The 48,367-nt window shown below is 56.8% G+C and carries 35 protein-coding genes and 1 tRNA gene (1 of these 36 running past the window's edge); 11 read left to right on the forward strand and 25 right to left on the reverse strand.

The genetic code is table 11. The annotated features are described in order from the left end of the window. Positions 1-3,930, reverse strand: the 5' portion of a protein-coding gene (locus tag B5D61_RS05030) for an AAA domain-containing protein (protein WP_176159232.1). It extends 396 nt beyond the left edge of the window; 3,930 of the gene's 4,326 nt are visible here — the first part of the coding sequence; it begins with the start codon at positions 3,928-3,930; its stop codon lies off the left edge, out of view. A 189-nt stretch (positions 3,931-4,119) separates the two neighbouring features. Here B5D61_RS05030 and zwf point away from each other — a divergent pair, with 189 nt between their 5' ends. The 3 genes from zwf to B5D61_RS05045 are packed head-to-tail and all read left to right on the forward strand — an operon-like array spanning position 4,120 to position 7,788. Further along, positions 4,120-5,661, forward strand: coding sequence for a glucose-6-phosphate dehydrogenase (gene zwf / locus B5D61_RS05035; RefSeq protein WP_078812227.1), 1,542 nt, complete (start codon positions 4,120-4,122; stop codon positions 5,659-5,661). 24 nt (positions 5,662-5,685) lie between these two features. Next, entirely contained in the window at positions 5,686-6,744 is a 1,059-nt protein-coding gene (locus tag B5D61_RS05040) for a glucose-6-phosphate dehydrogenase assembly protein OpcA (protein ID WP_078812228.1), read from the forward strand. A gap of 60 nt (positions 6,745-6,804) precedes the next feature. After that, positions 6,805-7,788 (forward strand): peptidylprolyl isomerase, encoded by a 984-nt coding sequence (locus B5D61_RS05045; protein ID WP_078812229.1) that lies wholly within the window; start codon positions 6,805-6,807, stop codon positions 7,786-7,788. A 168-nt stretch (positions 7,789-7,956) separates the two neighbouring features. Here B5D61_RS05045 and B5D61_RS05050 read toward each other — a convergent pair whose 3' ends face one another. Both B5D61_RS05050 and B5D61_RS05055 read right to left on the reverse strand, forming a co-directional pair. Then, complete coding sequence (locus tag B5D61_RS05050) at positions 7,957-13,179, reverse strand: MBG domain-containing protein (protein WP_078812230.1); 5,223 nt, start codon at positions 13,177-13,179, stop codon at positions 7,957-7,959. Positions 13,180-14,195: 1,016 nt separating this feature from the next. After that, positions 14,196-16,697, reverse strand: a complete 2,502-nt coding sequence (locus tag B5D61_RS05055) for a CehA/McbA family metallohydrolase (protein WP_078812231.1) — start codon at positions 16,695-16,697, stop codon at positions 14,196-14,198. A 137-nt stretch (positions 16,698-16,834) separates the two neighbouring features. Between B5D61_RS05055 and B5D61_RS05060 the strand changes: the two genes are divergently transcribed. Beyond that, entirely contained in the window at positions 16,835-17,452 is a 618-nt protein-coding gene (locus tag B5D61_RS05060) for a YdeI/OmpD-associated family protein (RefSeq protein WP_078812232.1), read from the forward strand. Positions 17,453-17,475: 23 nt separating this feature from the next. Next, the gene (locus B5D61_RS05065; protein ID WP_078812560.1) at positions 17,476-18,816 is read left to right on the forward strand and encodes a POT family MFS transporter; all 1,341 of its coding nucleotides are present in this window, start codon (positions 17,476-17,478) and stop codon (positions 18,814-18,816) included. Between the two features lie 98 nt (positions 18,817-18,914). On the opposite strand, the gene B5D61_RS05070 is transcribed toward B5D61_RS05065, so the two are convergent. From B5D61_RS05070 to mtnA, 6 genes are all read right to left on the reverse strand, one after another. Next, positions 18,915-19,904, reverse strand: a complete 990-nt coding sequence (locus tag B5D61_RS05070; RefSeq protein ID WP_078812233.1) for a choice-of-anchor A family protein — start codon at positions 19,902-19,904, stop codon at positions 18,915-18,917. Positions 19,905-20,311: 407 nt separating this feature from the next. Continuing rightward, positions 20,312-22,714 (reverse strand): protein translocase subunit SecD, encoded by a 2,403-nt coding sequence (gene secD / locus B5D61_RS05075; protein ID WP_078812234.1) that lies wholly within the window; start codon positions 22,712-22,714, stop codon positions 20,312-20,314. A 66-nt stretch (positions 22,715-22,780) separates the two neighbouring features. Then, positions 22,781-23,125, reverse strand: coding sequence for a preprotein translocase subunit YajC (yajC, locus tag B5D61_RS05080; protein WP_078812235.1), 345 nt, complete (start codon positions 23,123-23,125; stop codon positions 22,781-22,783). After that, entirely contained in the window at positions 23,122-24,261 is a 1,140-nt protein-coding gene (gene tgt, locus B5D61_RS05085; RefSeq protein ID WP_078812236.1) for a tRNA guanosine(34) transglycosylase Tgt, read from the reverse strand. Before tgt ends, yajC begins: the two co-directional genes overlap by 4 nt. A gap of 79 nt (positions 24,262-24,340) precedes the next feature. Next, positions 24,341-25,942, reverse strand: a complete 1,602-nt coding sequence (locus tag B5D61_RS05090; RefSeq protein WP_078812237.1) for a PrsW family glutamic-type intramembrane protease — start codon at positions 25,940-25,942, stop codon at positions 24,341-24,343. Then, positions 25,939-27,030 carry an S-methyl-5-thioribose-1-phosphate isomerase gene (mtnA, locus tag B5D61_RS05095; protein WP_078812238.1) on the reverse strand — a complete coding sequence of 364 codons (1,092 nt, stop codon included), beginning with the start codon at positions 27,028-27,030 and terminating at the stop codon, positions 25,939-25,941. Before mtnA ends, B5D61_RS05090 begins: the two co-directional genes overlap by 4 nt. A gap of 206 nt (positions 27,031-27,236) precedes the next feature. Here mtnA and B5D61_RS05100 point away from each other — a divergent pair, with 206 nt between their 5' ends. From B5D61_RS05100 to B5D61_RS05115, 4 genes are all read left to right on the forward strand, one after another. Continuing rightward, positions 27,237-28,946, forward strand: coding sequence for a hypothetical protein (locus B5D61_RS05100; protein WP_078812239.1), 1,710 nt, complete (start codon positions 27,237-27,239; stop codon positions 28,944-28,946). 68 nt (positions 28,947-29,014) lie between these two features. After that, positions 29,015-30,388, forward strand: coding sequence for an FAD-binding oxidoreductase (locus B5D61_RS05105; protein WP_078812240.1), 1,374 nt, complete (start codon positions 29,015-29,017; stop codon positions 30,386-30,388). 33 nt (positions 30,389-30,421) lie between these two features. Further along, a complete protein-coding gene (locus B5D61_RS05110) occupies positions 30,422-30,919 on the forward strand; it encodes a hypothetical protein (RefSeq protein ID WP_139373073.1) in 498 nt (165 codons plus the stop codon). After that, positions 30,909-31,427, forward strand: a complete 519-nt coding sequence (locus B5D61_RS05115) for a DUF3592 domain-containing protein (protein WP_078812242.1) — start codon at positions 30,909-30,911, stop codon at positions 31,425-31,427. Before B5D61_RS05110 ends, B5D61_RS05115 begins: the two co-directional genes overlap by 11 nt. On the opposite strand, the gene B5D61_RS05120 is transcribed toward B5D61_RS05115, so the two are convergent. From B5D61_RS05120 to B5D61_RS05135, 4 genes are read right to left on the reverse strand one after another with little or no spacing between them, the layout of a single operon-like run. Next, positions 31,402-31,677 carry a ferredoxin reductase domain-containing protein gene (locus B5D61_RS05120; RefSeq protein ID WP_078812243.1) on the reverse strand — a complete coding sequence of 92 codons (276 nt, stop codon included), beginning with the start codon at positions 31,675-31,677 and terminating at the stop codon, positions 31,402-31,404. The two genes, B5D61_RS05115 and B5D61_RS05120, sit on opposite strands and share 26 nt — an antisense overlap. 38 nt (positions 31,678-31,715) lie before the next feature. Then, a complete protein-coding gene (locus B5D61_RS05125; protein WP_078812244.1) occupies positions 31,716-32,840 on the reverse strand; it encodes a glycosyltransferase in 1,125 nt (374 codons plus the stop codon). 3 nt (positions 32,841-32,843) lie between these two features. After that, positions 32,844-33,668 (reverse strand): class I SAM-dependent methyltransferase, encoded by an 825-nt coding sequence (locus tag B5D61_RS05130; protein ID WP_078812245.1) that lies wholly within the window; start codon positions 33,666-33,668, stop codon positions 32,844-32,846. An 8-nt stretch (positions 33,669-33,676) separates the two neighbouring features. After that, positions 33,677-34,891 (reverse strand): glycosyltransferase, encoded by a 1,215-nt coding sequence (locus B5D61_RS05135; protein WP_078812246.1) that lies wholly within the window; start codon positions 34,889-34,891, stop codon positions 33,677-33,679. A 126-nt stretch (positions 34,892-35,017) separates the two neighbouring features. Here B5D61_RS05135 and B5D61_RS05140 point away from each other — a divergent pair. Beyond that, positions 35,018-35,092, forward strand: a tRNA-Thr gene (locus B5D61_RS05140). Between the two features lie 174 nt (positions 35,093-35,266). Beyond that, positions 35,267-36,418 (forward strand): hypothetical protein, encoded by a 1,152-nt coding sequence (locus B5D61_RS05145; RefSeq protein ID WP_176159233.1) that lies wholly within the window; start codon positions 35,267-35,269, stop codon positions 36,416-36,418. Positions 36,419-36,586: 168 nt separating this feature from the next. Here B5D61_RS05145 and B5D61_RS05150 read toward each other — a convergent pair whose 3' ends face one another. The 12 genes from B5D61_RS05150 to B5D61_RS05210 form a co-directional block, all read right to left on the reverse strand. Continuing rightward, positions 36,587-38,041, reverse strand: coding sequence for a replicative DNA helicase (locus B5D61_RS05150; RefSeq protein ID WP_078812248.1), 1,455 nt, complete (start codon positions 38,039-38,041; stop codon positions 36,587-36,589). Further along, positions 38,038-38,802: a YdaU family protein gene (locus tag B5D61_RS05155; protein ID WP_078812249.1), complete on the reverse strand. Its 765-nt coding sequence runs from the start codon at positions 38,800-38,802 to the stop codon at positions 38,038-38,040. The genes B5D61_RS05150 and B5D61_RS05155 overlap by 4 nt, the downstream gene beginning before the upstream one ends. A 247-nt stretch (positions 38,803-39,049) precedes the next feature. Then, complete coding sequence (locus B5D61_RS05165) at positions 39,050-40,387, reverse strand: DEAD/DEAH box helicase (protein WP_078812251.1); 1,338 nt, start codon at positions 40,385-40,387, stop codon at positions 39,050-39,052. A gap of 5 nt (positions 40,388-40,392) precedes the next feature. Further along, complete coding sequence (locus B5D61_RS05170; RefSeq protein ID WP_078812252.1) at positions 40,393-40,908, reverse strand: putative metallopeptidase; 516 nt, start codon at positions 40,906-40,908, stop codon at positions 40,393-40,395. 75 nt (positions 40,909-40,983) lie between these two features. Beyond that, the gene (locus B5D61_RS05175) at positions 40,984-41,496 is read right to left on the reverse strand and encodes a RuvC family protein (RefSeq protein ID WP_078812253.1); all 513 of its coding nucleotides are present in this window, start codon (positions 41,494-41,496) and stop codon (positions 40,984-40,986) included. A gap of 30 nt (positions 41,497-41,526) precedes the next feature. After that, the gene (locus tag B5D61_RS05180) at positions 41,527-41,934 is read right to left on the reverse strand and encodes a hypothetical protein (protein WP_078812254.1); all 408 of its coding nucleotides are present in this window, start codon (positions 41,932-41,934) and stop codon (positions 41,527-41,529) included. Between the two features lie 27 nt (positions 41,935-41,961). Then, positions 41,962-42,192 (reverse strand): hypothetical protein, encoded by a 231-nt coding sequence (locus B5D61_RS05185; RefSeq protein WP_078812255.1) that lies wholly within the window; start codon positions 42,190-42,192, stop codon positions 41,962-41,964. After that, positions 42,189-43,826, reverse strand: coding sequence for a helicase-related protein (locus B5D61_RS05190; RefSeq protein ID WP_078812256.1), 1,638 nt, complete (start codon positions 43,824-43,826; stop codon positions 42,189-42,191). Before B5D61_RS05190 ends, B5D61_RS05185 begins: the two co-directional genes overlap by 4 nt. Continuing rightward, positions 43,823-45,772 carry a DNA methyltransferase gene (locus B5D61_RS05195; RefSeq protein ID WP_139373074.1) on the reverse strand — a complete coding sequence of 650 codons (1,950 nt, stop codon included), beginning with the start codon at positions 45,770-45,772 and terminating at the stop codon, positions 43,823-43,825. The genes B5D61_RS05190 and B5D61_RS05195 overlap by 4 nt, the downstream gene beginning before the upstream one ends. Before the next feature lie 35 nt (positions 45,773-45,807). Next, complete coding sequence (locus B5D61_RS05200) at positions 45,808-46,656, reverse strand: hypothetical protein (protein WP_078812258.1); 849 nt, start codon at positions 46,654-46,656, stop codon at positions 45,808-45,810. Positions 46,657-46,679: 23 nt separating this feature from the next. After that, complete coding sequence (locus tag B5D61_RS05205; RefSeq protein ID WP_078812259.1) at positions 46,680-47,822, reverse strand: PD-(D/E)XK nuclease-like domain-containing protein; 1,143 nt, start codon at positions 47,820-47,822, stop codon at positions 46,680-46,682. Positions 47,823-47,891: 69 nt separating this feature from the next. Beyond that, positions 47,892-48,367, reverse strand: a 476-nt coding sequence (locus B5D61_RS05210; protein WP_139373107.1) for a pentapeptide repeat-containing protein, incomplete at its 5' end; no start/stop codon positions are given.

Below are 48,367 nucleotides of genomic sequence, written 5' to 3' on the forward strand. Positions count from 1 at the left end.
ATCCCTGCGCATTTTCTCCAAGTCCTCTTGATAACTCGCAAAGACCTCGGCCAGACGTTCCGCATAACGCAGGTAGGCATAGAGCTGCAATCGTCCATTCGGGATCTGGCCGGGAGGCACCGCTTCCACGGCGGTGTATTCAGCAGTGGGAATGGAAGTGAGAACATGCACCGCATCACGCGCACGGGTCACCAGCACATTGAGACGACGTCCTCCTTCCCGTTGCGATAGGGCTCCAAAGTTACGTCGGAACTTGCCCTGGGTGTCGGGACCGAATGTGGTGCTGATGATCATCACATCGCGTTCATCCCCTTGCACATTTTCGAGGTTTTTGACAAAGAGCCCCTCGAAGGAATCCCGGCCTTTGCGGGTCTTGGCCGCTTCATACTTGCGGGCAAATTCAGCGTCACTTTCCACCCGCTTGGCGAGCGCTTCATGAATCGCCTCTTTTTGTGTGAGATTAAAACACGCCACACCAATGGAAGGTGGATTCGGCTCAGCCAGAAGTTCGGCGATGAGATTCACCGCAGCCTCGGCTTCCTGCACATTGGCCCTCTCGGCATACACGCCATTGACACGATGCAGACGGATCGGTGTGCTCAGGGCCTTATTGCGTGGATGACCGGGAATAGGCTGCAGGCGTGAGCCGTAATATTGCTCATTGGAGAAGCCGATCAGCGCCTCATTCCGACTGCGATAGTGGACATCCAAATAGGCCTCACGAACATCCAGATTGAGGGCTGCCGTCAGTAAGTCTTCAGCCTCTTGCTGTTGCTGATAAAACAATTCCTCCGCTGTTTCCGCATCACTATCACCAGAGTCCGCCAAGGCCGACTCAAAGAAACGCGTGGGGGGTAACTGTTTCTGGTCACCTGCAATCACGACACGATGTCCACGGAGCAAAACGGGTAGAGCCTCTTCCAAACGACACTGGGAAGCCTCGTCAAAAATGACCACATCGAAAATGGCATTGCGCGGAAAAATCTGAGCGACCGTGGAAGGACTGGCCATCCAGACGGGGCAGAGATCAAAGAGTGGATCTCCTCCTTCCACTTCGGCCCCCGTCGCCAGCATCTGGCGTAGCTTCAGCGCCTTCTTGCCACGCACATAAAGACGTTGCCTCAGACCTACCCCGAGCTTGTTGAGTTGAGAGCCTGTACTCGCCAACAAACGACCACGCTGATGAGTCACCCAAAGAAAGCGAACATAGTTCCGCACATGCACCACCTTGTCCTGAGATAGTCGCAGAAAAGCATCGAAGGCCGCCTCAATCCTCTCCCCATCAATCGCCGCCAAGGCTGGATCATGATGCAAGCGATCCCGCAACAGGTTCTCGACCGCCTGGTGTATGAACGCGGCCTGAATGTCCTCCGCTGGCACGGCCTCCCGAAGCATCTGCTTGGCAGGTTCTTGCATGAGCGTCGGGAGCTGCTCCAACGCATGCTGGAGACGCACGATGTCTTCCAACGAGGTGAGATGAACAAGCCAAGCATGAGTGATCTGCTGCGCTGGCTCTTCCCCCAACCAACGTTCGATAAAACCGTTCTCCACCCCTGCGAGAAACAAACCACTTTGTCTCACCAGTTGACTGAGATGATGCAAAGCCTGCGCCCACCGCACTTCTTGGGTTAAACCATCGGCCAGCCTATAGACGGCCGTTGGATCATCCAGATGAGCTTGCAGCACATCTGCCGCTCCGAGGGTTTGGAAGAGATCCAGAAGTTCCCAGGTGTTTTGGATCAACTTTACCCGTGTTTGCATCTCGCCATCATCCAGCCAGGCAACCTCAGCAGCCGTCACTCGACCTAACCAATCGTTAACCAGAAGACGACTTTTCACCTCTCGATAAAAGGCCAGCCCTTGCTGCCAACCTGCATCGAGGCTCAGCCCCAAAGGGACCAAAGCTGCAGTAGCGGCTTTCTTCGCTGATCCAGCAAAGAGCTTCTTGAAAAAGCTCCCCGCAATCGGTTCCCACGCCTGTAGAGCTGCGAGGTGTTGATTGGCCGCCGCCAAGGTCAACACACCCGCGCTGCGGGCCCCGCTAAGCATCGCCCGATCCAACGGTGTTTCCGACTGTTGAAGCCAAGCCTGCACCTCAGGAAGCTCACGCTTCCATTCCTGACGTTTGGGCGCAGCCACTCGCGCTATAATCCCTGCAAGTGTGAGGTCGGCGCTAACGGCGATTTCCCGGAGCAGCGCCACCGCCGATTCACGCACCGCCGCCTGATTCACCAAGGGTTTGGCCGTATCCAAGGGAATGATAAGCACATTCGGACGATCTGCATCCGCCTGTTTCGCCGCTGCATCCAGAGTCTCAAACACCGCATGTGTATCGCGAGTCGAACGCGTTAAAAAATCGGCCAGACCGATCCCTAACAAATCTCGAAAAGGATTGGTGGGATAACCAGCCTTCTCAGCGCGGCGCACCATCTCATCCACAGTCGTCGCAGCCGCCTCGACCTCGGCGAGTTGCAAGCCGGGAATCTTATCGAACACAGGCGCATCGGCTTTCGCTGCATGACTCAACCATTGACCTAACAAATCATGAAAACTCCGCTCCGCTGGATTGCTGTTCGCGTGAATCTTTTGGCGATAACTCTCGAGTTCCAGATGCAGGGCTGCCAGTTGGTCATTCACCGACTGCAACTGACCTCGTGGATCCTGCGGAACCGGTGTGTCAGCGAGGTTTTCCAACTGCTCCCGTAGGCCCATGTAGAAGTCTTTGCGATCCGCACTGGGATCATGCACCACCCCACAGAGATCCCCCAGCCCAGTCGCATCCAGGCGATACTTCACCACATCAAGAGCCGTGCGTTTATCGCAGACGAACAAGACACGCTCGCCACGTGCGAGGTGATCCGCGATCATGTTGGTGATCGTCTGGCTTTTCCCCGTCCCAGGTGGACCGTGAACGACCAGCGCCTTCGCCTCGCGTGAGGCTAGAACCGCATTGGCTTGGCAAGGGTCAGCCGCAGAAACCAGCCATTCTTGAGCAAAATCGCGTCCTTGAACCGTCACCGACTCATCCGCGCTCTCGGTTTCTGGAGCTTCATCGTGCAAAGCCTGCGGATGGAGAAAGGCTGAGACGGGTTCCTGGAGTGTCGGCTGATTTTCCAGCATCCAGCGGGTATCCCTCAGCAGGGATTGATTGGACAACGGGAACAGACCCAACACGGCCGAGGGTAGGACCGACACAGATTTCGGCAGCTTATCGGCCATGGGCACGGCCTCCAGCACGGTTTCGTGATGAAAGGCAGGTGGCGGCACCAGATCGAGCAACGCATTGATCTGCCCTAAAAGCTCCTCCACCTCTCGCCAGGGATCACTGGCCTCCTCATCCAGGTAGATTTCACCGAATGACTTCCCCGTCTGCCGCTCAAGCCAAGCGAGAAGGGCCGGATTCGCCACGAGGAGGTCGGCGCCTTCGCCCACACATTCCAGGGTCACACCTGCACGAGAGCCGGTGCGCACCTGGAGCTGGATCGGCATCAGGAGCAGCGGCGCCAGCACTCGACTGGAGGAACCGCGCAAGGATTTTTCATCTGCGGCTGGGGGCATCGAGATGAGAGGGAACCCTAGAGCTAGGCAAGATTCTCCATGATCATTCATGTATTCCAAGGCGTCGTCCGCGATGTCGCGCAGCTTTTTCAGCAGCTTGGTCTGCTTTTGATAGGCATCCCGGGCCTGTTTTTGGTCGTCGGACCACTCCGCTTCAGGAAAAGACGGTGCCGTGAATACCGGAACCTTGACGGGAAACTCGATTTTCCGCTTATCCAACAGGGTTTTCAGGGCACTGGCGGGCTCCAATCCCTGCAAAAGGCTGAAATCCATCCAATCACAGCGCTGCCGGGAGCGGTGTGGACGGGCATTCATGGAGGGACCGTGGACCAGACTGGCAAACAGCCTCTGAAGCATTGTTTCGAGAATCATGGCAGCAGCTTCGGGAAAATTCCTTTGGGACATACCTTCTCTAGCCCAAATCACAACGCCGGTTTTGCCTTACTGAAAACTGGCCTCATCCTTTCCATGAAGCCTTTTCATCCATGTTCTGGCCTAGAGCCTGCATCACCAGTTGCCAGCCGGAGGGCACGCGCTAATCTCCCATCCCCCTTCCCCATCATGCCTGAACTGGAAAATCCCTTTCAAGAAACGCTCCTTCAGCGCCACCGCGCAGAACCATGCACCGTGGTGATCTTTGGCGCGACCGGCGACCTAACGAACCGCAAACTGATCCCGGCACTCTACAATGTGGCCGTGGAAGGTGATCTGCCGCCCCAGTTCAAGGTGGTAGGTTTTGCCCGCCGTGATAAGTCGGATGATGTCTTCCGCAAGGAGCTGGAGGAAGGCAACCGCAAGAACAGCCGCCAAGGCCATAATGACGAGCTTTGGGCCAGCTTTTCCCAGAGCATCCATTACCACCGCAGCGAGTTTGAAGATCTGGACGGTTACAAGGCCCTGGCTGATCTCCTAAACAAATTCGACGAAGAACGTGGCGCCCCTGCCAATCGCCTTTTCTACCTCGCCTCGGCTCCTGAGGCCTTTAAACCGATCCTAGAAATGCTGCGCGCCGCAGGTCTGAACCAAGGCGTTGGCGGTAAATGGGCTCGTGTGGTCTGTGAGAAGCCTTTTGGGAAGGACCTGAAGAGCGCCCGCGCCCTGAACGAGACCGTGGCAGCCACCTTCGAGGAAAAAGACACCTATCGTATCGACCACTACCTGGGCAAGGAAACCGCCCAGAACATCATGGTGCTGCGCTTTGCCAATGCCCTGTTCGAGCCCAATTGGAACAGCCGTTACATCGATCACGTGCAGATCACCTGCGCCGAAAATCTGGGCATGGAAGGCGGCCGGGGTGGTTACTACGACACCGCCGGTGCCCTGCGTGACATGGTGCAAAACCACCTCTTCCAGCTCCTGTCCCTGGTGGCCATGGAGCCTCCGACCGACCTCAGCGCGGATAGCGTGCGTGATGAAAAGGTGAAGGTCATTCGTGCCCTACGCCCGCTTGTCGGTCCAGAAGCCGTCGGTGCTAATATCATCCGCGCTCAATACACCGCTGGCAGCGTGGATGGCGTGCCGAGGGTGGGTTACCGCCAGGAAGATCGCGTGAATCCGGAATCTCAGACGGAAGCTTACGTGGCCCTGCGCCTCTTCATTGATACCTGGCGCTGGCAAGGCGTACCGTTCTACATCCGCGTCGGCAAGCAGCTTCCGAAAAAGGCCACCGAGATCAGCGTGCATTTTAAGCGCCCGCCGCAGGTGCCCTTCGCCACCGCTCGCCTCCCCGGCAGCAGTGAAAACACCCTGGTCATCCGCATCCAACCGGATGAAGGCATCGCCCTGCGCATCCTCGCCAAACAGCCTGGGCAGGCCCTGTCCATGCAGCAGGTGAAGATGGATTTCCGCTACAGCAGCAGCTTTGGCAAAGCCAGTCCTGAGGCCTACGAGCGCCTGCTCCTGGATGCCATGGCCGGTGACGCCACCCTCTTTGCCCGCCGCGACGAAGTGGAAAGCGCCTGGAAGTTCATTGATGAACTGGAGAACGCTTGGCACAAGTCCGATACACCACCACCGATGTGCGAATACCCTGCCGGCTCCTGGGGGCCGAAGGAAGCCGACGACCTCCTCCGCCAGGATGGCCGCGAGTGGCGGACGCTGTGAGGTAAGGCCCAACCAGTAAAGACCATGCCTCTCTCCGAAGACACCCTTTCCTGCCTTGGCGCTGAAGTTCCACTGCCAAAGATCGACCGCGCTCTCAAAGAATTGTGGGCTACCGATGGAGCGAACAAAACCCGCGCCTCGTTGATCAACTTCGCCATTTACAGCGAAGACCCTGAGAGCATTGTCAAAAACAATGAGCAGATGGGTCGGATCGCGGACGACAATGCCTGCCGGGCTCTATTGATCACTTGCCTGCCTGACATCCAGCCCCAGCGAGCTCGTGCCTGGATCAATGCCCTCTGCCGCCCGTATCAGGGGAAGCAGATCGTCTGCAGCGAGCAGTTGTCCTTCGTTCTGGAAGGTGGCGATGCGACTCAGGTTCAAAATGTGGTTTTTGCCCACCTCGATTCCGACCTGCCTTTGATCGTGTGGTGGCAGGGAGATCTGACCAAACGCTTTGAAGAGCGTTTTTACAGTCGGATTGACACCCTCATCATCGACAGCCGACGCTGGTCGGATCCCGCTGCCGAGTTTGCTTGGCTGAATGAGGCCAAAGCATCCGCTCATTTCGATGTGCGTGACTTGAGCTGGACTCGCAGCCACTTCCTGCGCACCGCCCTGGCGAACAGCTTCCAGGACATCAAAGCCCGCGAGCATCTGAATAACATCGAGACTATCGAGGTGACTCATGCCCCAGGTCAGCGTTGTGCCGCCCTGCTCTTGGGAGGCTGGATCTGTCTCCGCCTCGGAGCGAGTCTGGAGGCAAACGCCCGTGGACTCACCTTCATCAAGGCCAATGGCAGCCGCGTCACCCTCAGCCTTCAGGAGAGCAGCGCAGGCTGTGCCCTCCAGGCCCTACGCCTGACGGCCCCGTGTCTGGAAGTCTCCATCACACGCGATGGCTCCTCCGCCTTCGTCCATACCCACGCCTCTTGTGAGGGACATAGCCACGAGGAAATGCTCCCTGCTGACGTGGTCAGTGATGCCGAGCTCATATCCTCCCAGCTCAGCCGGGCAGGGGGCAGCACCCACTACAAGAACGTTTTGCCGCTGATCGGCCCCATGCTGGCTCGTATTAGTTAAGTCTTGTTTTGCTCTTGCCTCCTGGGCTGGCGGGGTTATGCGTGAAGCTCCGCTCACGCCATGTCCGTTTCTCTGCGTCATTTCATCTGCTCAGCGGGTCTGCTTTGCCTGGCAGCTCCGGTCTTCTCCCAATCTTCCAGCAACGGTATTGCCGCTGTGGTGAATGGAAACGTCGTCACCAAATCGGAGGTGCGGGACGCGGTGAATGCCCAGGAGCAAATGCTGCGGATCCAGCTCCAGAATGATCCTGCGGCCCTCAAGCGGGAACTTTCCAACCTGCGCGCCAATGCCTTGGACAGCCTGATTGATCGCGAGTTGGTGCTGGCCGAATTCAAACGTCTCGGCGCAGCCATCAAAAGCCAGTGGGTGGATGACGACATCAACTCCATCGTGCGCGAGAATTTCAAAGGCGACCGCGAGGCTTTTGTCAAAGAACTGGCCAACTCGGGCATGACGCTGAAAAAATTCCGCGAGATGCGCGAGAAGATGATGATCGTGCAGGCGATGCGCGGCAGACAGGCCGCCGAGCAGCCACCGGCCACGCCCCGTGAAGTGGAGGAGTTTTACAAAAAGCACGTCGCCAAATGGCGCACCGGGGACATGATCAAAATCAGCACCATCACCATCCCCAAATACAGCGGTGATGCGAGTGCCTCCCCCGAAAGTCAGCGCAAGCTGGCCCAAGAGATCCGCAGCAAGCTGCTCAAAGGCGCAGACTTTGCCACCACCGCCCGCACCTACTCCCTAGACAGCCACGCGGAAGACGGCGGTGCCTGGGACTGGATGGGCCGTGAGCAAATGAAGCCTTCCATCGCCAACGTCGCTTTCAATTTGAAAACCGGTGGCCTGAGCGAAGTCATCGATGACGAGGCCGCTTACATCATCCTGACCTGCGACGCCGTCAAATACGGCACCCCCAAGCCCATGGGTGAAGTCCGCGAAGAAATCGAGCGCGTCATCTCCGCCGAGAAGTCCAAGGCGATCGTGGACAAATGGATGGACACCCTACGCAAGCGCGCCGTGATCAAGAAGTTCGGTTGGTAAGATCTGCTTTCCATTCCATCGCGCGACGTCTTTCCCTAAGCTGGAGTTGCTTGCCCTTGACCCGCAGTGAGCGTTCACGCGGGAGGTCGGCCTCCCGTTTACGCGGTGTCGCCGTCGAATACCCCTCTGCCAGAGCATGAGGATTTCACGCGACTCGTTCCAACTAGGTCACGGGCGAGTGAACATCACTTCGCCCGAGAGCCTTTCGTTGCTTGCGGCATCTGGCAGGGCGGGCAGCAGGTAGTGACCTTCACCGATCAAGGCATCGGCTTCCTCAGCAGGCTGGCGTAGTACGCCACTGAAGGTCACCACACGCGGCTTTGCTCCGGTGTCAGCCAGCTCAAAGCTGCCACTGAACAGGCCCGTCGCTGGCACCACCTTGGTTTTCCACTTGGTGGTGTTGGCCTCCGGTAGCTGCACACTGACCTCGTTCTTCAGGCTCAGGGCCACCTGTGTCGGCAGGTTGCTGTTCAGCGTGCTGCCCGTGTCACTATGCTGCACCCCAAGGGTGCTTTCGGTTAGACCAAGCCGTGTCGCCAGAGTGATGACTGGGGTCGATCCCTTGGCGGCCACGGGTGGGAGCCAGGGGTCGAGCATCATCACCGTCGTCACGGGTCCGATACCCGCGCGATACGTGGTGTCCGCAGCGAGGCCCGTTTTGCTCCAGCTCAAACCAGCCTCTTCGACATAACGGCGATTCGTCTGTGTGGGGTGCGGCAGAAGGGTGAAGGCACCGCCGAGATAGGACTCTGTGCGTTTCTTATAAGGTTGCACAAAGAGGCGATAACCAGGATCAGGATCCACATCCGGGGCCAGGGTGGTGGTGAAGGCCGTGCCATCCGCCAGTCTGCCTGTCAGCGTCATGACACCTGTCTTGCTGAGGGTCGCTGTCGCCCAGCCAGCCCCTGCGGGAACGTCTTCTGCCGCAGGCAACGCGGTCTCCAGCACGACCGTGTGAGCCCCGCTGTAGAGAACCGTGCTGCCTTTGGCCAAAGCCAGCAGCTTGCGGCCCGTCTCCGCACTTCCCAGGGGCTCGTCATCACGCTCAACCGTCGCGAGGACATCTCCCTGCATGGGGAGTGTGAAGCTGATCTCATAGGCTCCGGCTCCCTTCGTCACAGTTGCAGTTCCAGTGGCCAGTTCGTCGTCCACGTCGGTGGTTAGCTCGCCCTTCAGCGACAGAGCCGCCGTCTCCGTAACGGTCATGAGCTTACCGGAGAACGACTGCCCCGTGAGTGGCACCGTCAGCATCAGTTTCCCCACGGGGAGATCGTCAGCATCCACCAACAGCGCTTCATAACTGCCGGCAAAACTTTCCACCACCAGCGTGCCTTGCTGATAAACAAACAGGTAGTTAGCCGCCGCACCACCGCTGGCGGTGATCGGGTAGAGACCGCCGCCACTGGTCGTCTTGGCCGTCGTTTTCAGCACGGGTGTCTTGGTGAAGACCGCCTCTGTGTCTGATCCCAGGAAGCCGCTGTAAACAACCGTCAGCTCAGGATTGTCCTCCCCGGCGAACTTGCGCTTATGGTCAGGGGTGACATAGAGCGGCGCCTTGGTGATGATGAGCGTTCCGGTCTTGCTGCCAGAATTGTCCGTGGCGATGACGCTGTATTTGCCTACCTCCGTGGGAGGCGTGCTGCCGAAGCTGGTGCCGAGCTTGTATTCAATCGTCACGTCCCCACTGCCACCAATCGTGGTGATGGCGCGCGGCGTGCCCGTGTAGGTCTGGGCGAGATCCAGCAGAGTCAGCTTGGTCGGGGTCTCTTTCACCGTGATCGTTTTCATCACGGTCTTGGCCGCAGCATAGGTCCCGTCACCCGTCTGCACAGCCTGCACCTGCACCTTACCAATGGCCGTGAAGCTCAGGACGTTCCCAGCGAGACTCGCCCCTACCGAGGTGGTCCCAGCAGGTACCACGCTCAGTGTCACGGGCAGGCCCGAGCTAGCAGTCGCACTCAGATTCAGGGACCCCTGATCGAGGTAAACCGTCGTCGCTGGGGTAAAGGTGATCGTTTGGGCCAGAGGCTTGCTCAGTCCACCGAAGCCACGGATGGCAAAGCTGTAACTGCCATTCACACCATCATCGCTGGTCACCGTCACCGTAGCCGTGCGTTCGCCCGGCAGGCGTGGATCGAAGGTAACGGCGAAGGTGGTCTGTTCACTCGCAGCCACCGCAGCCGCGGGAAGCGTTGTTAATTCAAAATCCTCCGCTCCAGGGCCGCTGGTCACGACGGCTGGATTGTCGAGATGCAGCGTCGTATCACCGTCATTACGAATCGTGAAGACGTGAGTCACTGACGAGTTGATGAGCGCCACGGTTCCAAAGTCGGTCGCATCTGCCACATCAGGCATCGTGTCGCCGTTGGTGATGAGTTGATGACTGCCCGTGATTGCGATCACCCGCTCGCCCACATCAAGAATGGTGACGGTTAGGACCTGCTCAAAGACACCTCCCTCGCCGTCATCGGCACGCACACGAAGGCTGTAGCTGCTCTTGGTCTCATAATCGGCAACCACGGAGATTTTTAAATCTGTGCCGACGATGCTGAAGTCATCATTGTCTGTGTCCCCGATGCCTTCAACGAGGCTAAAGGTGTGTCCCTGTTCTGAATCAGGGTCAGTCGCGCTGAGCGTGCCCACCGTGGCATTCGCCGGGTTGTTTTCAGACAGAGAGTTATTGCTCAATTCCAAGGCCGTTGGGGCTAAACTGACGACATTAGCCACCTGCACCGCGGCACCGCTGCTCTCGCCGTTGGTGGTGACGACGGCATAGAGAGGGCCAGGAGTCAGGTCAGCGAGGCTTGTTACGGTTAAAGACATGGCCGTCGCGGCGGTTACGGTGCCGGTGCCAGCGGGAGTGAAGGTGACGGTGTTATTGCTAGGGGTGGCGGCGTCGAAGTCGATGCCGGTTAAGATCAGGCTGGTGGCGTTGCTCGCTAGATTCGCTGTATTTAGCGTCACTCTCGGGGTGGGTGCCAGACCGTCCGCTTGGGAGCCTAAGCGAACCTTGCCGGAGCCTTCACCTAGAAACCGACTAAAGAAGGTGTTGTTGACATTATCCACAACCACATCAGCCAAAGACGCGTCACGAGTCAATCCAACAAGACTATTGCTGCTGTTCACCACGCCACTCACTCCAGTCGTGCCACTACCCCAGGTTACCGCTCCGGAATAAACGAAGTCTCCGTTTTTCCAATATAGGGTACTTGCCACGTAGTTACCGTTGCTTAGCGCCGTCACGACCCCACTGCCCACGAAATCATAGTATTGGCTGCCCACGAGGCTGTTACTGGCACTCACAACGCCGGTCACGCCACTACTTCCGTTGACCCAGGTCACCGCTCCGGCGTTGGTGACGTCACCGTTGCCCCAGTTTGGGCTGCGCACCACATAGTTGCCATTGCTCAAGGCTGTCACGCCCTCGCTACCTACATAGTCATTGGCCTTGCTGCCCACCAGGCTGTTGCTAGCGCTCACCACGCCACTCACGCCCGTCGTGCCACTACCCCAGGTCACCGCTCCCACATTTGAGACGGCTCCATTGTCCCAGTATGGGCTGCACACCACGTAGTTGCCATCGCTCAGCTCAGTCACGTCCCCACTGCCCACTCCGCTATTGGCCGCGCCCCCCACAAGGCTGTTGCTGCTGCTCACCACGCCGGTCACGCCACTACTTCCGTTGACCCAGGTCACCGCTCCGGTGCTGGTGAAGGCACCATTGCTCCAGTGTGGGCTGCGCACCACATAGTTGCCATTGCTCAGCGCCGTCACGCCACCGCTACCTACAAGGTCGTTGTTCTTACTTCCCACGAGGCTGTTGCTAGCGCTCACCCCACCACTCACTCCAGTCGTGCCGTTACCCCAGGTCACCGCTCCGACGCCGGATGTGACTCCGTTGTGCCAGGATGCGCTGCTCACCACGTAGTTACCATTGCTCAACGCCACCACCCCCCCCTGGCCCACTCTGTCGTTGGCCTTTATTCCCACGAGGCTGTTGCTGTTGTTCACCACGCCACTCACTCCAGTCGTGCCACTGCCCCAGGTCACCGCTCCCACATTTGAGACGGCTCCATTGTCCCAGTCTCGGCTGCTCACCACGTAGTTGCCATTGCTCAGCGCTACCACCCCCTCCTGGCCCACTCTGTCGTTGGCCTTGCTGCCCACGAGGCTGTTGCTAGCGCTCACCACACCACTGACGCCCGCCGTGCCGTTACCCCAGGTCACCGATCCCGCATCGGCGACGGATCCGTTGTCCCAGATCGGGCTGCCCACCACATAGTTGCCATTGCTCAACGCCGTCACGCCACCGCTGCCCACTTGGTCACTGGCTCTGCTGCCCACGAGACTGTTGCTGTCACTCACCACACCACTGACGCCCGTCGTGCCGTTACCCCAGGTCACCGCTCCCGCATCGGCGACGGATCCGTTGTCCCAGATCGGGCTGCATACCACATAGTCGCCATTGCTTAGCGCCTTCACGCCGCCGTAGCCGACTTGGTCACTGCCCTTGCCACCCACGAGGCTGTTGCTAGCGCTCACCACACCACTCACGCCCGTCGCGCCGTTACCCCAGGTCACCGCTCCGACCCACAATGCGTATCCATTACCCCAGTCAGGGCTACGCACCACATAGTTGCCATTGCTCAGCGCCGTCACGCCTCTGTTACCTACGTTGTCGTTAATCCTGCTGCCTACGAGGCTGTTGCTAGCACTCACTACACCACTCACACCGCTGCTTCCACTGCCCCAGGTGACCGCTCCGACGTTGTTGACAATACCGTTAGCCCATGAAGAACTGCACACAACATAGTTACCATTGCTTAGCGCCGTCACGCCTTCGCTACCGATATAGTCGTTGGCATTTCCACCCACGAGGCTGTTGCTAGCGCTCACATCACCACTCACGCCCGTCGTGCCGCTACCCCAGGTCACCGCTCCGGCTCCGTGGTTCCAGTCGGGGCTGCACACCACGTAATTGCCATTGCTCAGCGCCGTCACTCCTCCTTCCCCCACATAACTACCCCTGATTGTCCCCCGCAGTGTGCTGATGAGCTCTCCCGTGGCTCCATTGAAAAGATAGACCGCCCCAGCATCGGTGCCGCCTGCATCATCGTAGGGAGCGGTAATGACTACATTGCCTGTGCTGAGGGGGACCACCGAATGCCCAAACTGGTTTCTGGGATTCGGATTTGGGTCCACAAATTCCGGAAATGGTGGTCGCGCATGGCTGTGACTGCTGATCATGCCCAGACAGACGATCCAGATCAGAGCCCATGGAAGGAGGCTAGGCAGAGCGAAGTAGGTGCGGCGGGTGGATGGCATAAAGGCTTGGAGGGAAAGACAGCCGAGGCTGGCGAGTGTTTGCCCGAGGCGATCAACGCTCATCATCCCGAAACTATCCTGTAACGCTAGAGAAATATACCTATCCAGTGCCGACCTATGAAAGGACGGTGTTTCTTATACAAAGGAGAGAATTTTTCGCATATCACCCTCCATCAGGCACAGATCTTCACCCTCCGACTCTTATCCTGCATCCGCCTCCCCTCGGTCACTCGTGAGAAATCGAAGTGCGGATGATCCCTGCTTTCCTCGGCCTCCAGTCGGGTGCTTCGGCTTGGAATCCGCCGCTGCGGTCGCTTCAGGCGAGTGGATTTCGGAGGGAAAGGGGTGCTGGGGCCCTCGAAAAAGCGGTTTTTTAGCCAGCCCAAGCACGCGAGTCCCTGCGATCTGTCGCAAATTGCATGGGACAGCGAGCCCATCCCCATCGCGCGACCGTTTTTTCGAGGCCCTCGGCAGCTCATCCCCATGAATGCACGGTGCATCGCACGGCCTCGGCTGCTCATCCTCATGAATGCACGGTGCATCGCATAGCCTCGGCAACTCATCCTCATGAATGCACGGTGCATCGCACGGCCTCGGCAGCCCATCCCCATGAATGCACGGTGCATTTCAGGGCCTCACTGGGCTTTCCCCTGCGTGCGACGGGTCGTATGCAGCGAGAAAGTGCGGTGCTGGGGCATGAGAGTCCTGTTCCTACCCTTTCATTTCATGGGGATATCAGACATCCGCGCGGCCTGAAGGGGCGCAGGATTCAGCCCAGGCCGCCAGGCCTGGGTTCCCCCGAGCACCGTCGCTCGACCCTCGTCGCGCTCTGAAGGTGCGCGGGAACGGACGGCACGTTTTCACCTCCCGTTCCCTCTCCCGCGACCCTTCAGGCCGCAACCCTTGAATCTCGGTCTTTCCTCCCCCCACCCAGGGCTTGCTCCGCTTCGCCCTGGCCTGAATCCTGCGGTCCTTTGGACCGCAAGCCCTTTTTTGCGGTCTCCCGCACACGGAGTGTGCGGACCACTCCGCTGAGCCATGCCGCAGTCAGGGCCTGACTGCGCTACTTGGAGGCGGCGCTGTCACTTCTTCTCCAGCAGTGCTTTGGCCTTATCGGCGGTCAGGCCCATGACGGGCAGATCAAAGCCGAGGGTGTCGCCATTCGCTTTAAAACCTCCCCCATCCACATCCACGTAGATCGGGTTGTTGTAAGCACAGGGCCTCATGGTGGCATAGCTGCTGGTGCCAAAGCAGGTCTCCATGCCCAGGGTCTCGTGCATGGCCACGACGATGAGATGTGCATCCTCTTGGAGTGGCACATGGATCGTCTGGTCAAATTTCACCACTCCGTCCTGGAACATCTGGGGATGGCTTTCGCGGGTGAAATTCAGTTTCGGGTCGGGGCGGCTATTCACCAGCACCTGCACACGATTGATGTCCAGCCAGTCGGTGCATTGCACACGGACTTTGAGATCGATGCCACCCGTGGCCCGCACGTCGTCACCTGCGATCTTGCCGTCCGGGGTGCTGACTTCGAGGAAAGGCCCGGTGGAGAGAACGATGTTTCCCGCCTTGGCCCGGGGAGCCAGTTCCGCCCAATCAATCTTGGCCGGGTCATCCGTGCTGCTCGGGAGATAAATGCGCCAGGAGCCGACGCCATTGCCATAAACTGCATGCGCATCAGCCACGCCCACCGCCACGAGGCGTTTGCCCTGATTCAAGAGCTGTCGCCAAACAAACTCACGCACCAACGAAGCCTTTGCCGCCAAAGAACCTGCCTTGCGTGTGATCTTGTAAGGTGCCTCCGCCAAGATGTCGGTGCCAGGACCATTCTGAGATTCCGTGCCATCGATCATCTCCCCGACCCCGACGAAGCCGCCATCGGCCAGCCCATCGCCATCCCGGTCCACGAACATGTTGGAGAGATCGGGATGGTTAAACTGAATCCAGCGATCCGCTCTCTCGCCCTGCCAGCGACGCAAGGTCAGGGCTGTGATGCGCGGGTCGTCATTCCAGACGGGAGCGCCGCCATCCTGGGCATACGCCACCGGCTCAAAGGGGAAGGCATTGATGTGCTGGCGGCTTCCAGTCAGTTCCACGCCTTTGACGGTTTTCACAAACGGAGTTAGACCCAATTCGCGAATCCACGGCTCCCAGTCATAAAAGCGGTTATGCTCGGTGGTCGGCGCAAACTCGATGTTCTCCACCGCCAGGTTGATCAGGCGGCCATCGGTATCACAGACGTTGTCACCGCTGGGAGTGCTATGATTGTGGAAGTCACTGCTGATCCAGCCCCGGGTATCCACCAGCCGCTTGAGCACACCTTTAAAAACGGATTCCTGGTTAGACTCAATCGTGATCTCCTGAGTCAGATGCCCGTATTCAGGACCACGAACGACGACGACTCGATATTTGCCGGGGTTGAGCTGCACGACAAAATCCCCGTTCTTGCTATGATACTGATCCACACAACCTGCCGCGCGCTCCTTGGGCCCGAGGTCTGGATTCGGGGTGCCTTCCAGTCCGGCAAAGTGAGCCTTGCAGGGGATGGGCTGCCCAGCTTCATCGGTGATTTTGAACCGGAGACGAGCCGCCGGTGGCAAGCTCAGGCTAGGAGCTTGGGTTTCACCTTCTGCGACCACCACATTCACGCTCGCATCATCGCGGCCGAGATCCGTCACCTTGAGGGCCATGGAGCGTAGGGGCAGTTTGAAGCTATAGCGCCCTTCGTCATCTGGATACCCCGGCACAGGCTCTTTTGAAAAGGGCACCCCCACGGTTACTGAGGTGACTGGAGCTTGGCCGGATTTCACCTCGCCCTTCACAAGCCCGACTTTGGTGCCTTTCGCCTCCAGCGCTTCTCCCACAGCCTGCGCGGGTGAGGTTCCCACGGCAAAGAAGCGTGTGGCCGTCACTTCCTTTCCTGGGGCAATCTCGATGTCTCCGCCCCACTTGTCCGTGCCTTTTGTCTCAAGCGCAGAAATGGCATAACCGCAACGATGCGCGGGATTGACCGCATCCACCCAAAAGATGCCCTCCACGGTCTCGCCCTTGCTGTTGAAGCGTGTCATCTCTGCCTTGGTGGAAACCTTCTGTGGTTGATCGGTTTCATTGCGCAGGGTCGTGGTGATGAACACTCCCTGGAAACCATCTTTGACGCGATATTCGTTACGCCGATAGATCCCCTCGTTGATACCCGCAGAGGTGACAGCCTCCACAGCCGCTTCACCCGCCGGGGTTCCCTCCATCATCCGCACGTAGGATACGGGGCCATAGCCCGCAGGACAGTAGGCCACGAGTTGGTCGTTCTGGGCACCACGCAGGGTCACATCATAAAGGCAACCCGGGGACATGCCTTTCTCCCCATAAAAGGTGCTCATGTTTGCACGACGATTGGGCGCATTGTGAGAAATCACCGCCTCAATCTTGTCATTCCTCAAAACGAAGTCTCCACGGATGCCATCCGCCTCCTTGCCTCCAGGCAATTCCTTTTCACGCCCGAGGGCAGCTTCGAAAACTTCAGCACTTCGTAACGAGGACGAAGCGGTGGATAACAACAACAGAGACAACGCAATCTTCTTCATGGTCGGGAGTAGGGTGGTCGTGCTTCACAGTTACGTGAAGCTTCCGACACCTTTTCCAAAAACGCTCGGTTCTCGTGCGGAAACACTGCTTCTTGACGAAAGAACTGTCACTCAGATAGGCTTGACCTCCTCGTTGCATGGACTGCCGCCCCTCACGCACTCAAGATCCCAATGAATGGATCGCCACCTGCCCGGAAGGTTCCCGAGCCGTCTGTGAAGAACTGAGAGACCTGTTCTTCCGTTGGGAGCCCGATCTCCAAGAGTCCATCAACTCCAACATGCTCTGCTTCAACCGCCACAAGCGGGTGGTCGGTCTCAGTGGCCTGAAGAGCCATGCCCAGATCACCTTTTACCGTGGCGGGGACCTGCCTGACCCTGGGCGACTTTTCAATCATGGCCTGGAGAACGCCACCATCCGCAGCATCGATCTGCCCCAAGGTCTGGAGGGCCTCAATCAGCGTGCTCTCAAAGCCCTGCTCCATGCTGCCGTCGAGCTAGACGCTCAGCCCAGTCTGCCGAAACCACCGCGCCCTCCACGCGAGGAATGGCCCATGCCGAGCGTGCTCGAAGAGGCGCTCCAAAAGAACAAAGCGGCCGCCGCTTTCTTTGAGCAACTGAAGCCCACCTACCAACGCGAATACAAGGTCTGGGTCAGCACGGCCAAACAACCCGAGACCATCGCCAAACGTCTGAACGAAACGATCCGTGCTCTCGCCGCCGGAAAGAAATGGGCTCAAAGGAAAGAAGCTTGCTAACATTGGAGAGGTTCCTTTTTCTCATGGCCTATCGCACCGCTCCCCTCGCTACCTCGATGATGCCGCCAGGCATCCCCTACATCATCAGCAATGAAGCGGCCGAGCGATTCAGTTTCTACGGCATGCGTGCCGTGCTGTATCTGTTCATGACCACCGCCTTGGTGAACCATGAGGGCGCTCCCGATCTCATGTCGGAAGCGCAAGCCAAAGAATGGACGCACGCTTTCATCGCCGGTGTGTACTTCACGCCTTTGCTCGGTGCCTTGATCGCCGATCTTTGGTTAGGCAAATATCGCACCATCATCAGCCTCTCGTTGTTTTACTGCCTGGGTCACCTCGTCCTGGCACTCGATCATACACGCACGGGTCTCATGCTCGGTCTCAGCCTCATTGCGTTGGGCGCTGGTGGCATCAAACCCTGTGTCTCAGCGCATGTGGGAGATCAGTTTGGGCAAAGCAACAGCCACCTGCTACCGCGCATCTTCAATTGGTTTTACCTCTCCATCAATCTGGGAGCCGTCGTTTCTCAACTGCTCACGCCCTGGTTGCTCGACAGCGTCGGCCCGCATTGGGCCTTTGGCGTGCCGGGCATTCTGATGTTCTTAGCCACCCTGCTCTTCTGGATGGGACGAAACCAATTTGCCCACATCCCGGCCGAACCTCGTCAGTTTCTCCATGAGCTTCTTCAACCCACGTTTCTGCGCAGCTTGGCAGGCCTCATTCCTCTTTACATCTTGATCGCAGCCTTCTGGTGCATCTTCGATCAGGCCGCCTCGGCCTGGGTGGCTCAGGCTCAACAGATGGATCGGCACGTTTTCGGATGGGAATTGAACCCCGCTCAGCTCCAGGCGGTAAATCCTTTCTTCATTCTCATCCTGATCCCGTTCTTCACGTTGACTGTTTATCCACGCATTCAACGACTGACCGCCGTCACTCCCTTGCGCCGTATCGGCATGGGATTCCTCTTCACCCTGGCGACGGTGGGCGTTTCTATTTGGATCGAAAAGCAAATCGCCGCAGGACATCAGCCCTCCATTGGCTGGCAAGTCCTGGCCTATCTTTTCATCACGAGTGCCGAGATCCTGATCTCCATCACGGCGTTGGAATTCAGCTACACGCAATCCCCACCTCGCCTGAAGTCCTTCGTGATGTCTCTGGAGTTGCTCTCCGTAGCGCTCGGCAATTTTTTCACCTCTCGCGTCAATGCCTACATTGAAAGCGCCGGAGCCGCCACCAACCTCAGCGGGGCGAACTACTATCTGTTCTTTTTCAAAGTCACCGCCGTCACAACCGTCCTGTTTTTCATCGTCGCGCGTTTTTACCGCGGGCAGACTTATTTGCAGCAGGAAAAGGCCGCTGCATAAAAAAGGGCAGGCTCGCGATCATGAGCCTGCCCTTTGTTCTGGGTCTATGGGAGGATTGGGTTGGGAGAAGCGTTCTTCGAACAACGAGCGGGAAAAAATTAGACGAACAAACGGCGATTGCGGGTGATCAACACCAGGCCCGCTGCCGCAACGATGAAGATGGCGCTGCCGGGTTCTGGAATCGGAGCCGCGTAACCTTCATAAGCGTAAGCGTTGAGGCTGTTGCTATCCGGCAGATGCACCTCCGCCGTGGTGGTCAGGTTATTAGCCACGACGAGGCCATCAATGTTGGATGACGTGGTGATCGACGCATACGGTGCCAGAATGCCGCCGTTGAAGTTGTGGGCGTTGAAATTGATCGAGGTCGCTTCGTAGAAGTTCCACAGGATGTGGCCCTGCCAGTAGTTGTCGTTGAACAGGCCTACCATGTTACCGTTGGTCCAGTTCACCGATGTGCCGCTGACGTTGATGACGATGTTCGTCGTCGCCGCATCTGGAATCAGTTCAAACTGCTGGCCCTTTGAATTCGAGAAAACATCGGCAGCGCTAACATTAAAAACTGCAAGCCCATCAGCACCTGCCGTCGCGTAGAACTTGGTCGGAGAAGGTTGGCTACCAGGGAGGGTAACCGTGCTATCTGCGGCCAAGTCGTGCAGCAAAATGGATTGACCGATGGCGTAATCGCGGATGGAGGCGAGTTGTGCGTCAATCGTGTGATCCACCACGGTGGAACCACCGCCATTGTAATTGATGATTCGTCCGCTGGTGCTGCCGTCGATGTAAAGGCTACCCCGTTGGAGATTGATCGGGTTTCCGCCGACCAGATTGTTGCCCACTACAAAGGTGCGATCCGTTGGGCTGATCGTGCTCTTCAGGTGGATCCCCAGATTGGAGGAGTTACTGCCCGTGAAGTCATTCCCAACAAAGGTGCGCCCCTCGACATCGGAGGTGGTGTTGAGGTTGTTAAAGATGATAGCGTTGTAGTTCTGGAAATCCAGAGTTTGCGCCTGAGCGGCTAAGCCAGCCCCGAGCAGAAAGGTGGCGATCGCCACACGGCTGAGGAGAGAAGACCAAAGGGGGGGTTCCATATCAATTCTTCAATCATGATTCTCATAATCGAGAAGATAATTGAAAGTGATAGAACACTCTTATCTTTTTGAAATCTCACAACTAAATTTTGATAATTATTTCAAACTTGCGTATCAATTATAAAAATATCAAGATTGTAAGAGCTGTCTTAAATTTAAACTTGCTAAGTATTTACCCCTCGGAGCCCTGTATTTATGAGGCCTCCAGCGTTTTGGTTGCGGGCTTCCAGTTCGGTCTGGCGAGTAGAAACAGCCGGTTTTTAGCGGTTGATGTCCTGGTTTATCAAAGGCTCATTCTCAAAATTGAGGCTAAACGGAGCCCATCACGGACATGTCGGCGATTTAAAAACAAAAAAGCGGAGTCCCGAAGGACTCCGCTTGGTGGACAGATATCTCTGTTTTCGCGATTAAGCCTGAGCAGCCTTGGCAGCAGCAATCGCGGCCTGAGCTTTCTGGGCTTCGAGCTGCGCATCCAACACCTGACGCTTGAGGCTGGTGCCCGTTTTCTTCGCATACCACAGCACCAGCGGGCTGGCGATGAAGATGGAGGAATAGGTGCCGAGAAGCACACCGATGGTGATCGGCACGGCGAATTCGAGCATGGCTGGGTTACCCAGGAACAGAAGGGCCACCATTGGGGCCAGAGCGGTCGGACCGGTGAGCAAGGTTCGGCTCAGGGTCTTGCAGATCGCTTCGTTCATGAGGTCGCGAGTGCTGCCGCTGACTCCCTTCTGAATGTTTTCGCGGATACGGTCAAAGACCACGATGGTGTCGTTGATCGAGTAACCAGCCACCGTCAGCATGGCACCGACGTGGATGAGGCTGAGTTCTTGTCCAAACAGAACGCACAGACCAGGCACCATGAGAACGTCGTGGAAGAGGGCCACAATGGCACCCACCGCGAAGGCGAACTCGAAACGGACCATCAAATAGATGAAGATGGCGATCAGAGCGATGCCCAGAGCGATGAGGGAAACCTTAGCGGCTTCGTCTCCGATCACAGCACCAACACGACTACCTTCGGTGCCCGAGATCTTGTCGCCGAATTTGGCTTTCACGGCAGCTTCGATCACTGGACCTGCGTCGAATTCACTGCGGATCGCGACGACTTCGCCCCCGGTGGCATTGCCCTTACGCTGAAGGTAATAGGTGCCGATACCTTCGCCGCTTGGCAGCTTCAGGTCTTTGAGAGTGGTCTCCAGCTCGCCATCCGTGATGGCCTGCCCTTCTTTCAATTCCACGTGGGTGAGAGCACCACCGCGGAAGTCGATACCGAGGCTGTTTTTGCCCTTCACACCCAGGGTGCCAAAGGAGATGGCTGTGATAATGAGGGAGGCGATGATGAACCCCTTCGCCTTGGACAAGATGTCGAACACCGCGTCAGGAATCAGCTTGGTGGTCTTGAGATTGGTGAGGATGTTCTTATCGATCACCCACATAAAGATGACGCGGGTCACGATCAACGCACCGACCATGGAGGACAGCAAACCGATCATCAGGGTGATGGCGAAGCCTTTGACCAAGCCGCCAGCAATGGCGAAAAGGATGATCGCAGAGATCAGCGTCGTGATGTTGGAGTCGGCAATGGCGGAGAAGGCCTTATCGTAGGCGGACTCCAGAGCGCCAGACAGGGTCTTACCCGCCTCACGTTCTTCACGCAGACGCTCGTAGATCAGCACGTTGGCATCCACCGCCATACCGATGGTCAGCACGATACCGGCGATACCCGGCATGGTAAGCGTGAACCCAAAGAGGGCCATACCACCGAAGAGGATGGAAAGGTTGATCACCAAACCGACGATGGCAATGAGGCCTGCCATGCGGTAAACGAAAACCATGAACAGAGTGGTGAAAGCCAAACCACCGACACCGACCCACATGCCCTGATTAACGGAGGATTCACCGTAAGCAGCAGAAACCGCACTCTCAGAGAGGATGATCATCGGGTTTTCCAGCGGGTTCTCCAGAAGGCTCGCCAGCGTGCGGGCTTCCTGTTCCTTAAAGCTACCACTGATAACGGCGGTTCCGCCGAAATGGTCCGTCTGCAGCACGGGGGCCGAGATGATCTCCTTATCCACAATGATGGCCATCTGGCGACCACGATTCACGGCGGCGACTTCATCGAAGAGTTTCGAGCCCGTGCTATCGAGGTTCAGTACCACTTTCCAGCCTTCAGCATCGAAAGTTGGGAAGGCTTCTTTGACATACTTACCTTCCATGTCAGCGCGGTTACGGACGAGTTCACCGCCACGGCTCGGCAGCTCATTGCCCTGAGCGTCTTTTTCCACCTTGTATTTCAGTTCTTCCCAGCCCGGCTCTTTAACCCCGCCGTTGGCTTGGATTTCAGCCAGCTTGGCAGCGCTCTGCTGATGAACGATGCGGAATTCCAGGTGAGCCACCTGCTGAATCTTCTGACGAACGTCGGCAAACTCCTTCTCCTCCACACCAGGCATCTGGATCAGGATGCGGTCATCTCCCTGGGGTTGCAGAGTCATGTCCTTGGTGCCTTCAGGGTTGAGACGCTTTTCCAGGATGCTGATGGCCTGCTGCACCGCGCTTGGATTCACGGGCTTCACCGTGCCATCGTCGGCTTTACCAGGCTGAAGTTGGACGACGAACTCACTGCCGCCCTGAAGGTCGATCCCTTTCTTAATGCCCATGCTATCGACGGTCCAGATGGCAAAGCCTGTCGCCAGGAAGATGAGGACAGTGCCGTAGAGGCGCTTGCGATCGTGAACGACCGTGCCGACGTAAAACAGGAGCAGCAAGAGAATCGCAGCTCCGACGAGGAAGGTTGAGATGGCGGCCATGGTGGGGTTGGGATGGGTTTTAAAAAATCAGTCTCCTGGCTCAGGAGCTCAAGAGTGGGTATCAAATCAAGCGGTGGTCGCTTCGACAATATCAGACTTCTTCGAGACAGAAGCGATGGCGCTGCGCTCATATTCGACCTTCACGTTATCGGCCAGCTTCACCATGATGGTTTTCTCTTTCACGCTGGTGATGATGCCATGCTCGCCACCGTTCATGATGATATGGTCACCCACCTTCACGCTACTGATCATTTTTTCCTGCTCCTTCTGGCGCTGACGTTGAGGGCGGATCAGCACGAAATACATCATGACGAACATGAGCGCCATGAAGACCAGAGGGCTGCCAAACAAGCCACCCTGTGAGGAAGCACCGCCGGCCTGGGCGAAGAACGTGGAGAAAGTCGAGATCATGTATCGGAGGTTTCGGGACGGTTTTGGTAACGAGCGACGACCTCGGCGCGGAACTCCGCAAAGCAACCTTGTTCGATTGCTAAACGAGCCCTAGACGCGAGGGACAGGTAGAAATGCAGATTGTGCAGGGAAATCAACCTCAAACCCAGCACCTCCTGGGTATTGATTAGATGACGGATGTAGGCCCGTGAAAAGCCCTGACACAGGGGATGGGTGTCCTCGGAGAGCGGGCGGAAATCTTTCGCGAATTTATTGTTTCGCAGATTCATCGGCCCATCGTGGGTGTAGGCGGTGCCATTGCGCGCCAAACGGGTGGGCAAGACGCAGTCAAACATGTCAATGCCACGGGCGATCAATTCGACGATCTGGGGAGGAGTGCCCAGCCCCATGGCATACCGCGCCTGATTCTGCGGCAGCAGCGGGCAGGTCCACTCAGCAATGCGCATCATGTCCTCTTCCGGCTCACCAACGCTCAATCCACCAATGGCATAGCCACTGAAGCCCATGGCCACCATCTCCCGAGCGCAACGCTGGCGGAGATCCTCGAAGGTGCTGCCCTGGACGATCCCAAAATGCAATTGAGCACCGCCACCCGTCTGTGGTTGATGTTTGTCGATCCAGTCCCGGCAACGTCGTGCCCAGCGCAGGGTTAGCTCCATGCTGCTGCGGGCATCCTCATGCTTGCAGGGCCAGGGTGTGCATTCGTCAAACAGCATGGCGATGTCGCTGCCGAGTGTCGCCTGGATTTCCATCGCCGTCTCTGGGCCCAGGAACATCGGGGTGCCATCGACGTGGTTATTGAAGTAACAGCCTTCTTCCTTGAGCTTCCTTAGCTTGGCCAGGGAAAACACCTGGAAACCACCGCTATCCGTCAGGATCGGGCGATCCCAATTCATGAACTTGTGCAGACCACCCGCCGCACCAATGATTTCGGTGCCTGGGCGAACCCACAGGTGATAGGTGTTCCCCAGAATGATCTGAGCATCTAGCGAGCGCAGCTCCTGAGGATGCACCGCTTTCACCGTGGCCTGCGTGCCCACTGGCATGAAAATGGGCGTCTCGATCACGCCATGCGGCGTCGTCAACCGACCACGACGGGCGGATGAGGAAGGATCGGTGGCCAGGAGCTCGAACATGAATCAGGACGAAAAAGGGCGCGGAGTGTGGCGGACAATGCGCCCAGTGTCAAAGCCTGAGACGCGGGGAATGTCCAGATCAGGCCCCTAATCGCCTCCAATAGATGAAAGCGATGGGGAATAAAGACACGCAGCTGGCAGCTCCACCCGTCAAGGCTTGGCGGTCTGGAGTCTGGATCGCCACCCATAGGAAAATAGCCGCCATCTGCACGGCTGTGCCCAGCAAAAGAACTGCCCCGGGCTGCACCCATTGGCGCGAAGGGGCGCATTCCTGATCGATCAAGTCCAGGAAATGCCAAGCCACAAAAGCTAGGACGATGATGGATAAATAGCCGACGCTTTGATCCCCTAAAAACGCATCGCCATAGTTGTAAACACCATGCGCCGTCACCACCCCTGCCAGGGTCAATAAAAATTTCTCCGCCGTGCCAAACCGAGAACGGCAGAGCTGATAGAGGGCATGGGTGGAGATCCCGGTCAGAGCTGCATGATAGAAATTGGCGGTGAAAAAGCGTCCCAGCACCGTGCTGCTATTGCCGCGCAAGTAATACTCGATGTTTTCCTCCAAGGCGAAGCCCAAGCCGACAAAGGCACCCAGCAGAATTGCCGCCCCTGGCGCACGTCGGCGCAAGAGCCAAGGCATAAATAAAGAGGCCAAAAGCAGCTTGCTCAGCTCTTCCCTCACCCCTACGCCACCGATCTGATACCATAGGTCGAAGGGGAAAGGCGCATCTTCACGCATTCCCAGTTTCACATCCTGCCACGGGATGATGAGCAGAACCGGCCAGATACTCAGAACCCCTGCGACGACAGGTAGCAATGGCCAAAGCCATCTCCAGCGCCCTGAGCCACCGTGCAAAACCAGGATCACATACCAAACCGAAGCTGACAGCAGTGTCAGGCTGAGAGCATTCCAAGGAGCCCCCACGAGCAGCTTGTATTCGGCCAAGGCCTTTACTTGCAGCCACACATCGCTCAACTCGATCGCGGCCTTTTCCCGGAGAGACGCGGGCATTGCATCCCACCAGTCCGGCTGATTCGCGATCTGCCGCAACACGGTCTCGTCGTGGAGATTGATCGCCCAATGAAATGCCGTTGTCCGCGGCATATCTTCGGGGAAGAGCGTGGCCTCCTGAACAAACTCCTTCAGCGCTAAAGGGGGATCGCGGTCCAGGAGTTGCCTTCCCCGGATGTAATGCGCGGTTCTGAGCGGAGGCTCTTGGGTAGCGGCATCGGCCAGAGCTTGCACGGCTGTGGTATCACGCCTCAACTCCGCCCGAATGAACGTCTCCCAAAGAGCCACCTCAGCTTCCGTGGAAGCATGCTGAGCCAGGAGAGATTTCACATCATAATCCGCCAAGCGACCCCTGCTTTGGTAATCCTCCCAGGTCGTAACTTTGATCTCCAAGACTTGGCAAAGATGCTGAATCTCTTTCGTGGTCCGATGCAGCCAACGAACCAACTCATAAGGCTGAGGCTGCTCTGCTCGATGCAGGCTTTGCCAATCCTGCCGCAATCTTTGCTCCAAAGGATCGACCGAGGCCTCACGACGTTCTGGAGTGAGCGCAATGATGAGCCAAGCCGCCAGAAAACTGAAAATCACGATGCCTGCAGCCAAACGCTTCAGCAGCCATGTTTGATGGCTCCAATAATGAATCTGTGAACGCCACCCGTGAATCATAAGGAGAGAGCTTGACCGTGAAGCTGACAGATGGCGGATTCCTCAGCGGCACAGGTTCCCTGCTCGGTGACCAGCCCCGTGATAAGGCGTGCCGGAGTGACATCGAAGGCATAATTAGCCGCCTCCGAACCCGGCGCAACGATGCGCAGATTCTCCACGCGACCCTCGGTGGTCATCCCTTCCATCTCGGTCACTTCTTCCCCACCTCGTTGCTCGATAGGAATCCCCGAAACTCCATCTCGAAGTGTCCAATCGAAAGTCGAACTCGGCAGCGCCACATAAAAGGGCACTCCATTGTCCCAGGCAGCGAGAGCTTTGAGATACGTGCCAATTTTGTTCGCCACATCTCCACTTCTCGTCACTCGATCCGCCCCTGTGAGCACCAAATCCACAAGGCCATGCTGCATCAGGTGGCCCCCGGTATTGTCCGCAATCACCGTATGAGGCACCCCCTGCTGAGCCAACTCCCAGGCCGTCAATCGTGCTCCCTGATTACGCGGGCGAGTTTCGTCCACCCAGACATGCATCGGAATCCCCGCTGCATGCGCAGCATAGATCGGCGCGGTCGCAGAACCATGATCCACAAAGGCCAGCCAGCCTGCATTGCAATGCGTGAGGATGTTGATCACCTGTCCTGGTTTGCGGGCGGCGATCTCCTCAATGATCTTCAATCCATGCCGACCAATGGCGGCACAAGCCGCTGCATCCTCATCTGCAATCGCCTCCGCCTCCTGACGCGCCGTTTCGACACGCTGCTCGAAACCTACTTTTGCAATCGCCGCGCGCTGACGTTTCACCGCCCAGCTTAAATTAACTGCGGTGGGACGGGTAGCCACCAACAGCTCCGCAAAGCTCTGCAGCTCTTCCTGTGTCTGTGCCTCCCGCGCGGCCAACCACATTCCATACCCCGCCGTGGCTCCGATCAAACCCGCGCCCCGCACGGCCATGTCGCGGATCGCCTCGGCGACCTCTGCCACCGTCCGCAAATCCAAAAGCTCGAAGGTCCACGGAAGCCTACGCTGATCAATGATGCGGACAGCCTCCTCATGAAGCCAGATGGTGCGGTGTGGGACGCCAGAAACAAGCATCGATCATTAACGTAGAGGGCCGACAGAGATTCAAGGAATGAGAGTCAATAACGGCCTTCAAGAATATGTGAACGCAATGACGTATAGATTATGGTAATTAAGTTTTGATCTTATCAATAATTGACATTGTCTTCCAACGCCATGTAATATTATTATTAATAAGTATCTTTTTTTAAAACGTAAGTAAACGAGCAAGTCATCTTGTCATGAGCACGATCAAAGCAATCCAATGGTTCAAGCAGACTTTTTACAAGGAGTTAACCGAATCTGTTAAGGATACTCCTTTTTCAGCGGATCAACTTTGTGCCATTGCCTATCAGGAAACGGGTTACATCTGGGCAGGTATCCGGGAAAGTCATTCGCATGACGAAATTTTCAAACTTTGCACCGGAGACACGATTGATGCGCCGGGGCGTAGCGCGTTTCCCAAAACGCGGAAGGATCTGGAGTCATGGACTGGCGGAACACAGATGTTTCAGGTCGCCCGCCAGGCTCTTGTCGATGTGGGTAGTGTTAGGAAAGAATTTGCCAACATCGCAAAAAAGTATCCCAGCAAGTTCTGCCACGGCTTTGGAATTTTTCAGTATGACATCCAGTTCTTCAAAAAAGACCCTCAATGGTTCCTTCAAAGAAAATGGACCAGTTTCGCCGAATGCCGGGCTCATGTGATCAAAGAACTCAAAGAAGCACTGAAGCGCCAGGGTTGGCAGTCTAAAACGGTGCTTACCGACACAGAAAAAGTTCACGTTTGCATCGCCTACAACCGGGGAAAATCGGATCTAGCAAAGGGCTTCCGGCAGGGCCACTACAACAAAGAGGAAAAACGGTATTATGGTGAATACATCCACGAATACCTGACCATCGCCAAAAACATTCCCGCACCTTCTCCAGCCAATCCAGTTCCCGCGCCATCGCCCCACGTGATTCTCCCACCGCCCACGTCGGTGGAGCCATCAGGAAATCTATATCAGGTGGATGTCAGTGCCGGTTCCAGTTTGAACGTCCGGCGCACACCAGAAATCCCCCAGCTCAAACCGGAATCCAACATCGTCGTAAAGCTTCCTGGCAGCCATGTCGTGAAGCATCTGGGTGGTAAAAAAAGCGCAGACTTTTGGGAGATCGAGACAAGTCTGAACGGAGCCTATATCCGAGGTTTCGCTTCTCCGAAATATCTGAAGTCTGCTCCGTCTCTTGAAATCGAGGTTCTTCAGCCCGCTTCAGAAGAACCTAAAACAGGCGTTATTGCAGCTCACCTGACACCCAAACAAGGGACTGTCATCGCCCGTGTAAACATTGCCGGAGCGTATTCCTTGAACGAGAAAAACATGCCCGTCCGCGCGGGCGATACGGCGCAAAAACGCTGTTCGGAACTCGCCAACATCATCACCTGGCTTAATTCCGAAAACTCCGCCCACAAACGCTACTGGCCGCGTGACGGACTGACGTTCTGCAACATCTATGCTCATGATTACTGCGGCCGTGCTGGTGTTTACCTTCCGCGGGTCTGGTGGACAGGTCCCGCTCTGATCCGGCTTGCCAAAGGAGAAACCGTAGAGCCAGCTTATGGTAAAACCGTTGATGAAGTGCGGGCCAACGACCTGTTCCGCTGGCTACGTGATTTTGGCCCGCTGTTCGGCTGGCGTCAAACCGGCACGCTGACTAAACTCCAGGAAGCGGCGAATCTGGGGGCCGTAGGGCTGATTGTGGCCCGCAGAGTGCAGGAAGGCCGCAGCGGACACATCGTCGCAGTCGTGCCTGAGACTGATGTACAGAGAGCTAAGCGCAATACTGAAGGGAACGTCACTCACCCCCTGCAAAGCCAGGCTGGGGCTCGAAATTTCCGTTATAGCACCAGCACAACAAACTGGTGGCTTGGCAGCCAGTTCGCCGAGTCTGCCTTCTGGATTCACGCATGAGGCCCTGACAACAATCAACGCACACTGCAAAATCTTGTGCCTGCCGTCGAAGCCGTCTAGCGTGTCGGATGGCCTCCCTGGCAGACGATCTCATTTCCCTCATTGGTAGTTCCTGTGTCTCCGTCACTACGGAAGATCTGGCAACGCATAGCACCGACAAATGGTTTGCCTCCAATTCGCCCGAGGTGGTGGTGCATGCCGAGTCCACCGAGGATGTCTCGAAAGTCCTGCGTTATGCCAATGAACACCAGATCCCTGTGACCCCCCAAGGCTCACGTGTGGGTTATGTCGGCGGCGCCGTGCCTCTGCGCGGGGGCATTGCGCTTTCGCTCGCACGGATGAACAAGATTGTGGAGATCAACATCGCCGATGGGGTGGCCGTGGTGCAGCCCGGGGTCATCACGGGAGACCTGCAAGCTGCCGTGCGCGAACTCGGTTGGTTTTATCCCCCTGACCCCGCCAGCCTGAAAGAATGCAGCCTGGGCGGCAACATCGCCACCAATGCAGGTGGACCACGTTGCCTCAAATATGGCGTCACTCGGCATTATGTGTTAGGCCTGGAAGCCGTGTTAGCCGATGGAACAATCGTCAAAGCCGGAGGGCGCTGTCACAAAAACAAAACTGGCTTTGATCTTGTCGGCATCATGGTCGGGAGTGAAGGACTGCTCGGCGTCGTGACTCAAGCCACTTTGCGCCTGATTCCCCATCCACCCATGCGTGCCATGCTCTCGGCTGGATTCACTACCTTTGCTGAAGCCGCCAATGCCGTGCAGCGCATTCTGAATGCCGGCTTCCTGCCCAGCGCTCTGGAGATCGCCGATAAATTCACCCTGCGCGCCGCTCGTGAATACCTCGGCGAATCCGTCACCCCCACAGGCGACGCTCACCTGCTGGTGGAGATCGACGGTCAGGAGGATTCCGTCAAAGGTGAACTGCTGACACTGGCCAAACTCGTGCGTGAACTGGGTTGTCTGTCCCTGGAAGAAGCTCTGGGTGAAGAGGCCTGTGAACGCTTCTGGAAACTGCGCCGCGAGTTCAGCTACAGCCTGAGGAATACTGGACTGATCAAGCTGAACGAAGACATCGTCGTGCCACGCAGCCGCTTGGTCGATCTGGTGGAATTTGCCGAAGCTCTGCAAAACGAATGTGGCTTCCCGATCGCCAGCTTCGGCCATGCCGGAGATGGCAACATTCACGTCAACATCATGGTGCCAAGCATGGATGATCCCGAACAGCGCGCCCGCGCCGAAGATGCCCTGGATAAACTGTTCCGCCAAATCATCGCCTGGGATGGAGCCATCACTGGTGAGCACGGCGTTGGCATCGCCAAAGGCCGCTGGTTCCCTGAAGCCATCACCGCTGGCAGCCGTGACGTTCATTCCCGCCTGAAGAAAGCTCTGGACCCCCACGGCATCCTCAATCCCGGGAAGTTTGTGGCTTAGCGCCATTCGCTCCATGAGTCCTTCACCCTCATTATGAGATTCCTCGGTGTATCGTTCCTCATTGTAGCAGCAATCATTCACCTCATAGGGCGGGCGCTTGTGACCGAGAACCTCATCCTACCTCTTTTCAGCCTTTGGGTCATCGGGGTTTCCCTGCTCTGTGGAGCATCCTTCTTTGCTCTCTTTTTCCCACGACGCTCCCTATGTCTCGTCGCTCTGCTAACCTTGGTTGGGATTCAAATCGACCTCACCTATTCCAGCAAATGGGCGCCGCTCTCGTCACCCTTTGACCATGCGATGAATCATACTTTAGGACGCCCCATCGGATCATGGGAATCTTATTATGGAAGTTGGATTCTATTGGCCATCATGCTGCTCATCGGACTCGCCAGTTCTTGGTTAACCGGAACGATGATCTATCTCAGAACAGGCCAAGACGAGCATCGTGGCAATGCTTTTTTAAAGGCTGTCGAACAAGCTCTAACGCGATGGGAAAAAGAGCAAGACACCCCCAAATCTGATGCCCCCTGACGCTCCCAGAAACCGAGCGCTGCCCAAGTGGCTTTTTATTGCCCTGCTCTCAGGCGGCTTCTTGATCCTAGGTCTCGGGGTCTTACTGCTCGCCCCCGCTTTAGCATCTGCTCGATGGCCAACGACTCAGGGGATCGTTTTGAGTGCTCGTGTCGTCGAGCAGCCCCAAGGAAAGAGCCTCGTGTATTCGATTGCGATCACCTATCGCTACGACGCCAATGGTCAGCGATATGAGGGCCGCACATTTTCTCATTCCTCCGATTCCCTGCCACTCTCAGGAAAGGATCGCGACAAGGTGCATGACGAGTATCAGACCTCACCGACCTATGCTGCTTGGCAGCCCACCAAGACGGTGACGGTCTTCTATGATCCCAAGAATCCCGCCCACAGTGTTCTCCGCCCTGGAGCCACAACCCTAGGATGGTTTGTCAGCCTTCTGGGACTGATCATCACGGGAATCGGCGCGTGGGAAGGGCGTCGAATCAGGCGCTTGGACTCAGCTTCCTGAAATGCTTCATCAACTCTCCCAGGATGAATGCCGGACACTCGCCATCTTCCGCAAAAACGTAGAACTCACCGAGCGGGTCGTTGATGCTAAAACGCTGGCCGAAGTATTCGAAGTCCAGCCAACCTTCCGTCACACCATCGGTGACAAAGCCTGTCACCTTAAGCCCTTCCATTTGCTCCAAATGCGGCCGCAAGATGCCCCAGGACAGCGGGAACTTGAAGATCGCGAAAAGACGCGATCCATCGTCCATTCGCTGATTCAAATATTCCACATGACATGACCTCAAGGTTAGGCAGCGGCGTCGCGATACAGTTTCCGATAACAATCGGCCATCGCCTCCATGGAATAACGTTTCAGCACAGTCTCCCGCGCTCCAGCTCCGCAGCGCGCTAGCAGTGAAGGATCTTTGAGCGGTGCCTCAATGCAATCCGCCAGCATGTCTGCATCCTGAATGTCTGCCAAAAATCCAGTTAGGCCATTTTCGATCACCTCGGCATTGCCACAGGCTGAGTGGGCCAGCACAGGGACGGCGCAGGCCATGCCTTCAAGAACTGCATTGGATAAACCTTCGATTTCCGAAGGGGCCGCCAGCAGATCCATGGCCCGATAATACTTGGCCAAATCGTTTTGATGCCCTGCCCAGATCAATCGATCCACAAAGGGATGCTGCTTCATCGCCTCAATCAAACGCTCGCGATCCGCACCTCCATCTCCGACCACCAAAAGACGCAACTTCGGCCACTTGGGTGCCAATTTTTCGAAAGCCGTAAAGAGCATCTCATGCCGCTTCAAGGCCACGAGACGCCCCACGATGCCTACCACCACCGCATCTCCAGGCAGGCCTAACGCTTGCTTCGCCATCGCCTTATCTTCCGCAGGAGAAAAACGCTGACTGTCCACTCCATTCGGGGTCACGACGATCTTGTCTTGAGGATCAAAGCCAAGCTCCTGAAGGTGCACTTTCAAGCCGCCACTGACGACATGCACGCTCTGACAGAGCTTAAACAGCCAACGGCGTTGAGCCAGCCGTTTAGGGGTCAGGTCTTGCTTCTGCACCTGCCCATGCTCGCCATGAACGATCGGATGCGTCCGCCCCCCCAGGGTCGCAAGCACCGCATAGATGAGCGTGCCTAGATTGTGCGAATGTAAAACGTCGGCCCCCGTGGCCAGCATGTGTTTGCGCAGCGCCAGCACGGCTTTCAATGAAAAGCCCGTGGTTTTACCCATCACAACGACTTTATCGGGCTCTGGCATCCGTTCGGCAAAATCTCCCCGAAAGCGCAAACAAGCCGCTTCAATCTTGAAGCCGTCTCCATGCAAGCGACGGGCCACATTCACCACCCCATTCTCCAGTCCACCTGGAGCCAGAGAATCCAACACGTGCAGGACACGAACCTCGGAAGATGCATTCATGATTTAGTCCGCCACTGCCGCTAAGGTGACCGCCGGTAACAAACGATAGCACAAACGCCGACGTATCTTGTGTGGCACGGGACTCATCAGAAGTTCCAAACCATCCACGAGAGCATTCATCAGGAACCCACGCTGAGGTTTACCGAAGCGAAACACCCACGTGGTGGAAAAGCCGTGCTTCTTCAGCAGCTTTCTCATTTCCCGATGCGTCCATTCCTGAAAGTGAAAACACTCCAGTTCGTCGGTAAAAAACGCCGAGATATCATGTGGCCCCGTGTAGCGATGAGGCGTGTCAAAAACATACACTCCACCAGACTTCAAGACGCGCCGCGCTGTCTCAAAGTGAGGGGAAATATCGTCTGGATGCAAGTGCTCCAGAAACTGATAGCTGAAACAAACATCCACAGACCGATCCGGGACATCGAGATTGTAGCCATCGTAAACCACGAGTTCAAGATTCGCGGGGGACTCGTCTGCGGATTCACGCTGATCGGAGATATCCACCCCGATGACCTTTTTCACCTTGGCCGCTGCCGCAGCCGCCAAGCGTCCATCGCCTGGCGCGAACTCCAGCAGGACGCTATCAGCCTTCAAAAACGGTGCCAGAATCCGCATCTGCGCAGCCACCTTGCGACGACTATCCTCAGGAGTCACACGACGCGTCAGGCGAGGGTGATCCGGCACCCGCTCAAAGAGCTCTCCATAGAGCGTGGCGAACAAGCTGACACGTTCCTCACGGGTCGATTTGCGCAAGCGCCCAGCCAGTTCCTTCTCCACTTCGTAATGGTGGCGCAGACGTTCGAGCGTGCGTTGAGTTTCAGCAGCCATAAAAGAGATCAATTCGAGCGAGGCGGGCAGGCCGCACAAAGGTCCATAAAAGTGCGCGTGGCAGCCGTCCAGGAATAATGATTCTCCACGTTGGAACGAGCCTTTTTAGCCAGCTTGTCGGCCAAAGCCGGATCCTCCACCAACCGCACAATGGCTTGCGCAAAAGCAGACGCATCATCAGCCAGGAGGATGTCTGACTCATGGACGATGGGTAGCCCTTCAGCCCCAATGGTGGTGGAGATCACTGGCACCCCCATGGCCATGGCTTCATAGATTTTGATGCGCGTGCCTCCACCTGCACGGAGAGGCACCACGATGGCATGACAGCTATGCACATGCGGTCTCACATCATCCACCGTGCCAGTGACGATGACTTTATCACTGGCCCGAGCCTTCAAGTGCGCCGGTGGATTGCGGCCAATGATTTTCAGCACCACCCCAGGAAGCTGGGCATGCACCAACGGCATGATTTCATCCAGAAAATACTGACAGGCATCAATGTTGGGCATCCAATCCATGGAACCCAAGAAGCCGATGGTAAAAGGCGGGGGCGGTGAAGAAGCAGGCTTGAAAAACTGCACATCCACCCCCGTGGGCACATCCCCCAACACATTGGTCAAACCATACAGCTCGCGGGCCAATCGTGAATCATCTGGTGACACCGTGATAACACCATCAAAGAGACGAGACAGCTTGTCCTCCCAACGATGCATGCGCTGATACTGCATGTTTAGGAATTGCCGCCGCATCATCGACGGCGCCGACTCAGCCAAACGTTTCCAGATCAAGGCCTCAATGTTATGCTGAAAGAGCACCACCGGGCAGGCAAACTTCACCCCGAGGAACGCAGGTGCAGGGAAAAGGAAATCGCAGATGACCAGATCAAAAGCCGACTCCGCGGCCAGCCGCTGAAGCTCAGTCTGCATCCTTGGCTCTTGATAGCGCTGAAGCGCATAAGGCAGGCTGCTAAAAAAAGTGTTCTGAATCAGCCTCGTCCAAAATTTGAGCGATGTGCGGGAGGGCACCTCCGTGGGAACCCAGATTTTATGCCGGGCATAAGGATCGGCTTTTTCCTCGGTCGATACCTCCATGCCCTCAGGCAGTAGCGAAAGGTAAGTCACCTCATGCTCCCGACTGATCTGTGTCAGCATCGCATGGGTGCGCCTCTTGCCCCCTGTGTCCAGGGGATGGAGTGGACCCGTTTTAACCCAAAGAATGCGCATGCTTTTTGCCCATAGATCAGGCTTTTGCGTCTGTCACGTGAAGAACCAATTGCAAAAGCAATTCGAAAATCGGTTGCTGAAAAGCATCCAGCCATTAAACTCCGTACCCCGTAACACGGGTGACTAGCCGGGTTAGCTCAGTGGTAGAGCAGTTGATTTGTAATCATCAGGTCGTCGGTTCAAATCCGACACTCGGCTCCAGCTTGAATCTCAGAAAATAAGAGGTTCCACATTACCACTTCAAGTGTTCCACACTGCCCGCGTTTTTGTCGCGCTGAAAACGGTTTGCAAAAAAAGGCATAATCCGGCAAGGTTCGGCAAAAGAAAATGGCTACAAAAGCGGCTACAAAATCCGAGTCTAAGCAGCCTCCGACCGTGATTTTTCGGGGTCGCTCGTATCTTCTCTTCAAACGTGGGGATGAAAATTCGCCGTGGTGGGTGCGGGTCCAGAAGAATGGGAAGCGGGTGGCTCAAAGCTGTGATACCTCCGACCTTAAACTGGCGAAGGATCGGGCGAAGCTGAGGATTGCGGAGGTGCTGGATGGTAGGCCGGATCGCGCGGCGACGAAGTCGCGCAAGGGCGTGCCGACAATCCAGGAGATCATTGAGTTTGGGAAGGCCTCGCACCTGGCCGTGAGGGAGAAGACTCAAAATAGCTACAGCAATGCGGTGCTGCTGCTGCTGCAGACGGTGTATGGCTATGATAAGGAGAAGGCGGAGAAGCAGCGCCTGGATGTGCTGACGGCGGAACTGGCGCGCTCATACCAGGCGAAGATGCAGGGACTAAAGCGGGCGGAAACAAAGCGACTGACGTCTGGCAATACGACGGCGAATTCTCAACTCCGGTTTGCTCGATCGCTGTTCTCCAAGCAACGTCTGTTGGATTATAAAGAGGCTGGCTTTGTAATGCCGGAGGCTCTGGAGGGTTTCCTGAATGTGCCTTATCTGGAGGAAGAGAGTCATCGCTACTCAGACAAGCCGATTCCTCAGAAGGCGATCAAAGAGATGGATCAGGCGCTGCCTGCACTGAAACTGAAGGACGTTCGTCTCTGGGCCATCCATCTGATGGTGCGGCTGATGGGGTTGCGAGATAGTGAGATTGATCGGGCTCAAGATCACTGGCTAAGCGAGACGAAAGAGGGCGGCATGGAGATGCGTATCATCAAACGTGAGGGTGAAGCGATGCCGAAGCGCTCTGAAGGCGTGGTGGCGGTGCCACCGGAGTTGGCGGCCTATTTCAAGAAGCGGAAGGGTTATCTGATTCCAGCGAAGTCGAAGACAGAGCGGTATGACCTGATCTACCGGGATCATAATGAGTGGCTGCGACAGTTCATCCCAGATCGCGTGAAAGCTGCACATGAGCTGAGAAAGCACTTCGGCGCGGTGTGGGCGACGAAGACGGGCTCCCTCTATGAAGCGGCTCAGCGTCTGCGTGTGACGTTGATCGTGGCGGAATACCACTACTCGGCGATGCTGAAGAAACCAGAGGCTCTCACTCTGGATGATTATCAGGGGATGGTTTCGTGAATGCCGCCTGCGTCAATTCCTCCCATCGCTTGTCTGTAAAGAATGCGCCGAGGCTAACTTTCCCGCTATTCATGCGGGCGTGGCATATCATGCATATGCGACCTTTGTGCCGATGGCAATCACACTGCATCTCAGGCGCATCGAGAAGTCGCTCCATAAAATCATTCGTCATAAAAGCTCTTGTTGTTCAGGCTGAAACTCGGCAAAGCGGAAATGGGGGCCGACCATGCGGACGGGGACACAGTCGCCTTTGGGGCCGTCGCGGTTTTTGGCGAGTTTGAGGAGGCGCTTGGACTTAGCGATGGGATCATCTTCTTCGTCATCCGCGCCTTTCTTCCAAGGCTGCTTCTTTGACGACTTGGGCTTCTCCGGTTTGATGATCTTGATCTCGATGTCGGCGTCTTGCTCGATGTCCATGGCCTCGCGCGCTTCGCCGTCTTTGTTCACCTGGCTGGGCATGAGGATGGTGCAGCCTGCGCGTTTGGCGATTTGTTTGGTGCTGCCGGTAATGTGGGCGATCTCGCGCTGACGGCTGTTGCATTCTTTGCGGGTGAGGGCGAGCTGGATGTAATCAATCATGACGATGAGTTCCTGCCCTGCTTTGAGGCGACGTTTACGGCGCTGGATGTCGCGGTGGATGTCTTCGATGGGACGACCGGCGACATCGACGATGGCGATGTTCCAACGCTGGATGTCCTGACAGGCTTGTTGAAAGCCTTGCAGTTCGGCACGGGTGAAGTGGCCGGTCTTCATCGTGTTGCTGGAGACGACGCCTTGGGAGCAAATCATGCGCCCGGCTTCTTCGTCATCCATCATTTCATAGGTGTAGATGACGCCTGCGTGGCCTTGCTTGCAGGCTTCTTCGACGATCTGGCGACAGAGGGAGCTTTTGCCCTCGCTACTCTCCGCCAGCACGGCCCATAGACGGCCTCTCTGGAGTCCGCCCGTGAGTTCATCCAGGCGTGTGATGCCGGTGGAGACTCCGGGGAGCACACCGGGATTGTTGGCGCGATGCTCGGCCTTTTCCACCACGGTGGTGATGATGGACTGAATGGTGCGGCAGGGAAGATCGGCGCTGTCGTCATCGGTCTCGATGTCAGAAAGACCGGTATGGATTTCTGACACAACGGCTGGCAAATCTTCACCGGTGCGACCGAGGGTTTGCAGCTTCTCAACCGATAGCAGGAGGCGATGGATGATCTGTCTTCTTTGAAAACACTCGGTGAGGATCTTCCGGTATTGGATATAATGCCCAGGGACGGGCATTGAGGTGGCGAGTTCGGTAATAGCACTGGGGCCGCCTGCTTTGTCCAAAAGGCCACGGTTGCGGAGATGATGGGTGAAGAGGGCAGCATCGAATTGACCGTCATGCACGGGGAGATTCCCCATGACATGCAGGGACATCAGTTCACTGGCGATGATGCGACGCGACTCGTGATGGAAGGCTGCGGGCTGCACGCCGCCATCCTCCAGGAGATGCGGCATCCACATCCACGATGAGATGACGCCTGTCTCGGCTTCCTCGCTACTCGGGAGTGGCTGCTGAATGAGTTCCAGCAGTTCTTCGGCTCCCGGTGCTTCATGGCGTTTACGGCCGTAGGGGTTGGCTTGGGCTGCGATCATCGCCTGCCCTCCTCAGGATTGTAGTTGCGTGCGCGGTCCACTTCACCCCGCCAGTTGTTGAGCAGGGTGAGGAGGTCTTTGCGGAGGTAGGGGTAGCTGCTCTCGGCGTAGAACCAGCTCAGGATCTCCAGGTCTTCGTCTTCGAGCTTGAGCGCTCTCCAGGCTTTCTGCTCCTTCTCGCTCCAGACGGTGCTAGGCCTGCGATTGAACCATGCGGCAACTTGGATTTGCTGTTCGGTGGGATTCCAAGTTTTGGAATGTCGGACAGGTTGGGGGGAAGGGTTATCTGCAAAAAGACGATCTCCTGAATCCATTCCCCCTTGGGGGTTAGGGGGGGTATTTGGTTTTGATTCTGTTTCTGTTTCTGTTTCTGATTGCTTTTGGTTAGCTAAGCTGTCGGAAAGCGGTAGGTTTTCGGTAGCTTTCGAATCGCTTTCTCTTTGCTTAAGCGGACGGCCACCTTTCGCGCCGTTTTTGCTTTTGGTTTCGCGTGTTGCTTCGACCTTCAGACGCTCTTGTTCCATGCGCCCGTTTTTCAGCGTTCCGTCTTCATGCAAATCGAATTTGGCCAGCACGGCGCTCAGCTTTTTCGTCGGAATGCCGGAGATGCGCGCCAGCTTATCTTCCTCTTGAGGTAAGCCTCCTTGCTGCCATTGGAAGCAAAGCAGACGCATGTAAGCGCCGACTTCTTCAGCGGTCATGAACATGGTGCCGACCAGGAAATCAGCGGGGTAAAAGGGGATGTAGGGAGAGGTCTTCATCGAAAGGAATATTTGAGAAATCTGCGACGATTCATCACCGCCTTACACCGCCTTAGATTCCTCGTAATGATGGCAGGCGGGCATTCGAGACTTGGTCAAAGCCATGCCGTTGTGGGTGTGAGAGCTGATCTTCTTGGCGCAGTATTTGATGCGCCTGGTCTGATGGTGAAACCGCAGGTGTTTGCAGGTCTGGCAGGTCTTACCAGAAGGACCGTTGCGTGAAGGCGCGGGGAGAGAGAAAAGTAGGCTAGTCATCGGTGATCTCCATGCCCTCTCCGACGAGGGCTTTGAGGTTGGCGAGGCGCTCGGCGTGGCGTTTGCACATGGTGCTTTCGATGGTGCCTGCGGCGTAGATGATGCGCTGCTGGGAGGGGCCGCCCCCTGCCCTTCTGACGCGACCGCTGGCCTGCTCAATGAGCATCCACTTGGGACAAGGAAGGATGAAGGCGAAGCGCTCGAAATCGCTTTCAACATCGTGGAGATCGAGGCCGGTGCCGCCGCTCTGGATCTGGCAGACGATGATGCGCTGGCGGTCCTGCTGGAAGTCGAGGCGATGCTTCTCGCGCTCCAGAGGTTTCTGGCCACCGAAGATGCCACAGCGGGTGTGGAGGCCGGCCATGATTTCCTTTCGCGTGTCGGTGTAGTTGCAGAAGATGGGGACGGAGTATCCGGCATCGACTCCGGCGCGGGCTTTCTCGATGAGGTAGGGAGCCTTGGCGGTCTGGCTCAGCTCATAGGCCTGGGCCCAGGTGTTGCGCTTGAGCTGAACGATCTTCCATGATGGCGCGCCCTGTTTTCGAAGGCGTTGTTCGAGGTCATGGCAATCCTTCCAAGCCTTGTTGATCCTGTCGCGAATCTCGTCGGGGAGATCGACGGCGACGCAGCGGATGTCGGTGGGAGGGAAGGCATCGCCTAAGGCCTCGGGGGTGATGCGGATGCCGCGCGGTGGCGAACCCTCAAAGATGTGGGCTTGGATCTCTTTGAGGCGTGGACGGTGGCGGGCGGGAAACTGCCAACGCTCACGGTCGATGCTCCATTCGCAACCCATGTTGACGAGCCATGCCTTGAATCCTTCGGGACTGCCATCATGGAGACCAAGGACCTGACCGGAGCTCCACATTTCAGCGGGGTTCTCGGCAATGGTGGCGGAGAGCATGAGGATGGGATAACCCGCCTGCCATGCGGAGCCGAGCATGCGGCCGTTCTCGGTATCCTCACCGCCTTTGCAGTGATGGGCTTCATCAAAGATGATTGTGGCGCCTTCTGGAAGATGCCAGCCGGTGCGGTTGAAGTGGCGAGAGCCGCGCTTCACTTCTTCATATCCGCCGATGAAGATCGGTTTGACTCCGAAGTGGGCAACGGCGCGCTGCCAGCCTGCGACGCAGGGCTTGGGGCAAATGATGGCGGGCTGCCGCTGGGTGAGGAGAACGGCGGCAAGGCTCATGTGAGTCTTGCCGATACCCATCCCCGAAGCATTGAGGGCACCACGGTGTGTTTCCAGAGCGGTGGCCAGCATCTCGGCGGGCTTGATCTGGTAGGCAAACTGACCGGATGGCCCTGCCAATGTTTCGAGGATGGGGTTCATGGCGGTCAGGCAGCGTCTTGATTGCCGAGCAACATTGGAAAGAAGGCTTGACCATCTCGCTCCCAAAGGATCCGAGCCTGATACACTTCAGGGGAGTTGCGCCCATGGCGGACCGCCACTTCACGGAACCAGCCCATCTGGTAATCGTGCTTTTTGATCTTCAGCTTAGGCCTGCCGACATCGTCGGTTTTGATGAATCCATCGTCATCCCTAAGGACAATCAGATGGTGAAGTTCGTGATCTAGCAAAGCATCCTTCTGCTCATCGGTCATGTCTTCATACGCCTTCTGATCAATGGTAATCTCAGCATCAGCGAGCCCTTTGACTCGGTCCTTGAGATTAACAATTCGGACCATTGCTAAAGCGGGATACCCGCCGTGGGAGACGGCATCACCGTTCTCATTGACCGCGAAAAGGATGTCGAGCGTGAGCTCAGCTTTTGCGAGATCAGGATAGTAGGATTCGATCAACTGCGCACAGCGGTCGTGAACCTCTTGAGGAGCCTTGTCGTATACTTTCATGGAGTGGATGTTCAGATGCAGGCTGGTGTCAAATGGAGGCGCGCTCGTAGCCCGGACCGCGCGCGCCTATGAAATTCAGAGCCGCTGTCTGCGGCCATATTCAGCGATCAGTGCCGCGTCGATGATGCCGTCATGAGGAGTGCGGCAGCGCGGGGATTCGAGCCAGGTTTCATCCGGCCAAAGGGCACGGGCCATGGTGAGGGCAGCCGCTTTGTTCTCTCCTTTGCCGCACTTCAGCAGGTTTTTCTGCCAGCGCTGTGGTGTGATTCGAATGTGGCGGACGCCCTTCAGTTCGCACATAGCTCGAAGAGCAGCGAAAGAAGCCGCCATTGAGGCAGCGGCACTGGCAGATTTGCTTCCCCCTGGCTCTTCAATAATGATGACGATCTTGTCAACGTTGTTGGAAACCTGGAGCTCGTCTTGAAGAAACCGCCAAACTCCACGGACATCAATCTCGTTGCCCTTCCTGGTCTTTTGCGTGGCCATGGCCGTGCGGGCGATGATCCCAGTGCCAGGAGTGATCGAGATGGCAGCAATCCCGCCGCTGATGCCGTTGTCTATGCCGATGTAAACTGTGGTTTCGTTCATCACACACAATTGATATTTGTTCCAAATGGCTCACTCCTGAGTCGTGGGTTCTTCGGAGAATCCGAAGATGAGAGTGCCGGATTGGATCTCCTTTACCTGAAGGGGATGGGCTGAGGTGAACTCGAAGTTCCAGTGCTTGGCCACCTCACCCGTGCAGGGGATGCGCCATTGGAAACGCCCTTGATGCTCCTGGAGAGCGCGGGATTGATTGCCCGCAGGATTCTTGGATGGTGACAGTTGATAAGTCAGGCCGTCGTTGCTTGCTCGCATCTCCAGGCCTGTGCCACGCGACCAGCCTAGCTCTTGAGCTAGTGCCTGACTGATACTGATAACAAGGGTGTCTCGGCGCTTGCCATGAACGGCAGGCAAGATTGAGAAGTTGAGTGATACGACGGCAGTATCAGGTGTGAGTGTGGTCCAAGTGTGTGTTGTTTTCATGCGAGAGTGGGGGTGAATGAGGAAGGGTTATTGAATCCAGGGCTCCAGGTCGGAGCATGAGATGGTGAGGTCTTCCCCGCCGATGATGGGCATGATGACGGCTATGTCGTAGCCCAATGCGATAACCTCGAAGCGTTCGCCTGGGGTGATGGAGCGGGAGTGGTGGAACTCATCTGGCTCATCTCCAGGGATAGGGCCTTCCGAGTAATGTGCCTTGATGGGCACACGGGGAGTAACAAGGGAACCGACGGTGATCATGCTGCTTTCCTCCTGTCGAGTGATGAGTCCAGGGCCGTGCGGTAGTTGGCTTCCTGCTGTGCGGTGTCGGCCTCCCATTGGCCCTTTTTCCTGAGCACGTTTTCCCAGATGTGATTCTCCAGACCTGGGACATAAGGCACATAGACCTTGAGCTGAGCACGGCTGCCGTAGCGATAGCAGCGCCGGACGGCTTGATAGAAGCGCTCGAAGCTGTCATCAAAGCCGCTGAAGATCATCCTTGTGCAGAACTGGAAGTTCATGCCGTAGCCGAGCATCTGAGCTTTTGAGATGAGGCAGCGAATCTCTCCAGCCGCGAAGGCTTCGAGGATCCTGACTCGCTCGCTCTCTTTCGTTGCTCCGGTCAAGATGGCCACAGGAGCACCTGGAGGCAGCAAGCTGGATATGATGTGGGCTTCCTCGTCAAAGGTCGTCCACACGAGGCACTGCTCGCCATCCTTCAATGCGCCTTCGATGAGCTGCTCTACTTGAAAAGGCTTGAGCGAATAGATGTAGCGGGAGACTGTCTTGCTGCCCTGCTTCTCGTAGATGAAGCCACGGGCAATCTGTGCGAGCTTCGTGCGTTCAGTGACTCCAAGCCGATCCTGCGGGATCAAGCTGTCAGGGTCGTAGCTGCGAAGGAACTTCTGGGCTTCTTCACTCTGTGCCCGGGTTGCATTGAGCTTAACCTCAATGATCTCCGGTTCGGGCACATCAGCGAAAGGATCCGCAAAACCGTAGGCGGATGGCTTGCGCAGGTAAATGGACCAGCTCGCCATGAACTTGAAGAAGCCTTCCTTTGCATGGGGCTTCACGATCCACTGCTGTGTCTTTGGATTGCGGTGGAAGAACGTCCAAAGGATCTCACCCTCGGTGCGAAGCTTCTCAAGGAAGGACGCCTGGGAGGCATACTCCATGACATCATTGGGGGCCGGAGTCGCCGTGCAGGAGAGCTTGTATTCAATGCCCTTGGCGGACTTGATGAGGTTCCATTTGATCTTGCCTCCACCACTTTTGAGGATGGAGCTTTCATCGCAGGCAAGGCCAGCGAGATAGCGCATGGAGTCGCACACGCCTGGGATGAGCTTCTCGTAATTGGTGATGGCCAGACCGGATCCTGGTTCCTGGCACCAAGCATCGAGCGCTTCACGACTTTCGAGAAGTCGGAGAGCCATGCTTGCATCGCCCGGGTAGAACTTCACGGCTTCTTTGACCATCTGTCGGCACACCTCAGGCGGTGCCATGATCAGGACCTTGCCACCCGTGATGTGCATGACTTGGCGAGCCCATTCGAGCTGCATCGGTGACTTGCCCAGCCCACAATCGGCCCAGATGGCAAAGCGCTTGGCCTCGACGGCCATCTTCACGATCCATTGCTGATAGTCGAACAGGTAAGCCGAGAGTGGCTGCATGTGATTGCGCAGAGCTGGAGCTTCCAGTCCGAGCACCCCGGCAAAGCGGGCGGGAGCTGTGATGGTGTAGCTTTCTTGAGGTGGCCAGTTACCATCGTTGTCATAGGTGAGCCGCATCTCTGGCAAGGCCTTCGTCTGGATGAACAGGCGGTGATCCTCCAAGGTCCAGGGTGGAGAGAAGTTCACGACAAGGTCGCGGTCGGTGAGTTGGGTGCGTGCACTCATGGCAGGCTGCCCTCCACCATTCTGTGGTTATCAATGTCCAGTGTTCCCAAAACTGGGAGTGAGAAAAGGTCGCTCACGGCGGCGTCTTCCATCTCTCGCTGTTGCTTCTCGAGGTTGCGCAGAGCGAGGGCGTGGTAGCTTTCCTTGAGTTCAAAGCCGACCGCGTTGCGGCCCTGTTCAATGGCGACATAGGCAGTGCTGCCGATGCCCATGAAAGGATCTAGCACGGTTTCACCTGGAGATGTATAGAGCTTCACACAGCGGCGGATGACTTCCAACTGGAGCGGGCAATTGTGAACAACGCAGCCTTCAGCCACAAAGCTCTCGTCACCTTCCACCTGCAAATCCCAAACCTCAGCCTCGCCCGTGGCTTCGATCTTCCGCACCTTTTTCCATGCTCCATCATTGAGCATCATTGCGGAAACATTGCGCGGGGGGATTCCCAAAATCCAATCCTGGCGCGTGTTCACCGTGCGGCCTTGAATGGCCGTGCTTCCGGCAGGCCGTCCAGCGTAAACGCTCGCCGCCACACCGCGTGCCCGTTGCGCTACCATCGCCATGCCCAGCAACAGCGCGCGCGAAACACTGGAGGCCGTCCAGCGCTTGTGCTTGGCCACATAATGACCGTCTGCGGAAAGATACCCGGCAAGTAAAGATTCCGCCTTCACCGGCTCCAAAGATAGCGCCTCAACTGGCAGCCTCTTTCCGGCTGCACCACGCCCACAGCGCTTCAGCATGGCTGTAAACTGTGTGCTGTGCTGCCCCTGGCGGTCCTTGAGCGCAATTTGCGTTGCTGTCTCCCGCTTCGCCACCGACCCGGCCCGCTTGCCTAGACGTGTCAGCAAGCCCTCGGCCTCCGCATGGCTGCATGAGATATGCGCCCGTTCGCGTGAGTCCAGATGCCCGTCACCCAGCCAGCGCCCGATGATCCACCAATCATCTGCTGTCAGCGGCGAATCCTCGACGGGCGGCAGCGGCAGATTGACATAGCTGCCCAGTGTTTGGTGCGCCTCCATCCATTCCGGCTGTGCCGACCGCGCCCGGCGGCGGTGGCCTGATGGATTCATGGAGCCTGCCGCCCGCCCCTTGCCGCCCCGTCCCGCGCAATTGCGCGTCCAGAAGCGATGATCCGACGTGCATTTCAGTTCAGCTACTCCTTGAGCTTCCACCTGAACCACAGGCTTGAATCCCATGTGCCGCTTTTCCAGCACACGACGCCAGCGCCCCATGTGAGTCAGCACCATGTCGCCAGACTCAACCGTCTCAATCGGCACATACCCGTTGCGCGTCAGCACCAGCGAACCCGAGGCAAGGCAGACATGTTTCTCCTCGTCCTTTTCCCGCGCTGATTTCCAGCCGTCTAGCACGTCAGTTTCTTGGATGTCATCCCACACGCCATGAGCCCACTTGATCCACTCCTCAGAGGATACCCAGCCACCAGGGTTCTTCTCTGCACAGCGCATAGCTCTCACTGGTGGTTCACAATCCCCCGGCTTCTGGAAGATCATCACATAGTCGTTAACGGCGGGTGCTAACTTGGTGGCGTTCGTCTTGGCAGTGACGAACATCAGGCTGTGCAGGCTTAGACGTTGTGCGATGACCTGGGGATTTTTGGGAATAACGACTTCACCCACCCACTCAAGGCCACCAGCAGCGAAGAGGTCAACAACGGCACCACGGAAGTCACGACGGCCCATGTAGCCATGCTGGTTCACGTAACGGAGAAGCTGCTGAATGTGAATGCAGGCGTTACGGCCGGGTTTGAGCACACGGCGAAGCTGCTCAATGAAGAACCGCATGTGCAGCCCGAACTGATTGGCCCGCATGTCCACTCCATCAGCATTGTTGCCGATGTCCTCCGCCTTGCCGGAATACATGAAGAGAGCGCCGAAAGGAATGCTGCTGACACATAGGTCAACGGACTCGTCGGCTAGGTGTTCGGCCATGCCCTGAACACAGTCGGTGTTGTGAATGACCGCGCTCACTGTGCACCTCCCGCGTTGAGACCTACATTTTTAGCCTCTGCCACCACAGCGGCCATCTTAGCGCGCGCTTCCGCAAGGCTTTGCTCACATCTACTCACCTGATCTTCGAGACTCTTCAGTTTATAGGCCTTAAGTCGGGTGATAAATTCTTCGGGAACTGGGAAGTTTATGAGAGAGGCGTTTCTGATCCGCCCTTCCAAATGTTGGTCGTGGATGGGCTTGGCAATTATCTCAGCCATCAAGCTGTGCGCTTTTTCAATAGCCTGCTCCTCAGAAGTGCATGGAAACGCCAAACAGGAGCTTTCGCTGTAGCCTCGGGCATACCGATGCATCCGCCATTCCAACTTTTTCGAACCATACAGGCTGAGAAGGCGGATGGGGTTCATCCATTTTCCCTCCTGGCATTCTCTCTCCGCATCGTTGTCCTCGTAGCTGCTTATAGGCCGGATCGAAACTTCATCTTGGCTGTAACCCTCTACGACCACCAAGTGTGTTATCTTCCCATCGAGGTAGTCCTTAACAAAACGCAACGGCTCATATTTAGACAGTTCCGCCAGCGTTTCATTCGCCTCTTTGTGAGCTTGTTTTACCTGCTTTCGAATATCCGAGAGATCACGCTCCAGTTGTGCCTTTGATTCCAATAATTGCTGGATTTCTGAATCAAATACAGCGGTGGGGGGCTTTGTGAAAACCTGCTTCCACGTTTGAGGATCGTCCTCAAAAGAATCGCCGCTCGCGGCATCCTCATACAACGGTGCAACAAGATGGCCGCCGTTAAGTCCCATGATATATGTGGCAGCCTCGCCTTGAAGTGAAAAAACTGTGTCGCCTTTGGTGTGTGTCATAAGATTGAATGATGTTGTGGTGATCAGTTGCGGTTTGTGCTGGCCTCGACGAGGCGCGCGGGTTCGTGCTCGTAGGCCGTCCAGGCGCCGAGGGGATCTTCGTGGCACTCCCGAACGCGCTGAATGAACTCATGCGCTGCATCAATGAACATGGGGAGCCGCCCCACGGTGTGCTCACCGCGCTGATAGAGGATATTGCCCGCATCAATCAGGAGGTTGTCTCCTGGAGTCTGCACGTGGAGTTCATAAAGCCGTGCTTTGTAGGGCTCCTTGGTGGTGACGAAAGGGATGTAAAACCGATCGCGAGCGGGTTCATCCAAGACGGCGGCGAGGATGTCGAGGTAATAACGGGCCTGGATGTGATAGCCCCATTTCAGGATCTCATTTCGTATGGCCCAGTCGCTATCGATATTGGCCGAGGTGGTTTTGACATCCAGAACGAAGGAGGGCACCGCATCGCCCTTGCCATTGAAAGTCTTGTTAGGCAGGCGGTCGAAGCGTGCCTTTTTCATCACGCCGTATTCAGGATCCCAGACTTCGACGACGGCTTCATTTTCACCAGGAGCTTCGAGCAAACGACGGATCTCATGATGACGAAACAGGGCCGCGCGCATCTGCATCACTTGATCATGCTCAGCGGAGGTGAGGAGTAGCTTCCCTGATGTCTTCTCTTGGAACTGCTGCCACTCCATGGCTCTGCAATACTCCTCCTCGCTAACAATGGTCCGGCCTCCTGCTCGCAGGGTGAAGTCTTGCCACCAATCGATAGACTCCTTGGCCTTGGCTGACGGCTTGGGGGCGTTGAGCTGGGCCTTTGTGGGCTTCTTGGGCGCATCTGGGGGAATCCAGATGAGGGGTTGGCTCCAACGCGCGCGCTCTGCCTGAGTCGGTAGGTCGCCGTCATAGACATGGAATTCACTCTGCCAGCGTTCCGGTTCGAGAACGGCGCAATGGAGTTGACCTCCTAAGTCGAAACAATCCTTTGGTGGCCGATCATCAGGGCAACGCATCTCCCACAGCATGTCGAGAGGCGTGCGCTTCTTCAGGATGCTGGCGTTCAGTGAGGGCAACTCGGCATAGACCTGGTGAGACATGCCATATTTGACGGACATGGGCCGCTGCGTGAAGTAGCTCGGCAGGCGTTTGAAGATGGGCAGGTAATCCATGAGTTTGTTGCTCGGTGTGGATGGGAATTGCCTGGAGTAGTTGTTAGCTACTCCAGACCGTAGCGCGCCTCAGGAGGCTGGATTAATGTCAGCCGTATGATTAGCCGCTGGTGACATTAAGCGGATGATGTTGTCGCGAATGGCGATAGCCTCATCAGTCCACTCCAGAGCGACCTTGGAAGCGGCATTTGTCTCTGGAGTGTCACCCTTGCTAATAGCTAGAAAGAACCGCTCGCGTGGTGAAGACGCGGCAGCCTGAAAAGGCACCGCAGCTGGGATGTTCTCGCCTTGGTATTTTTCAATACCGCGCGCATGAGCGAGAGTGCCAGCGAGGCAGGCGCACTCGCCGGAGTAGGTGGAGCCATCCACGCGCCCCTCAACCAGGGCCACGCGGAGGAACTCAAGCTCATTAGGAAGCTTGAGAACCTCTGCTAGGAAGTCGGCTTTGGCGTCACGCAGGTCGGCGTCACGCAGGTTGGCGTCACGCAGGTCGGCGGCACGCAGGTTGGCGGCACTCAGGTTGGCGGCACTCAGGTCGGCGGCAC

The organism is Prosthecobacter debontii, from assembly GCF_900167535.1.
In the GTDB taxonomy this organism is placed as follows: Bacteria; Verrucomicrobiota; Verrucomicrobiia; order Verrucomicrobiales; family Verrucomicrobiaceae; genus Prosthecobacter; species Prosthecobacter debontii.

Bases quoted from the DNA above. Each gene is read 5' to 3' on its own strand.
- zwf (WP_078812227.1), top strand. From the start codon at position 4,120: ATGCCTGAACTGGAAAATCCCTTTCAAGAAACGCTCCTTCAGCGCCAC.
- B5D61_RS05040 (WP_078812228.1), top strand. From the start codon at position 5,686: ATGCCTCTCTCCGAAGACACCCTTTCCTGCCTTGGCGCTGAAGTTCCA.
- B5D61_RS05045 (WP_078812229.1), top strand. From the start codon at position 6,805: ATGTCCGTTTCTCTGCGTCATTTCATCTGCTCAGCGGGTCTGCTTTGC.
- B5D61_RS05050 (WP_078812230.1), bottom strand. From the start codon at position 13,179: ATGATGAGCGTTGATCGCCTCGGGCAAACACTCGCCAGCCTCGGCTGT.
- B5D61_RS05055 (WP_078812231.1), bottom strand. From the start codon at position 16,697: ATGAAGAAGATTGCGTTGTCTCTGTTGTTGTTATCCACCGCTTCGTCC.
- B5D61_RS05060 (WP_078812232.1), top strand. From the start codon at position 16,835: ATGGACTGCCGCCCCTCACGCACTCAAGATCCCAATGAATGGATCGCC.
- B5D61_RS05065 (WP_078812560.1), top strand. From the start codon at position 17,476: ATGGCCTATCGCACCGCTCCCCTCGCTACCTCGATGATGCCGCCAGGC.
- B5D61_RS05070 (WP_078812233.1), bottom strand. From the start codon at position 19,904: ATGGAACCCCCCCTTTGGTCTTCTCTCCTCAGCCGTGTGGCGATCGCC.
- secD (WP_078812234.1), bottom strand. From the start codon at position 22,714: ATGGCCGCCATCTCAACCTTCCTCGTCGGAGCTGCGATTCTCTTGCTG.
- yajC (WP_078812235.1), bottom strand. From the start codon at position 23,125: ATGATCTCGACTTTCTCCACGTTCTTCGCCCAGGCCGGCGGTGCTTCC.
- tgt (WP_078812236.1), bottom strand. From the start codon at position 24,261: ATGTTCGAGCTCCTGGCCACCGATCCTTCCTCATCCGCCCGTCGTGGT.
- B5D61_RS05090 (WP_078812237.1), bottom strand. From the start codon at position 25,942: ATGATTCACGGGTGGCGTTCACAGATTCATTATTGGAGCCATCAAACA.
- mtnA (WP_078812238.1), bottom strand. From the start codon at position 27,030: ATGCTTGTTTCTGGCGTCCCACACCGCACCATCTGGCTTCATGAGGAG.
- B5D61_RS05100 (WP_078812239.1), top strand. From the start codon at position 27,237: ATGAGCACGATCAAAGCAATCCAATGGTTCAAGCAGACTTTTTACAAG.
- B5D61_RS05105 (WP_078812240.1), top strand. From the start codon at position 29,015: ATGGCCTCCCTGGCAGACGATCTCATTTCCCTCATTGGTAGTTCCTGT.
- B5D61_RS05110 (WP_139373073.1), top strand. From the start codon at position 30,422: ATGAGATTCCTCGGTGTATCGTTCCTCATTGTAGCAGCAATCATTCAC.
- B5D61_RS05115 (WP_078812242.1), top strand. From the start codon at position 30,909: ATGCCCCCTGACGCTCCCAGAAACCGAGCGCTGCCCAAGTGGCTTTTT.
- B5D61_RS05120 (WP_078812243.1), bottom strand. From the start codon at position 31,677: ATGGACGATGGATCGCGTCTTTTCGCGATCTTCAAGTTCCCGCTGTCC.
- B5D61_RS05125 (WP_078812244.1), bottom strand. From the start codon at position 32,840: ATGAATGCATCTTCCGAGGTTCGTGTCCTGCACGTGTTGGATTCTCTG.
- B5D61_RS05130 (WP_078812245.1), bottom strand. From the start codon at position 33,668: ATGGCTGCTGAAACTCAACGCACGCTCGAACGTCTGCGCCACCATTAC.
- B5D61_RS05135 (WP_078812246.1), bottom strand. From the start codon at position 34,891: ATGCGCATTCTTTGGGTTAAAACGGGTCCACTCCATCCCCTGGACACA.
- B5D61_RS05150 (WP_078812248.1), bottom strand. From the start codon at position 38,041: ATGATCGCAGCCCAAGCCAACCCCTACGGCCGTAAACGCCATGAAGCA.
- B5D61_RS05155 (WP_078812249.1), bottom strand. From the start codon at position 38,802: ATGAAGACCTCTCCCTACATCCCCTTTTACCCCGCTGATTTCCTGGTC.
- B5D61_RS05165 (WP_078812251.1), bottom strand. From the start codon at position 40,387: ATGAACCCCATCCTCGAAACATTGGCAGGGCCATCCGGTCAGTTTGCC.
- B5D61_RS05170 (WP_078812252.1), bottom strand. From the start codon at position 40,908: ATGAAAGTATACGACAAGGCTCCTCAAGAGGTTCACGACCGCTGTGCG.
- B5D61_RS05175 (WP_078812253.1), bottom strand. From the start codon at position 41,496: ATGAACGAAACCACAGTTTACATCGGCATAGACAACGGCATCAGCGGC.
- B5D61_RS05180 (WP_078812254.1), bottom strand. From the start codon at position 41,934: ATGAAAACAACACACACTTGGACCACACTCACACCTGATACTGCCGTC.
- B5D61_RS05185 (WP_078812255.1), bottom strand. From the start codon at position 42,192: ATGATCACCGTCGGTTCCCTTGTTACTCCCCGTGTGCCCATCAAGGCA.
- B5D61_RS05190 (WP_078812256.1), bottom strand. From the start codon at position 43,826: ATGAGTGCACGCACCCAACTCACCGACCGCGACCTTGTCGTGAACTTC.
- B5D61_RS05195 (WP_139373074.1), bottom strand. From the start codon at position 45,772: ATGGCCGAACACCTAGCCGACGAGTCCGTTGACCTATGTGTCAGCAGC.
- B5D61_RS05200 (WP_078812258.1), bottom strand. From the start codon at position 46,656: ATGACACACACCAAAGGCGACACAGTTTTTTCACTTCAAGGCGAGGCT.
- B5D61_RS05205 (WP_078812259.1), bottom strand. From the start codon at position 47,822: ATGGATTACCTGCCCATCTTCAAACGCCTGCCGAGCTACTTCACGCAG.